This is a genomic window from Amycolatopsis sp. NPDC088138 (assembly GCF_044741685.1).
Taxonomy (GTDB): Bacteria; Actinomycetota; Actinomycetes; order Mycobacteriales; family Pseudonocardiaceae; genus Amycolatopsis.
Genome location: NZ_JBIUTB010000003.1, coordinates 445,153 through 501,742 on the forward strand (window position 1 = coordinate 445,153; position 56,590 = coordinate 501,742).

55 protein-coding genes (2 of these 55 running past the window's edge) are annotated in these 56,590 nt (G+C 71.3%); 25 read left to right on the plus strand and 30 right to left on the minus strand.

The features are described from left to right. From ACIOD2_RS17065 to ACIOD2_RS17090, 6 genes are all read right to left on the minus strand, one after another. Window positions 1-65, minus strand: partial view of a DUF6350 family protein gene (locus ACIOD2_RS17065; protein WP_400538839.1) — the start only. Its footprint begins 1,435 nt before the window's first position; only the first 65 of its 1,500 coding nucleotides appear in the window; the start codon lies at window positions 63-65; its stop codon lies beyond the left edge, outside the window. A 147-nt stretch (window positions 66-212) separates the two neighbouring features. Further along, complete coding sequence (locus ACIOD2_RS17070) at window positions 213-1,001, minus strand: DUF5336 domain-containing protein (protein ID WP_400538841.1); 789 nt, start codon at window positions 999-1,001, stop codon at window positions 213-215. A 207-nt stretch (window positions 1,002-1,208) separates the two neighbouring features. After that, on the minus strand, window positions 1,209-2,099 hold the full coding sequence (sucD, locus tag ACIOD2_RS17075) for a succinate--CoA ligase subunit alpha (protein WP_323329617.1): 891 nt from the start codon (window positions 2,097-2,099) through the stop codon (window positions 1,209-1,211). Between the two features lie 2 nt (window positions 2,100-2,101). Continuing rightward, window positions 2,102-3,271 carry an ADP-forming succinate--CoA ligase subunit beta gene (sucC, locus tag ACIOD2_RS17080; protein WP_400538843.1) on the minus strand — a complete coding sequence of 390 codons (1,170 nt, stop codon included), beginning with the start codon at window positions 3,269-3,271 and terminating at the stop codon, window positions 2,102-2,104. 118 nt (window positions 3,272-3,389) lie between these two features. Continuing rightward, complete coding sequence (locus ACIOD2_RS17085; RefSeq protein ID WP_400538845.1) at window positions 3,390-3,734, minus strand: hypothetical protein; 345 nt, start codon at window positions 3,732-3,734, stop codon at window positions 3,390-3,392. Further along, window positions 3,731-5,326, minus strand: coding sequence for a hypothetical protein (locus ACIOD2_RS17090; protein ID WP_400538847.1), 1,596 nt, complete (start codon window positions 5,324-5,326; stop codon window positions 3,731-3,733). The genes ACIOD2_RS17085 and ACIOD2_RS17090 overlap by 4 nt, the downstream gene beginning before the upstream one ends. 1,719 nt (window positions 5,327-7,045) lie before the next feature. Here ACIOD2_RS17090 and ACIOD2_RS17095 point away from each other — a divergent pair. Continuing rightward, window positions 7,046-7,726, plus strand: a complete 681-nt coding sequence (locus ACIOD2_RS17095) for a M23 family metallopeptidase (RefSeq protein WP_400538849.1) — start codon at window positions 7,046-7,048, stop codon at window positions 7,724-7,726. A 683-nt stretch (window positions 7,727-8,409) separates the two neighbouring features. On the opposite strand, the gene pcrA is transcribed toward ACIOD2_RS17095, so the two are convergent. Next, entirely contained in the window at window positions 8,410-10,827 is a 2,418-nt protein-coding gene (pcrA, locus tag ACIOD2_RS17100; RefSeq protein ID WP_400538851.1) for a DNA helicase PcrA, read from the minus strand. A gap of 107 nt (window positions 10,828-10,934) precedes the next feature. On the opposite strand from pcrA, the gene ACIOD2_RS17105 reads away from it, so the two are divergent. From ACIOD2_RS17105 to ACIOD2_RS17135, 7 genes are all read left to right on the plus strand, one after another. After that, window positions 10,935-11,360 (plus strand): DUF1707 domain-containing protein, encoded by a 426-nt coding sequence (locus ACIOD2_RS17105; protein WP_392764212.1) that lies wholly within the window; start codon window positions 10,935-10,937, stop codon window positions 11,358-11,360. A gap of 162 nt (window positions 11,361-11,522) precedes the next feature. Continuing rightward, window positions 11,523-11,819 (plus strand): chorismate mutase, encoded by a 297-nt coding sequence (locus tag ACIOD2_RS17110; RefSeq protein WP_257926867.1) that lies wholly within the window; start codon window positions 11,523-11,525, stop codon window positions 11,817-11,819. A gap of 64 nt (window positions 11,820-11,883) precedes the next feature. Then, entirely contained in the window at window positions 11,884-12,198 is a 315-nt protein-coding gene (locus ACIOD2_RS17115; protein ID WP_400538854.1) for a hypothetical protein, read from the plus strand. Window positions 12,199-12,532: 334 nt separating this feature from the next. Next, complete coding sequence (locus tag ACIOD2_RS17120; protein ID WP_400538856.1) at window positions 12,533-13,756, plus strand: hypothetical protein; 1,224 nt, start codon at window positions 12,533-12,535, stop codon at window positions 13,754-13,756. A gap of 260 nt (window positions 13,757-14,016) precedes the next feature. Then, entirely contained in the window at window positions 14,017-14,883 is an 867-nt protein-coding gene (locus ACIOD2_RS17125; RefSeq protein ID WP_400538858.1) for a hypothetical protein, read from the plus strand. Window positions 14,884-15,098: 215 nt separating this feature from the next. Further along, on the plus strand, window positions 15,099-16,733 hold the full coding sequence (locus ACIOD2_RS17130) for a serine/threonine-protein kinase (protein WP_400538860.1): 1,635 nt from the start codon (window positions 15,099-15,101) through the stop codon (window positions 16,731-16,733). A 16-nt stretch (window positions 16,734-16,749) separates the two neighbouring features. Then, window positions 16,750-17,871, plus strand: a complete 1,122-nt coding sequence (locus tag ACIOD2_RS17135; protein ID WP_400538862.1) for a serine/threonine-protein kinase — start codon at window positions 16,750-16,752, stop codon at window positions 17,869-17,871. Here ACIOD2_RS17135 and ACIOD2_RS17140 read toward each other — a convergent pair. Further along, window positions 17,868-18,770, minus strand: a complete 903-nt coding sequence (locus ACIOD2_RS17140) for a LysR family transcriptional regulator (protein WP_400538864.1) — start codon at window positions 18,768-18,770, stop codon at window positions 17,868-17,870. The two genes, ACIOD2_RS17135 and ACIOD2_RS17140, sit on opposite strands and share 4 nt — an antisense overlap. Before the next feature lie 103 nt (window positions 18,771-18,873). On the opposite strand from ACIOD2_RS17140, the gene ACIOD2_RS17145 reads away from it, so the two are divergent. Next, window positions 18,874-19,842 carry a DMT family transporter gene (locus ACIOD2_RS17145; RefSeq protein WP_400538866.1) on the plus strand — a complete coding sequence of 323 codons (969 nt, stop codon included), beginning with the start codon at window positions 18,874-18,876 and terminating at the stop codon, window positions 19,840-19,842. A gap of 74 nt (window positions 19,843-19,916) precedes the next feature. Then, window positions 19,917-20,480: a hypothetical protein gene (locus ACIOD2_RS17150; protein WP_400538868.1), complete on the plus strand. Its 564-nt coding sequence runs from the start codon at window positions 19,917-19,919 to the stop codon at window positions 20,478-20,480. Here the strand turns inward: ACIOD2_RS17150 and ACIOD2_RS17155 are convergent. Next, a complete protein-coding gene (locus ACIOD2_RS17155; protein ID WP_392764187.1) occupies window positions 20,438-21,118 on the minus strand; it encodes a response regulator in 681 nt (226 codons plus the stop codon). The two genes, ACIOD2_RS17150 and ACIOD2_RS17155, sit on opposite strands and share 43 nt — an antisense overlap. A 7-nt stretch (window positions 21,119-21,125) precedes the next feature. Then, window positions 21,126-22,442 (minus strand): PspC domain-containing protein, encoded by a 1,317-nt coding sequence (locus tag ACIOD2_RS17160; RefSeq protein WP_400540374.1) that lies wholly within the window; start codon window positions 22,440-22,442, stop codon window positions 21,126-21,128. A gap of 576 nt (window positions 22,443-23,018) precedes the next feature. Here ACIOD2_RS17160 and ACIOD2_RS17165 point away from each other — a divergent pair. Beyond that, window positions 23,019-24,317 carry a PspC domain-containing protein gene (locus tag ACIOD2_RS17165; RefSeq protein ID WP_400538870.1) on the plus strand — a complete coding sequence of 433 codons (1,299 nt, stop codon included), beginning with the start codon at window positions 23,019-23,021 and terminating at the stop codon, window positions 24,315-24,317. After that, window positions 24,310-24,549: a hypothetical protein gene (locus ACIOD2_RS17170; protein ID WP_400538872.1), complete on the plus strand. Its 240-nt coding sequence runs from the start codon at window positions 24,310-24,312 to the stop codon at window positions 24,547-24,549. Before ACIOD2_RS17165 ends, ACIOD2_RS17170 begins: the two co-directional genes overlap by 8 nt. A 67-nt stretch (window positions 24,550-24,616) precedes the next feature. On the opposite strand, the gene guaA is transcribed toward ACIOD2_RS17170, so the two are convergent. Then, the gene (guaA, locus tag ACIOD2_RS17175) at window positions 24,617-26,173 is read right to left on the minus strand and encodes a glutamine-hydrolyzing GMP synthase (RefSeq protein WP_400538874.1); all 1,557 of its coding nucleotides are present in this window, start codon (window positions 26,171-26,173) and stop codon (window positions 24,617-24,619) included. Between the two features lie 125 nt (window positions 26,174-26,298). On the opposite strand from guaA, the gene ACIOD2_RS17180 reads away from it, so the two are divergent. Both ACIOD2_RS17180 and ACIOD2_RS17185 read left to right on the plus strand, forming a co-directional pair. Next, window positions 26,299-26,850 carry a DinB family protein gene (locus ACIOD2_RS17180; protein ID WP_400538876.1) on the plus strand — a complete coding sequence of 184 codons (552 nt, stop codon included), beginning with the start codon at window positions 26,299-26,301 and terminating at the stop codon, window positions 26,848-26,850. Between the two features lie 72 nt (window positions 26,851-26,922). After that, complete coding sequence (locus tag ACIOD2_RS17185; RefSeq protein ID WP_400538878.1) at window positions 26,923-27,366, plus strand: hypothetical protein; 444 nt, start codon at window positions 26,923-26,925, stop codon at window positions 27,364-27,366. On the opposite strand, the gene ACIOD2_RS17190 is transcribed toward ACIOD2_RS17185, so the two are convergent. Then, window positions 27,353-28,009 (minus strand): rhomboid family intramembrane serine protease, encoded by a 657-nt coding sequence (locus tag ACIOD2_RS17190; RefSeq protein ID WP_400538880.1) that lies wholly within the window; start codon window positions 28,007-28,009, stop codon window positions 27,353-27,355. The two genes, ACIOD2_RS17185 and ACIOD2_RS17190, sit on opposite strands and share 14 nt — an antisense overlap. Window positions 28,010-28,082: 73 nt before the next feature. On the opposite strand from ACIOD2_RS17190, the gene ACIOD2_RS17195 reads away from it, so the two are divergent. Together ACIOD2_RS17195 and ACIOD2_RS17200 are read left to right on the plus strand one after the other, a co-directional pair. Further along, window positions 28,083-29,117, plus strand: coding sequence for a zinc-dependent alcohol dehydrogenase family protein (locus ACIOD2_RS17195; RefSeq protein WP_400538882.1), 1,035 nt, complete (start codon window positions 28,083-28,085; stop codon window positions 29,115-29,117). Window positions 29,118-29,172: 55 nt separating this feature from the next. Beyond that, window positions 29,173-30,618 carry an aldehyde dehydrogenase family protein gene (locus ACIOD2_RS17200; protein ID WP_400538884.1) on the plus strand — a complete coding sequence of 482 codons (1,446 nt, stop codon included), beginning with the start codon at window positions 29,173-29,175 and terminating at the stop codon, window positions 30,616-30,618. Here ACIOD2_RS17200 and ACIOD2_RS17205 read toward each other — a convergent pair whose 3' ends face one another. From ACIOD2_RS17205 to ACIOD2_RS17215, 3 genes are all read right to left on the minus strand, one after another. Then, window positions 30,619-32,097 (minus strand): FAD-dependent oxidoreductase, encoded by a 1,479-nt coding sequence (locus ACIOD2_RS17205; protein ID WP_400540376.1) that lies wholly within the window; start codon window positions 32,095-32,097, stop codon window positions 30,619-30,621. Between the two features lie 169 nt (window positions 32,098-32,266). After that, window positions 32,267-32,974: a maleylpyruvate isomerase N-terminal domain-containing protein gene (locus ACIOD2_RS17210; RefSeq protein WP_400538886.1), complete on the minus strand. Its 708-nt coding sequence runs from the start codon at window positions 32,972-32,974 to the stop codon at window positions 32,267-32,269. Between the two features lie 690 nt (window positions 32,975-33,664). Next, on the minus strand, window positions 33,665-35,377 hold the full coding sequence (locus ACIOD2_RS17215; RefSeq protein WP_400538888.1) for a GMC family oxidoreductase N-terminal domain-containing protein: 1,713 nt from the start codon (window positions 35,375-35,377) through the stop codon (window positions 33,665-33,667). A 164-nt stretch (window positions 35,378-35,541) separates the two neighbouring features. Between ACIOD2_RS17215 and ACIOD2_RS17220 the strand changes: the two genes are divergently transcribed. Then, a complete protein-coding gene (locus ACIOD2_RS17220; RefSeq protein ID WP_400538890.1) occupies window positions 35,542-35,745 on the plus strand; it encodes a DUF397 domain-containing protein in 204 nt (67 codons plus the stop codon). Here the strand turns inward: ACIOD2_RS17220 and ACIOD2_RS17225 are convergent. The 4 genes from ACIOD2_RS17225 to guaB all read right to left on the minus strand — a co-directional run bounded on the left by ACIOD2_RS17225 (window position 35,729) and on the right by guaB (window position 39,669). Beyond that, the gene (locus ACIOD2_RS17225; protein WP_323329588.1) at window positions 35,729-36,862 is read right to left on the minus strand and encodes a GuaB3 family IMP dehydrogenase-related protein; all 1,134 of its coding nucleotides are present in this window, start codon (window positions 36,860-36,862) and stop codon (window positions 35,729-35,731) included. The genes ACIOD2_RS17220 and ACIOD2_RS17225 overlap by 17 nt on opposite strands. Before the next feature lie 76 nt (window positions 36,863-36,938). Then, window positions 36,939-37,430: a hypothetical protein gene (locus tag ACIOD2_RS17230; RefSeq protein WP_400538892.1), complete on the minus strand. Its 492-nt coding sequence runs from the start codon at window positions 37,428-37,430 to the stop codon at window positions 36,939-36,941. 3 nt (window positions 37,431-37,433) lie between these two features. Then, window positions 37,434-37,964, minus strand: coding sequence for a hypothetical protein (locus ACIOD2_RS17235; RefSeq protein ID WP_400538894.1), 531 nt, complete (start codon window positions 37,962-37,964; stop codon window positions 37,434-37,436). Window positions 37,965-38,157: 193 nt separating this feature from the next. Further along, window positions 38,158-39,669, minus strand: a complete 1,512-nt coding sequence (gene guaB / locus ACIOD2_RS17240; RefSeq protein WP_400538896.1) for an IMP dehydrogenase — start codon at window positions 39,667-39,669, stop codon at window positions 38,158-38,160. 129 nt (window positions 39,670-39,798) lie between these two features. Between guaB and ACIOD2_RS17245 the strand changes: the two genes are divergently transcribed. Then, window positions 39,799-40,194, plus strand: coding sequence for a DUF5319 domain-containing protein (locus tag ACIOD2_RS17245; RefSeq protein WP_247060636.1), 396 nt, complete (start codon window positions 39,799-39,801; stop codon window positions 40,192-40,194). Between the two features lie 61 nt (window positions 40,195-40,255). Here the strand turns inward: ACIOD2_RS17245 and ACIOD2_RS17250 are convergent, their stop codons facing one another. The 5 genes from ACIOD2_RS17250 to ACIOD2_RS17270 form a co-directional block, all read right to left on the minus strand. Next, on the minus strand, window positions 40,256-41,194 hold the full coding sequence (locus tag ACIOD2_RS17250; protein ID WP_400538898.1) for an anti-sigma-D factor RsdA: 939 nt from the start codon (window positions 41,192-41,194) through the stop codon (window positions 40,256-40,258). Continuing rightward, window positions 41,195-41,767: a sigma-70 family RNA polymerase sigma factor gene (locus ACIOD2_RS17255; RefSeq protein WP_026468912.1), complete on the minus strand. Its 573-nt coding sequence runs from the start codon at window positions 41,765-41,767 to the stop codon at window positions 41,195-41,197. Between the two features lie 396 nt (window positions 41,768-42,163). Next, window positions 42,164-42,760, minus strand: coding sequence for a response regulator transcription factor (locus tag ACIOD2_RS17260; RefSeq protein ID WP_003073605.1), 597 nt, complete (start codon window positions 42,758-42,760; stop codon window positions 42,164-42,166). Between the two features lie 131 nt (window positions 42,761-42,891). Further along, a complete protein-coding gene (locus ACIOD2_RS17265; protein ID WP_400538902.1) occupies window positions 42,892-43,746 on the minus strand; it encodes a hypothetical protein in 855 nt (284 codons plus the stop codon). Between the two features lie 454 nt (window positions 43,747-44,200). Further along, window positions 44,201-45,139, minus strand: a complete 939-nt coding sequence (locus tag ACIOD2_RS17270) for a MerR family transcriptional regulator (RefSeq protein WP_400540379.1) — start codon at window positions 45,137-45,139, stop codon at window positions 44,201-44,203. Between the two features lie 250 nt (window positions 45,140-45,389). Here ACIOD2_RS17270 and ACIOD2_RS17275 point away from each other — a divergent pair, with 250 nt between their 5' ends. Further along, the gene (locus tag ACIOD2_RS17275) at window positions 45,390-45,692 is read left to right on the plus strand and encodes a WhiB family transcriptional regulator (protein ID WP_323329581.1); all 303 of its coding nucleotides are present in this window, start codon (window positions 45,390-45,392) and stop codon (window positions 45,690-45,692) included. Window positions 45,693-45,831: 139 nt separating this feature from the next. On the opposite strand, the gene groL is transcribed toward ACIOD2_RS17275, so the two are convergent. Continuing rightward, a complete protein-coding gene (gene groL / locus ACIOD2_RS17280; RefSeq protein ID WP_400538904.1) occupies window positions 45,832-47,445 on the minus strand; it encodes a chaperonin GroEL in 1,614 nt (537 codons plus the stop codon). 91 nt (window positions 47,446-47,536) lie between these two features. Beyond that, window positions 47,537-47,830 carry a co-chaperone GroES gene (groES, locus tag ACIOD2_RS17285; protein ID WP_007031106.1) on the minus strand — a complete coding sequence of 98 codons (294 nt, stop codon included), beginning with the start codon at window positions 47,828-47,830 and terminating at the stop codon, window positions 47,537-47,539. 281 nt (window positions 47,831-48,111) lie between these two features. Between groES and ACIOD2_RS17290 the strand changes: the two genes are divergently transcribed. From ACIOD2_RS17290 to ACIOD2_RS17300, 3 genes are all read left to right on the plus strand, one after another. Then, window positions 48,112-48,246 (plus strand): hypothetical protein, encoded by a 135-nt coding sequence (locus ACIOD2_RS17290; protein WP_400538907.1) that lies wholly within the window; start codon window positions 48,112-48,114, stop codon window positions 48,244-48,246. Window positions 48,247-48,252: 6 nt separating this feature from the next. Then, complete coding sequence (locus ACIOD2_RS17295) at window positions 48,253-49,017, plus strand: DUF6338 family protein (protein ID WP_400538909.1); 765 nt, start codon at window positions 48,253-48,255, stop codon at window positions 49,015-49,017. Window positions 49,018-49,089: 72 nt separating this feature from the next. Further along, entirely contained in the window at window positions 49,090-50,973 is a 1,884-nt protein-coding gene (locus ACIOD2_RS17300; RefSeq protein ID WP_400538911.1) for an N-acetylmuramoyl-L-alanine amidase, read from the plus strand. Window positions 50,974-50,994: 21 nt separating this feature from the next. On the opposite strand, the gene ACIOD2_RS17305 is transcribed toward ACIOD2_RS17300, so the two are convergent. Both ACIOD2_RS17305 and xrtP read right to left on the minus strand, forming a co-directional pair. Continuing rightward, a complete protein-coding gene (locus ACIOD2_RS17305) occupies window positions 50,995-52,371 on the minus strand; it encodes a glycosyltransferase (RefSeq protein WP_400538913.1) in 1,377 nt (458 codons plus the stop codon). Beyond that, window positions 52,368-52,913: an exosortase P gene (xrtP, locus tag ACIOD2_RS17310; protein ID WP_400538915.1), complete on the minus strand. Its 546-nt coding sequence runs from the start codon at window positions 52,911-52,913 to the stop codon at window positions 52,368-52,370. Before xrtP ends, ACIOD2_RS17305 begins: the two co-directional genes overlap by 4 nt. A gap of 339 nt (window positions 52,914-53,252) precedes the next feature. Between xrtP and ACIOD2_RS17315 the strand changes: the two genes are divergently transcribed. From ACIOD2_RS17315 to wecB, 3 genes are all read left to right on the plus strand, one after another. Beyond that, entirely contained in the window at window positions 53,253-54,017 is a 765-nt protein-coding gene (locus ACIOD2_RS17315) for a choice-of-anchor P family protein (RefSeq protein WP_400538917.1), read from the plus strand. Window positions 54,018-54,028: 11 nt separating this feature from the next. Then, window positions 54,029-54,211, plus strand: a complete 183-nt coding sequence (locus ACIOD2_RS17320; protein WP_326946054.1) for an LPXTG cell wall anchor domain-containing protein — start codon at window positions 54,029-54,031, stop codon at window positions 54,209-54,211. A gap of 94 nt (window positions 54,212-54,305) precedes the next feature. Beyond that, the gene (gene wecB / locus ACIOD2_RS17325) at window positions 54,306-55,457 is read left to right on the plus strand and encodes a non-hydrolyzing UDP-N-acetylglucosamine 2-epimerase (RefSeq protein WP_400538919.1); all 1,152 of its coding nucleotides are present in this window, start codon (window positions 54,306-54,308) and stop codon (window positions 55,455-55,457) included. Here wecB and tsaD read toward each other — a convergent pair. Together tsaD and rimI are read right to left on the minus strand one after the other, a co-directional pair. Next, entirely contained in the window at window positions 55,454-56,500 is a 1,047-nt protein-coding gene (tsaD, locus tag ACIOD2_RS17330) for a tRNA (adenosine(37)-N6)-threonylcarbamoyltransferase complex transferase subunit TsaD (protein ID WP_400538921.1), read from the minus strand. The two genes, wecB and tsaD, sit on opposite strands and share 4 nt — an antisense overlap. Then, window positions 56,500-56,590 carry the 3' end of a ribosomal protein S18-alanine N-acetyltransferase gene (rimI, locus tag ACIOD2_RS17335; protein ID WP_400538923.1) on the minus strand. The gene runs 389 nt beyond the window's last position, so only the last 91 of its 480 coding nucleotides appear in the window; the start codon falls outside the window, past its right edge; it ends in the stop codon at window positions 56,500-56,502. Before rimI ends, tsaD begins: the two co-directional genes overlap by 1 nt.

Consider the following 56,590-nt stretch of genomic DNA (forward strand, 5'->3'; position numbering starts at 1 on the left):
TCGGGTTCGAGGTCGCTCACCGGCTCTTCGCGGGGGTCGCGGGTGAGCAGGTCCATGATCCGCACCCTGACATCCGGGCTGGTCCGTACGGGTGAGCCACGCCGCCTCCGGCCTGCGTGGGGAAACTAACCCACCCGGTCGGGTAACCCCCGGAGTGCAAAACACCCGCTGTGACACGGAGCGTCACAGCGGGTGTTTTCGAGCGGCTTGCGTCAGCTCTGCTTGCCGAAGCCACCGGGCGGCGTGCCCGGGTTGTCCGACGGCGGCTGATGGAAGAACTGGCCCTGCATCGGCGCGTACGTCGTGGCCTGCTGCCCCGGCGGCGGTGTGGTCGACGGCGGGTTCGGCGAGCCGTACTGGCCCGGCTGGGGGAACGGCTCACCCGGCGCGCCCGCCTGCCCCGGCTGCTGCTGGCCGAACTGCGGCCCGCCCTGCTGGCCGTACTGCTGCTGGCCAGGCTGACCCGATTGACCGGACTGGCCGTACTGCCCGCCGTAGGACGGTGCGGCGGCCTTCGGGGCCGGCGGCTTGACGACGTCGTACTCGATGAGCACCGCGCCGACCGCGACCAGCATCTGCAGGATGCCGAGGATCAGGATGACCGTGACGATGCCCGGGGTGGTGGGCAGCGAGACCAGCGAATCGAGCGCTTCGAGGGCGCCGAGCACGCTGAAGAGCGCGGCGAACGGCAGCGTCTTCGGGCCCTTCGGCAGCACGTGGATCCCGGCGAGCAGGGCCGCGACCAGGAAGAAGGTCGTGGCCGAGCCGACGGCGGCGTTGTCGGAGAAGCCGAGGAAGTACTGCACCAGGCCGAAGACCGCGACGACCAGCGCGAGCAGGAGAGGCAGGTTCTGCGTCAGGTTCGCGGGCCCCGCGGACGCCTGGTGCGAGTGCGGCGGCTGGTGCTGCTGCTGCGGGAAACCGCCGGATGGCGGGGGTCCGGGGGGCTGCTGGCCGCCACCCTGCTGGGGGTAGCCGGGCCCGCCGCTGGGGAAGGTCATCGGGAAGCACTCCTGTCGGTTCGACCGGCACTCCGGGGCACGAGGGCACCCGGGGAAGACGAGGCGGCTTGCGTGCGCAGAACGCTAGCGCACTGAACGGCCGCCAGCCCATCAGACGCGTGAATACCTCGACAGGTTTCGTCCCGGAACGCGGAAGAGCCGGGCACCTCGTGGGTGCCCGGCTCGACCAGCGGTTACTTACCGAAATCAGCCGAGGCTGTTGTACAGCTCACGCGCCAGGACGGCGGTCTCGCTCGGGGTCTTCCCGACCTTGACGCCGGCGGCCTCGAGGGCCTCCTTCTTGGCGGCGGCCGTGCCGGAGGAACCGGAGACGATGGCGCCCGCGTGGCCCATGGTCTTGCCCTCGGGCGCGGTGAAGCCCGCGACGTAACCCACGACCGGCTTCGTCACGTTCTCCTTGATGTAGGCCGCGGCGCGCTCTTCGGCGTCGCCACCGATCTCGCCGATCATCACGATGACCTTGGTCTCGGGGTCCGCCTCGAACGCCTCGAGGGCGTCGATGTGCGTGGTGCCGATGATGGGGTCACCGCCGATGCCGACCGCGGTGGAGAAGCCGATGTCCCGCAGCTCGTACATCATCTGGTAGGTCAGCGTGCCGGACTTCGACACGAGGCCGATCTGGCCCGGGCCGGAGATGTCGGCCGGGATGATGCCGGCGTTCGACTTGCCGGGGCTGATCACGCCGGGGCAGTTCGGCCCGATGATCCGGGTCGTGCCGCCCTTCGCGACCGCGTGCGCCCAGAAGTAGGCCGAGTCGTGCACCGGGATGCCCTCGGTGATGACGACGGCCAGCGGGATCTCGGCGTCGATCGCCTCGACGACCGCGTCCTTCGCGAACTTCGGCGGCACGAAGATGACCGACACGTCGGCGCCGGTCTCCTTGATGGCCTCTTCGACCGTGCCGAAGACCTTGAGGTCCTTGCCCTCGATGGTGACGGTCTGGCCGGCCTTGCGGGCGTTGACGCCACCCACGATGTTCGTGCCGGACTTCAGCATCTTGGTCGCGTGCTTCATGCCCTCGGAGCCGGTGAGCCCCTGGACGATGACCTTGCTGTTCTCGTTCAGGAAGATCGACATCTTCACGCACCTGCCGCGGCGAGCTCGGCAGCCTTGTCGGCCGCGTTGTCCATTGTGTCCACCACGGTGACCAGCGGGTGGTTCGCGTCGGCCAGGATCTGGCGACCCTCGACGACGTTGTTGCCGTCCAGCCGGACGACCAGCGGCTTGGCGGCCTCGTCGCCCAGGATCTTCAGGGCCTCGACGATGCCGTTCGCCACCGCGTCGCAGGCGGTGATGCCGCCGAAGACGTTGACGAAGACGCTCTTCACGTCGGTGTCGTTGAGGATGACGTCCAGACCGGCCGCCATGACCTCGGCCGACGCGCCGCCGCCGATGTCGAGGAAGTTCGCCGGCTTCACGCCGCCGTGCTTCTCGCCCGCGTACGCCACGACGTCCAAAGTGGACATGACGAGGCCCGCGCCGTTGCCGATGATGCCGACCTGGCCGTCGAGCTTGACGTAGTTGAGGTTCTTGGCCTTGGCCTTCGCCTCGAGCGGGTTCTCCGCTTCCTTGTCCACCAGGGCCTCGTGGCCCGGCTGGCGGAAGTCCGCGTTCTCGTCGAGGGTGACCTTGCCGTCGAGGGCGATGATCTTGTCCTGCGGGTCACGGACCAGCGGGTTGACCTCGACCAGCGTGGCGTCCTCGGAGACGAAGGTCTCCCAGAGCTTCACGACGACGTCGGCGGCCTCGTCGATGATGTCGGCCGGGAAGTTGCCGGCCTTCAGGATCTCGAGCGCCTTCGCCTTGTCCACGCCGGCGATCGAGTCGACGGGGATCTTGGCGAGCGCTTCGGGGCGCTCGACCGCGAGCTGCTCGATCTCCATGCCGCCTTCGGACGAGGCCATCGCCAGGAAGGTGCGGTTCGCCCGGTCCAGCAGGAAGGAGAAGTAGTACTCGGACGAGATGTCCGAGGCTTCGGCCACCAGCACGCGACGCGTGATGTGACCCTTGATGTCGAGGCCGAGAATGGCTTCCGCCTTCTCCTTCGCCTCGTCGGGCGTCTGGGCCAGCTTGACGCCGCCCGCCTTCCCACGGCCGCCGACCTTCACCTGCGCCTTGACGACGACCTGGTTACCGATCTGCTCCGCGGCGGCCTTGGCTTCTTCGGGGGTGCTAGCCACCGAGCCCGGCAGAACCGGTACTCCGTGGGCGGCGAAGAGATCCCTCGCCTGGTACTCGTAGAGGTCCACTACTCCAGTCTCCTGACGACACGCCACTGCAGGTGGTCCGCGACCGGACCGCGCTGTCGGACCAGTCGAGGTTAGCGACCTGCGCGAACGGCGGGGACTCCGCACCTGGTGAAGTCGGTCACCGTACGCGGTCAGACGGTGTTCCCGAGGTGTGAGACCGCCCACCGGACAACCATTCCGCCACTTCGCCGGGGGTTTCGAAGACGCCGTTCGCCAGGTCGGACGTCTCGCCGAGGCAGAAGACGCGAACATCTTTCAGGGTTGTTCGCAGCTCGCCGCCGAGCACCCCGACGGCGTCCGGGTCCTCCTGCTCGGCGATGCGGAGGACCTGCTCGTCGGTGTCGACGGGGCCGGCGTGGACGACCTCCATGCCTTCGTCGCGCAGCACGCGGCCCAGCGCGACGGCCCGCGGGTCGGGCCCGCCGAGCTCGACGACGAGCACCCGCGGCATCGCCCGGCTCACGCCTCCCGCCGGGCACCCGCGGCCGACATGGCCGCCGCGACCAGCAGCGCGACGGCCGCGGCGAGCGCGACCCAGAACCCGGTCGCCGGGCTCGCGCCCCCGAGCGAGCCGCCGACGAGCGGCAGTTCGGCGGCGTGCAGCACGGCGAGCAGAGCGGCCCCGACCAGCAGCGCCGCGGCGGGTTTGGGCCGCGACCGCAGGGCGAGCACGGCCGCGCCGACGACCACCGCGGCCGCCGTGAGCAGGCCCCACGAAGGCGTGTCGAAGTTCGACCAGAGGCCGGGCGCGACGTAGCCGGGCACGGTGAAGACGGGCAGCCCGAACGCGGCGACGGCCAGCACGGCCCCGGCCACGACGGGCGTGAGCACGCCACCGTTGGGCTGGGCGCCGTCCCCGGCGTCCTCGCGTTCGACGACTCCCGTCCCGACGGCGGCAAGCGCGGCCAGGACGGCCAGCACGAGCGCGGCGAACGTCCAGGCGGCGCCGGCCCCGAGGTCGTAGGTGAACACGGGTGCGGCGCCGCTCGGGTCGGCCCCGCCGAACCCGGCGAGGTTGCCGGCCTGGGTGGCGGTCAGCGCAGTGTTGAGCACGGCCGTGCCGGCCAGCACGATCCCGGCCCAGGCGAGCCCGAGCAGCGACCGCGCGACCGGCGCCGTCCGCGTGACGAGCACGCCGAGGCTCAGGACCGCCACCACGATCGCGGCGGCGAGCAGGAACCAGCGGGCCGGGCTTTCGGCGGCCGCGCTGACGGGCGCGGCGGCGGCCGGGTTGAGCGCCGTGACGGCGACTTGGGGCGCGAGGGTGCCGATCACCGCGGCCAGCGCGGTGGCCAGCCCGAGCACGCCGGTCGTCAGCCGCCACCAGAACAGGCCGGGGAGTTTCGCCCCGCCGGCCAGGTTCTCGGCGTCTTCCTTCGAGGCTTCGGTCAGCCGGGTTCCCGCGAGCCCGGCGACGGCCACCATCGCGAGGAGCACGAGGACGGGTCCCCAGGCGACGTGCAGATCGTCCCGGGAAAGTCCGGCCACCACAGGCGGCAAGGCGACGCCGAAGCCGGCGGCGGCGAGCCCGCCGAGCGCCCCGCGGGCGACGCGTTCGGAAGGAGCGGCGAGCGCCAGCACCGCGGCGAACGGCAGCGCGGCGGCGAGCAGCAGGTAGCCGCCGAGAGCGGGCCACGGCCCTTCGAAAGCGGAGCGGGCGAGCAGGAAACCGTTGTCCGAGTGGACAGGCGCGGTCAGCAGCCCGACGGAAGCGGCGACGGCGAGCAGCGGCACGAGCAGACGCCACCGGCGCCGTTCGGGCTCTTCGTCCCGGGCCCGGACGGCCCGCCAGGCAAGCACCCCGGCGCCCGCGGTGAGCACGTTCCCGGCGACGAGCAACCAGAAGCCGGCACCGACGGCCGAGCCGCCCAGGAACCGGTCGGGCAGGTAGAGCTCGGGCCGGATGGTGAGCGGGCCGTTGACGGCGAACTGCAGATCGAGCACCAGCCGCCCGGGAGCCAGCGCGGCCAGCCCGAGCACCACACCGGCGGCCACACCGGGCTTGCCACGCAAGGCAATGGCGGCGACGACGGGCCCGAACGCGAGAACGGCCATCCACGGCCAGCTGGTGAAGCCCGGAGACGCGGCGGGCGACACGGGAACGAAGGCCGCGGCGGTCAGGGCGACGGCGCCGAGGGCGAGGAGTGCGAGAGCCGCGGTCAGCTGCGGGGTGGGGAGGTGATCGTCGGCGGACCAGATGGGGGGTTCTTCCCGGGGTGGGCCGACCGGTCGTTTGGTGGTTTGTTTGGCCGCGGATTTCGACGCCGGCTTCGCGGCTGCGCCGCTACGCCTTGCCTCCGCCTGAGATCGCGCGGGCGAGGCTTTCTCGGTGGGCGCAGCACTTTCGCCGGAGCTCGGCGCCGAGGTGGGTTCCTGGGCGCGGGCCGGCTCAGCGGATCCGGTGGCGGCAGCAAGACCCAGCGCGGGGGTCTCCGCCGAATCCGCCGCCGCCGCCGAAGCGGAGGCGGACTGCGGCGCGGATGCCACCGCAGAGTCAGACGCCGGGCGGCGCCCAGATGCCGCACCGGACTCCGCCGCCGATGCGGAGGCGGCTGGGCGGTGCGGGGGTTCCTGTGCGGACTCCGACGCAGAGGCAGCTGGCCGTGCAGAAGCCGCCGAGCGACGCGGAGACTCCTGTGCGGACTCCGAAGCGGAGGTGGCTGGCTGTACAGAAGCCGCCGAGCGGCGCGGAGACTTCTGCGGGGACTCCGACGTGGAGGCGGACGGCCGTGCAGGGGGCGCCGAGCGCTGCGGAGACTCCTGCGTGGGCTCCGACGCGGAAGCAGCTGACCGCGCAGAAGCCGCCGACCGGCGCGGAGACTCCTGTGAGGACTCCGACGCGGCGGTGGCTTGCCCTGCGGATGCCGTTGCGGAATTCGATGCTGGGCGGCGCCGGCCACTGGGCTCCGGTGCCGGAGTCGAACCGGCCTGTTCCGCGGCTGCCGTGCGGCGCCGAGGTGCCTCGGGGGATTCCGGCGCCGAGGGGGTGGCCTGTCCGCGGCCGGCCGGCTGTGGGGGTCCGCTTGCGGCCTTGAGACCGAGTGCGGGGGTCTCCACGGCGTCCGGCGTCGGCGGGGCGGCCGGGAAACCCACCGTCGGCGGCTCTGGGGTGGAGTCGGCCGATGGGGCTGGGCTCGCGTCGGGGCGCGTGCGGTTGCCGGGGGCCGGGGTTCGGGGGGTGCCCGGGGAGGCGGGGGCGCTCCCGGCTGGGGGCTCTGAGCGTGGGGGCATTGCCCGCGAACCTAGCAAGTCCGGACCGTTTGGGAGGCGTCGCCGGGGCTCGAGTCGTCGAGCGGCGTTCAACGCCACCCCGCAAATCCTTATTCCGGGTGCACCGGGGCCGCGGACGGCTCGGTGACCTCCGGGCGGCCGCGAACGCTGTAAGCCAGGTCACACCGAACGCCGTAAACCCCCTCTAACTTTGCGTAATTGCCACAGGTGGACGCAAGATCGAAGCCACCCGATCGGCCGACGGACGGGGCACATCTTGCTTACAGCGGTGCCCCTTCGTTACTGTCCCCCGGTCCCCATTACAGTCAGGTCACGAAGTAGGACACCGAGCAAACCACCCCCGAGGTTGGCTCACCGGGTTCCCCCGCCCGCGGTCCTAGGCCCGGCTCCCCGACGATGGAAGGCCCTGTCTTGGCTTCACACCGCTCCCCCGGCGGCCAAGCTCCTTCCCCGGCATTGAAGGACGCACTGCAAGGTGCGGTCGTTCGTGTCCGGGGTGCGCACCGCATCGCCCCGCCCTCCTCGGCCCTCCGTGGCCGTGTCGTGGTCGCCGCTGTGGCGGCTGGTGCGTTTGCGGCCGCCGCCGCGGGCTCGACCCTCAAGACGGTCACCGACTCGGACACCGCCGTGACGCCCCTGGCCAACAGCCAGGACGCCAGCGCGTCGCTCACCGCGGGAGGTGCGGGCTCCGGGGGCGCCCCCGAGCTCCTGCCCACCGGCCACACCGTCGACGCTTCCGCCGAAGCCGCGAAGCTCGCCGACAGCGCCTCGATCACGCAGGCCCGCGAGCAGCGTGAAGCCGACGCCGCCAAGAAGGCCGCCGAAGAAGCCGCTCGCCCCAAGACCTGCCTGCCCGCGCACGGCACCTTCACCTCGGGCTTCGGTGCCCGGTGGGGCACGAGCCACCTCGGCATCGACATCGCCAACGCGATCGGCACCCCGATCTACGCCGCCTCCGACGGCACCGTGATCGAGGCCGGCCCGGCCAGCGGTTTCGGCCTGTGGGTCCGGGTCCAGCTCCAGGACGGCACGATCCAGGTCTACGGCCACATGAACAGCTTCTCCGTCAAGGAGGGCCAGAAGGTCAAGTGCGGCGAGCAGATCGCCGAGATCGGCAACCGCGGCCAGAGCACCGGCCCGCACCTGCACTTCGAGGTCTGGCAGAACGGCACGAAGAAGATCGACCCCCGGCCCTGGCTGGCCGCGCGCGGCATCGTCATCTGAGGAATCCGACCCCTTCACGGCCGCGCGAGAGCTGCACAGCAGCCGCGCGGCCGAGGTGGTGAGAGCCACCGAAGCGAGCCTCGGCAGGGAAACCGCCTGAGGCCGCTCCTGGCCACGCGAGGTGGTCCGGACCACCCACGGCGCCGCCAAGCCCGCCAGCAAGCTTTTCAGCGCCCGGAACCGCCTACCGATGGCCTCCCGGCAGACGGCGGATGAAGTACGCCACCGCGACCTGCCAGACCGTGCAGAGCTCCGCCGGTCTTCGCACCGGCCACCAGCCCCACGCCACCGTGGTCTTCGCGGAGCGGACACGCGCGGCCCTCCGGGCCCTGGTCGTCCAGCGGCGTCCCCGGCCGCAGGTGACACAGTGCCCGTCCGCGCCCAGTTCGTGCTGCCTGAGCAGCGCTCGCCAGGCGGCGGCCAGCCGGCACGCCTCCGCTCCCGCACGCGAAGGAATTCCTGAAGCCCCCGAAGGCTCCCGACCCCGATCCGGAACCGTCGTCCCCAGGACTCCTCGCAAGTAATTTTGTACCCCTTCGGCCAACAGGCCAAACAGAACCGCGTCCACACCAGGCTCCCCCTCCGTCGAACTCGTGTTCGATTACGGGGTCAGTTCTACCGGTGGGGTACGACGATTCCGGCGGCGATCGCCGAGATCGCCGCCGGGATCACCCGTAAGAGTGTTAGAGCTTCACCATCGGGACGCTGCCGATCAGCATCAGCCGGACCTTGCCGGCCGCGCCGAAGTCGATCGTCGCCGTCGCGCGCGGGCCGACGCCGTCGCACGAGACGACCGTGCCCAGGCCGTACTTGTCGTGGCTGACGCGGTCGCCGACGTCCAGCTTCAGCGCCACCGTGTCCTTCCAGCCCTTGCCGAAGGAACTCACGCCGGGGGAGGACGAAGGCGCCGACGAAGACCGGCCGCCCCAGGTGGTCGCCGCCCGCGGCGTGCCGCGCGAGCCGCTGCCGAACGAGCCGAAGCCACGGCTGGACGGCTCCAGCCGCCGCCAGTCGACGAGGTCCGGCGGCAGCTCGTCCAGGAACCGCGAAGCCGGGTTCATCGACGGCTGTCCCCACGCCGACCGCGTGATCGCGCGCGAGACGTACAATCGCTTGCGGGCCCGGGTGATCGCGACGTAGGCGAGCCGCCGTTCCTCGGCCAGCTCGGTCGGGTCGCCCAGCGCACGCATGTGCGGGAAGACGCCGTCCTCCCAGCCGGTGCAGAACACGACCGGGTACTCCAGGCCCTTCGCGGTGTGCACGGTCATCAGCGTGACCACGCCCGCTCCGCCGTCGCCTTCCTCGCCACCGTCGGGAGAAGGCACCGAGTCGGCGTCCGCGACCAGCGACACGCGCTCCAGGAACGCGGGCAGCGAACCCGGCGCCGGGACGCCCTCGTCCACGACCAGCTCGGCGTTCTCGTCCGCGACGATCTCGGCGGTGATCTCGGTGAACTCACGGGCCACCGTGACGAGCTCGGTCAGGTTCTCCACGCGGGTCGCGTCCTGCGGGTCGTCCGACTCCTCGAGCTCGACGCGGTAGCCGGTCTTGTCCAGCACGGCTTCGAGGACGTCGTGCACCTCGGCCCCGGACGTGATCAGGTCGCCGAGCTCGTCCAGCATCGCGACGAACCCGCCGATCGCCTTGACCGAGCGCGGGTTCAGCAGCGGCACCTTGTCCTCGGCGGCGTCCCGCAGCGCCTGGGCGAACGAGATCCGCTCGCGCTCGGCGTGGGTCGCCACGACGGCTTCGGCGCGGTCGCCGATGCCGCGCTTGGGCACGTTCAGCACGCGCCGCAGGCTGACCGTGTCCTCCGGGTTCGCCAGAACGCGCAGGTAAGCGACCATGTCACGGACTTCGCGCCGCTCGTAGAACCGCACGCCGCCGACGACCTTGTACGGCAGGCCGAGCCGGATGAAGATCTCTTCGAAGACGCGGGACTGGTTGTTGGTGCGGTAGAAGACGGCGACGTCGGAGTAGTCGGCTTCGCCCTTCTCCGCCAGCGCGTCGATCTCGTTCGCGACGAACGCGGCCTCGTCGTGGTCGTTGTCCGAGACGTAGCCGACGATCTTCTCGCCGTCGCCCGAATCGGTCCACAGCCGCTTCGCCCGGCGGTTCGGGTTCCGCTCGATGACGGCGTTGGCCGCGGACAGGATCGTCTGCGTGGAGCGGTAGTTCTGCTCCAGCAGGATGGTGTGCGCGTTCGGGAAGTCCCGCTCGAACTCCTCGATGTTGCGGATCGTCGCGCCGCGGAAGGCGTAGATCGACTGGTCCGCGTCACCGACTACGACCAGCTCGGCCGGCTCGACGCCCGACTCGTTCGGCGCGGTCCCGGCCAGCTCTCGGACCAGGGTGTACTGCGCGTGGTTCGTGTCCTGGTACTCGTCGACCAGCACGTGGCGGAAGCGGCGCCGGTAGTACTCGGCGACGGCCGGGAACGCCTGCAGCAGCGAGACCGTGCGCATGATGAGGTCGTCGAAGTCGAAGGCGTTGGCCTGGTTCAGCCGCCGCTGGTACTCGGCGTAGACCTCGGCGACGCGGCGCTCGAGGTCGTTGCCCGCGTTGGCCGCCGCCTCGTCGGCGTCGACGAGCTCGTTCTTCAGGTTCGAGATGTGGATGGCGAGGGTGCGGGCGGCGTAGCGCTTCGGGTCGATGTCGAGGTCCCGCGCGACGAGCGTGATGAGCCGCTTGGTGTCGTCCGAGTCGTAGATGGAGAAACTCGACGACATGTCCAGCGTCTTGGCTTCACGGCGCAGGATCCGCACGCACATCGAGTGGAACGTCGAGACCCACATGGCGTTCGCGCGGCGCCCGACGAGCGCGGCGACGCGGTCGCGCATCTCGGCGGCGGCCTTGTTGGTGAACGTGATCGCCATGATTTCGCCCGGGTGCACGCGGCGTTGCCCGAGCAGGTAGGCGATCCGGCGGGTCAGCACCCGGGTCTTGCCCGATCCTGCACCCGCGACCACCAGCAGCGGGCCACCGGCGTGGGTGACGGCTTCGCGCTGGGCGGGGTTGAGGTCCTCGAGCAGATCGGCCTGCCCGCCGGAAGCGGGCTTGCGCGCGGGGGTCTCGGCGGGGAGATCGAAGAGGGTGTCCATCGTCTGTCCACGCTACCCCGGGCGGGTGGGCTACCGCGTCAGGCGTAGCGGGAGATGTCGCCTGGCGCCCGACGCGCCGGGGGCCCGCCGCGCGGAGCATCGGCTGCATGGAAGACATCCACCCCGCCCGCCTCCGGGCCGCCGACGCCGATCGCGAGCGCGTCGCCACCGCTGTCCAGTCCGCCGGCACCGAAGGCCGGCTCACCCTCGACGAGGTCGAAGAGCGCCTCACCCACGTCTACGCCGCGAAGTTCACCGACGAGCTGACCGCACTCACCGCGGACCTGCCGCGGCCGGTGCCGCAGTGGCCCGGTTTCCCGCTGTCCCGGGCGGCGCTGCGCCGTCACCCCGCGCTGCGGCTGCACCTCGCCGTGGTGGTCGCCATCGCGGTCGTGGCGATCGTCCGGTGGGCCGTGCTGGGCGCCGGGTTCTTCTGGCCGGCCTTCCCGATGTTCTGGCTCGCGGTGAGCCTCTTCGTTCATGCGGGGGTCCGCTCGGCCCGGGAACGCGCCCGGACGGCTGTGCCATACTGAGGTCATGCGGCGCTACGCAGAGCGATTTTTCTACGGGACCCGGACTCCGGCTCCCGTGATCGCGTAGTGCCCGAACCCGCCATCACGCCAGCCCCGGAGTCCACGGACCCGGGGCTGTCGCCGTCCCTGGGGCCGGATCCGGGCTTCAAGGAAGAGGTCCCGATGAACGCACAAGCGACGAACGCCGACGGCCAGCCCGCCGAGCACACCCCCGCCGGTGACGACATCGCGTCACTGCGGCAGGAGATCGACTGGCTCGACAAGGAGATCCTTCGGCTGGTGAAACGCCGGGTCGAGGTCTCCAAGACGATCGGCGCCGCGCGGATGGCCGCCGGCGGCACGCGCATCGTCTACAACCGCGAGATGGACGTCCTCGCGCGCTACCGCGAACTGGGTCCCGACGGCCGTCAGCTGGCCATGGCGCTGCTGAACCTGGGCCGCGGGCGGCTCGGCCGGTAACGGTTGGCCGAATTCGGGGTCTTCCCCGAGGCACCGGCGGCCCCGGTACGGGCAGACTGTGGTCATGGACTGGCTCGTGAACCTCATCGCCGTCATCGTCGCGCTCGCGAGCGTGCTGGCCGCGCTGGGCCATGTGGGTTATCTGGCGATGCTGAACAATGCGGCGGGTAAGCGCGCCGGTGGTGCTCCGGTCGCGCAGTACGTCCGCAGCCGGTGGGCGATTGCCGGCGGTACCACTGCGGCATCGCTGTTCGCCTGGTTGCTCACGCTCGGGGGAACGCCGCTCGACATCGTCGCGATCCTCGTCGCTGGCGGTAGCGGCGTGGTGGCCACGAAGGCGCTGCAGTCGACCCGGGATCGCTACCGCACCGGCAGCTGAATGCCCTGAGCTGTGGTGATCGCGCTGCGTGAAAACGCGTAGGGTCAGCTTCCCCCTTTCGGTCGCGCCCGACCGAGTGAAACCTCTGCAACTTGCAGGTTTGGGGGCGACTTTCTACGCCGGATGCTCCTAATGTTGGGGCCGTGAGGACCCTTGCGCCTGGGTCGGGCGACGCCCGGAAGGCGCGCGGGGGCACTGGCCCCGCGCGTCCATTCTCGCATGCGCGTGCATCTGCGCAGGATTCCGAACAGGATTCCGCGCGTGAGGGTGCTCCGTTCGGGTTGACCGGGAGCCGCGCGGCGTCAGGACCGGACCGGCGGGTGGTCGAGTCCGCATGAGCAACGGCACGGAGTTCCACGGCCGCGGCACCGCCCCCGCGCACCCCGGACGGCACCGGCAGGGCGTCACGGACGGCTGGACGCCGCCGGCGCCGCCGTACCGCCCGGTGCGCCACTGCGCGGAGGACACGGCGCCGATCGACGTGCCGGTGTCCGGCTCGCTCCCGCTCCCCCAGCCCAGCCGGCCGCTGCTGCCCCAGCCGCGTGACCGGCGGCCCGCGCTCTTCCCCGCCACCCAGGGCCACCTGCCACTGGACGACGGCCCCGACTTCGGCGAGCCGGGCCCGGTCTCGATGCCCGACACCGAGTCGCGCGCCGACCAGGCCGCCCGGCGCACGCGGGTCTCGCTCGCCAGCCCGAAACCGCGCTGCGTCGAGCCCGACGAGGACGACGTCCGCATCTACGCCGCCCCGCCGATCGACGCCATCGACGGGCTCGGCGGCTTCCCGATCGGCTCGGTGCCCGCGTCGGTGACCCCGCCGAAGACCTGGCGCAAGGCGGCGTGGTTCGCCACCGGCGCGTCCGGCGCCGTGGTCGTCGGGCTGCTGTTCGCCGGGTCCTTCCTGGTCGGCAAGCCGCCGATGGACGAGGCCGTGCAGGGCGCGTGGCCCGGTTACCAGGGCGCCCCGACGGTGGACGACCCCGCGAACGACGACCAGCACCAGCCGACCTCCCGGCCCGGCGGGTCCGCGGGGAGCCCGGACAGCACCCGGCAGCCGGACGACGCGAGCGCGACGAGCGACCCGACCGACGGCGGCGGCGCCGGGCCGGTCGACGGCACGCCCCCGCCGCCGCCACCGGGCAGCACTTCGGGGCCGGCGACCACCGACGACCCGGCCACGATCAGCCGGGCGCCGCAGAAGCCGCCGGTCACCTCGGCCGAGCGCGAAAACCCCGTGAAAGCGCCGTGGTGGTACTCCTTTCCGCCCGACGTCCAGACCCTGGGCGACAACTCGGAGAAGTTCTTCAACACGGTCACGACCGACCCCGGCACGGCCTCGTCGGTCACCACCGGCGAGCTGCACGACCAGGGGCCGCGGGCGCTCGCCGAGCGGTACGCCGGCATCGCCTACTTCGAGGTCAAGAAGGTCAGCATCGACCAGCAGCGCGGTGTCACGGTGAACACCGTCGAGATCACGCACGATGACGGGACCAAGACGATCGAACAGCGCACGCTGACGTTCGGGGACGGCGACAAGATCACCAGCGACGGTCAGTGACCGAGCCTGCACGTGCGGTTCGCCCGTTCCGATGCACGTGCGGTGCGCCGAGCGGTTAGCCCTGGTCCGGGTGGGTGACATAAGCTGCCGCTCGTCGTATGGCGGAGGCATTCCGGCGACAGAGCCTGGCGATTGCCGTCCGTGCAGGGTTACCTAACGACAGCGGGTCCGGATCCGGCCACGAGTCGGCCATCCGGACCAACGGGCACCCGGCCGAACGGCCGAGTGGTCGTCCCCGGAACCCCAGAGCGAGGACTTTCGTGCTTGATCGGCAGCGCACACGGCGTGAGGTACCCAACGCCGTCCGCGTCGAGGACGTGATCCCTGCCGAGATTCTCGACGGCGTCGGTGACGCCGACCGGGACTATCTCGAGCAGGTCTTCCGCGATCCGCAGAAGTTCCTGCCACCGCGCCCGGAACCGGATCGCGAGGCCGAACAGGCCGACGACCTGGGCGAGCCGGAGAGCCGGTTCGTCCGGCGCGCCAAGCTGGCCGGGCTCCTCGCCGCCGGCGCGCTCGTCGCCGGTGCCGTGATCGCCGCACCCATGCTGACCAGCGCACACCGCGCCGTGTCCGCCGACGGCCAGTCCACGCCCGCCGGGTTCAACGGCGCCGCGGAGCTCGGCGGCCTCGCCGTCCCGCAGCGCCAGGCCGGTGGCGGGACGCCGGAGCAGCCCGGCCCGGTCACCCAGGGCACCACGCACTCCGGCGGTGCCCCGTCGGCCCAGGAGTCGACGTCCGGTGGCAGCCCGCAGCCGCAGGCCGCGCCCAAGACGTCGGACGCGGTGCCGGACGCGGCCGCGGACCCGCGCAGCGCGACCCGGAAGATCCAGGCCGTCAAGAACTTCTACGCCGCGATCGCCCGGAACTCGGACGGCGCGCTGGCCCTGCTCAGCCCGACGCTGGCCGACGGCGCCGCCGGTGAGCTGGTCCGCACGTGGAGCGCGATGGACGCGATCGACGTCCAGGAAGCGGACACCCAGATCAAGCCGGACGGCTCGATCCTGGCCGTCGCCACGCTCCACCGGCCGGACGGCGCCCTGGTGCGCGTGACCCAGCTGTTCCGGGTCGCGGACACCGGCGGTTTGATCACCGAGGCCGAGCTCGTCTCCGCCCAGTACATGTAGCCCAGGGCGATCACTCCTTCACCCGTGGTTCAAGTGCCTGTACCGGATTCGTGTGCGCAGAGTGAGCGCCTAGCCTTGTCACGCGTCGGTCTCGGAAATGCCGGCACACAGCCCACGACATGTGCATACGCTCCAGCGAAGCGGCGTGCTCGTGGCCGCGTCACCAGGAACCAATCCTCACGCCCTGGTGAAGACGGAGCCCAAAGGGAGGTCGCGTGAGCGACGAGGGTCGTCTGGTCGCCGGTCGGTACCGCATCGTCGGCCGGATCGGCACGGGCGCGATGGGGGCCGTCTGGCAGGCGCACGACGAGATCCTGGGCCGCACCGTGGCCATCAAGCAGCTCCTGCTCCAGCCGCACCTGGACGAGCACGACGCCGAGGACGCCCGGCAGCGCACGATGCGCGAGGGCCGGATCGCGGCGCGGCTGCACCACCCGAACGCCATCTCCGTCTTCGACGTCGTCACCGACGACAACGGCCAGCCGTGCCTGATCATGGAGTACCTCAACTCCACCAGCCTGGCGGCCGTCCTGCAGGAACGCCGCACGCTGCCGCCGGTCGAGGTGGCGCGCATCGGCGCCCAGGTCGCCGCGGCGCTGCGCGAGGCCCACGCGGTCGGCATCGTGCACCGCGACATCAAGCCGGGCAACATCCTGCTCGGCGGCAACGGCACGGTGAAGATCACCGACTTCGGCATCTCCCGCGCCAAGGACGACGTCACGGTCACCAAGACCGGGATGATCGCCGGCACCCCCGCCTACCTGGCCCCCGAAGTCGCCATCGGCGGTGATCCCGGTCCGGAGTCCGACGTGTTCTCCCTCGGGTCCACGCTGTACGCCGCGTGCGAGGGCCAGCCGCCGTTCGGCCTGTCCGAGAACACGCTGAGCCTGCTGCACGCCGTCGCCGCCGGGCAGATCAACCCGCCGCGCCAGTCCGGGCCGCTGGCGAGCGTCCTGGCCGTGCTGCTGCACCCGGACACCGAGCACCGGCCGACCGCCGAGGAGTGCGAGGAGCTGCTCGCCGCCGTCGCGCGGGGCGAGCTGCCGCTCGGCGGGCCGGCCGAGGAGACCATGCTGGCCCCCGCGGCCGGTGTGCTGGGCGCGGCCGCGCTGGCCGACCCCGGCGCGACCCAGATGTTCGACGAGATCCCCGCGGGCCACTCGGGCACGCTCATGGGCGACGCGGCGCCGACGCAGGCCGTCCCGTACTACGACGAGGACGACTACGCCGAGGGCACGGGCTACCCCGAGGACGACTACGACCGCGGGTACACGCGCTACCCGGAGGACGATCACCCGTACGAGTCCGGCGGTGTGCCTCCCGGGCTCGCCGCGACCCGCGCGGTGCCGGTGCCCCCGCACGCCCAGCAGGACCCGTACGCGGACGACTACGACGACTACGAAGACGAGCCGGCCCCGCCGCCCCCGCCGCGGCAGCGGCCGCAGGCGAGCCCGCCCCCGGACGACGACGAGAAGCCCGGCGCCTGGAAGCGCCCGGCGATCATCGGCGGCATCGTGGTCATCGGCCTGGTCGCGCTGGGCGTCTGGCTGCTGAGCCCGAACAACCCGGAGGCGCCGGCGACCCCGATCTCGAGCAACCGGCCGACACCGGCCGCGACGTCGGAGTCGCTGCCGTCGACGACCGAGGAGCCGACGGACACGGTGACGCTGCCATCGAGCACCGACGAGCCGACCACTTCGTCGAAGCGGACGACAACACAACGGCAGACACAGCCGGAGCAAACCACTACGCCCAAGTCGACGACACCAAAGACGACGACGCCGACAACGCCGACTTCGTCGTCGGTTGAGTCGAGTCCGCCGGAGACCACGGGCGGAACCAACCCTTGATGCTCAGAGGTCAGATTTGAGTTCCGAAGGCACCATCGTCGGCGGCCGGTTCCGGCTGGACCAGCCGATCGGCCGCGGCCGCGCCGGGATCGTGTGGCTGGCGTTCGACACGCGGCTGTTCCGCACCGTCGCGATGAAGCGGATGTACCTGCCCGTCGGCGCCGGTGACCGGGCCGAGCAGGCGCGCGCGGCCGCCATGCAGGAGGGCAAGGACGCGGCCCGGATCGAGCACGCGTCCGCCATCAAGGTGTTCGACGTGCTGCCCGAGGGCCAGGACGTCTGGCTGGTGATGGAGTACATCCCGTCGCGCAGCATGGCGACGTTCCTCGCCGAGCACGGCCGGCTCACCCCCGACCAGGCGGCGGCGCTGGGGATCCAGCTCGGGAACGCGCTCACCGCGATCCACGCGGCCGGGTTCGTGCACCGCACGCTCGAGCCGGGCACCGTGCTGCTGGCCGACGACGGCGGCGTCAAGCTCACCGACATCGGCATCAGCGGCGGCGGGCCGAGCCCGGCGTACGTGGCGCCCGAGGTGGCACGCGGCCTGCCGCCGTCGCCGCCCGCGGACGTCTTCTCCCTCGGCGCGACGCTCTACACCTCGGTGGAGGGCGTGCCGCCGTTCGGCGACGACGGGCAGTCTTCGGAGCGTCCGGCGCAGAACGCCGGTGTGCTCACCGCCGCGCTGCGCAAGATGCTGCGCGCGGACCCGACCACCCGGCCGACGATGGCGGACACGGTCCGGGCGCTGGGCGCGATCACCGAGGGCCGGGAGACGGCGTTCATCCCGCCGACCGCACCCGGGATGCCGCCACCTCCGCCCCCGCCGACGCCGCCGTTCAACCCGGCGCACACGCCCGCGGCACCGCCGCTGCCGCCGTCGGGACCGCAGTACCAGCAGCAGATCCCGCTCACCACGCCCGCACCCGGTTTTTCCTCGGCGGAGGAGACGCAGCGGATGCAGCCGGTGGCCGCGCCGGGCCAGCAGGCGACGCAGTACATCCCGCCGCCGGCTCCCCAGCCGCAGAAGGCCGCGGACGAGTGGAACCTGCCGGTGTCGAAGAAGACGCTGATCACCGTGGCCGCGATCCTCGCGGCCGTGCTGGTCGGCATCCTCGTGTCGGAACTGTTCTTCGTCTAAGCCACTTTCGCGGTCGCCGCGCGCATCGCTTCGAGCAGCGTGCGGACGGCCGGGTGCCCCCAGGCGCGCGTCGCGACGGCGGCGTGGATCGCCCGGATCGGTTCCGGGTGGCGGATCTTGCGGACGATCACGCCGGGGTGCTGCGAGCCGAGCCCGAGCTCCGGGATCAGCCCGACGCCGATGCCGGCCGCGATGAACCCCTGCGCCGTCTGGTAGTCCTCGGACTCGACGACGACGTTCGGCGCGAACCCGGCCTGCGCGCACGCGCCGAGCAAGATGTCGCGGCAGATGCCGGGCATGCCGTCGACGCCGACCCACGGCTCCTCGGCGAACTCGGTCAGGTCGAGCACGCGCTTGCGCGCCAGCGGGTGCGTCTTCGGCAGGACCGCGCGGTACGGGTCGTCGAGCAGGTGAACCAGCTCGACACCCTTGCCGGGCGGGGTCTTGCGCGGGAAGACCGTGATCGCGACGTCGGCCTCGCCCGACTCGACGTCGGCCAGCGGGTCCAGCGGTTCGACGAGCTTGAGGTCGAGGCGCACGCCGGGGTGCTCGCGGCGGACCGCGGCGATGGCGGGCGGGACCAGTGACGCGCCCGCCGTCGCGAAGTAACGGATGGTGATGCGGCCGATGCGGCCCTCCTTGAGCTCGGTCAGCGCGGCCTCGGCCTTCGCGAGCTCGGTGCTCAGCGTCTCGGCGTGCTCGGACAGCAGCGAGCCCGCCGGCGTCGGCCGGACGCCGCGCCCGACGCGTTCGAGCAGTTCGGTGCCCGCCTCGCGTTCCAGCGCGGAGAGCTGCTGGCTGATCGCGGACGGCGTGTAGCCCAGGTTGCGGGCCGCGGCGGTGATCGACCCGCTGGTGATCACGGCGCGGAGGACCTGCATGCGGCGGACGTCGAGCATGGCCCGATCGTACAGCTCGACTTAAGTGTTCCTGCAGTTATTTGCGCTTGTCCTTACGTCTCGCGGGCGCGAAGCTGGCGATGATCGTTGAAGGAGGACTGGGGTGGGCGAGACGAAGACCCTGCTCAGGATCGCCGCGCTGGCGCTGATGTGGGGCTCGAGTTTCTTCTGGATCAAGCTGGGGCTGGGGATGTTCTCGCCGGTGCAGCTGGTCCTGGCGCGGCTGGTGCTGGGCGCGGCGATGCTCCTGCTGCTGTGCAAGCTGCAGCGGGCCAAACTGCCGCGCGACCGGCGGGTGTGGGGGCACCTGACCGTCGCGGCGTTCTTCCACAACGCGCTGCCGTTCCTGCTGTTCGCGATCGGCGAGACGACGGTCGACTCGGGCATCACCGGCGTGTTGAACTCGACGACGCCGCTGTGGGTGCTGCTCGCGGCGCCGATGATGGGGACGACGTCGCGGATGACCGGGACGCGGCTGGCGGGGCTGCTCGTCGGCCTCGGCGGGATCCTGCTGATCTTCGCGCCGTGGCAGGCGTCGGGCCTGCTGAGCTGGGGCGCGCTGGCCTGCCTCGCGGCGGCGGCGAGCTACGGCTTCGCGTTCGTCTACGAGGGCAAGTACCTGTCGGGGACGGCGACGTCGCCGTACGCGCTCTCGGCCGGGCAAATGCTGCTGGCGAGCGGCTTCCTGCTGCTGGCGCTGCCGGCGGGCGGGTTCACGCCGGTGCACTTTTCGGTGGGGCCGCTGCTCGCGATGCTGGTGCTCGGCATCGGTTCGACGGGGATCGCGTTCGCGTTGAACTACCAGCTGCTGGCGAGCGAAGGCGCGGTGGCGGCCTCGGTCGTCGGGTACCTGCTGCCGGTGGTGTCGGTGCTGCTGGGCGCGGTGTTCCTGGGTGAGCAGCTCAACTTGCGGGTGATCGCGGGCATGCTGGTCGTCCTCGGCGGGGTCGCGCTGACCCGCCTCCAGAAGCCGGAGCGAGGGGTTTTGGCGGAGCCTGGTGACCAAGCGGATGGGCTTGGTGACGACACCACCGGACGCGCGCCCAGGCCTCTCGCTCCTCTGGCGGACTGAGGCTCGATCCGTAACAGCGCAGCCGACAGACCCGACATTCCGCCAGACAAAACCGGGTCGGCAGCGAGGTGCGGATGGAAACGGTACAAGCCATTGTGGTCGGCATCTTGTCCAGTGTCGTGGCCTCGGCAGTGTGGATTCTGATCGTCAGCCGCCTCACACCGAAATTGACCATCTCGCCGGAGATCGCCGAAGACCCCCAGTCACCTGTTTTCCGCATCAAAGTGATCAACCAGAGCCGCCGGGCCGCGATGGATCTCCGCTTCGATGCCCACCTCGTGACACCGATCGGCGCCAAAGGAGGGAGCATCAAGCGGCGAACTCCCCTCGAATGCGGCAACGCGCCTCTGCTGCTTCCTCGCCGCGTCCGAACGAGTGCGGACTACGACAACGCTTACCGCCTGAGGATCAAATCGGATATCCGGCAACTGCTGTCGGACAATCCGCATTCCTTCATCAGGCTTCAGATCTTCGCGCGTCATGAGGTCACGGGCATGGGAAAGATGTTCGAGCGCCGCTACTACCACCCGAGTTCCGAGATCGTGACGGGCAGCTTCGTCCACGGGAAGGAGCTGGCCGTCGCTCCCGAAGAACGTCAGACCAGGCGGCGGTCGGAGGCCCAGCGGGAGAGTTCGTAGCGGTTCGACAGCTGGGTCTTGCGCAGGACGCTCGACACGTGCGTCTCGACCGTCTTCACCGAGATGAACAGCTCCGACGCGATCTCCTTGTACGCGTACCCGCGGGCCAGCAGCCGCAGGACGTCGCGCTCGCGGGGCGTCAGCAGGTCCAGCTCGGGGTCGTTGATCGGGGCCGAACCCGGGCGGTCGGCGAACGCGTCCAGGACAAACCCGGCCAGCCGCGGGGAGAACACCGCGTCGCCGTCCGAAACCCGGACCACCGCGCGGACCAGTTCCTTCGACGAGATCGTCTTCGTGACGTAACCGCGGGCGCCGGCGCGGATGACCGCGATGACGTCCTCCGCGGCGTCCGACACCGAGAGCGCCAGGAACACGACGTCCGGCAGCTCGGGGCGGACGCGGCGCAGCACCTCGGCGCCGCCGCCGTCGGGCATGTGGACGTCGAGGAGCACGACCTGGGGCTTGGTCCGGGCGATCCCGGCCACCGCCTCGGCGACCGAGCCGGCCTCGCCGACCACGCGGACCTCGTCGGTGATCGAGTCGAGCTCGGTGCGCACGCCCGCGCGGAACAGCGCGTGGTCGTCGACGAGGAACACCTTCACCGGTTCGCGCTGGGTGTCAGTCACGGGTTCGAGCATAGCCGCCTCACGCCGCGCCCTTGCCCGCTTTGACCGGCATGGCGAGCTGGACCTCGGTGCCTTCACCCGGCGCGGTGCGCAGCTTGCAGGTGCCGCCGTGACGGGTCATGCGGCCGCGGATCGAGTCGGCGAGGCCGTGGCGGTCGCCCGGCACGACGTCCGGGTCGAAACCCTTGCCGCGGTCGCGGACGAACACCGTGACCGACGTCGGCTCGACCTCGGCGTAGACGCTGACCTCTTCGACCCCGGCGTGCTTCGCGGCGTTGACGATCGCCTCGCGCGCGGCCTGGACCAGCGCGACCAGCGACTCGTCCAGCTCGGCGTCGCCGACCACGACCTGGCCGACGGAGATCGCGAAGGTGTCCTCGACCTCGCCGCACGCCGTCGCGAGGGCTTCCGAGAGCTGACCGGTCGTCTGCGCCTCTTCGGCCTTCTCGACGGGCTTGCCGTAGCCGTTGGGGCCGTAGAGCCAGCCGCGCAGTTCGCGTTCCTGGCTGCGGGCGAGGCGCGCGACCTCGCGCGGCTGCTCGCTCTGCTTCTGGATCAGCGCCAGCGTCTGCAGCACCGAGTCGTGCAGGTGCGCGGCGATTTCGGCGCGTTCGTCGGTGCGGATGCGGGCCTTGCGCTCGTCGGACAGGTCGCGGACGAGGCGCAGCCAGAACGGGATGGTCAGGACGGCAACGCCGATCAGCGTCGCGATGACGGCGATCAGCGCGAACTGGACCTGGTCGAGGCTGCCGCTGCGGAGCACGACGACGCCGATGCCGGTGATCACCAGCGCGACCCCGGCAACGATCCGGATCGCGGCCGACCAGCCGCCCCCGCCGAGGAAGGCGCCCGCGAAGCCGTCCTTGGCGCCGACCCGCCAGCGGCGGCGCTGCGACTCGTCGGCCTCGCGCCAGACGACGGCGAGACCGATCATCGCGACGGCGAGCGGCACGGCGACCCAGCCGCTGATGAAGCCGGTGAGCGTCCCGCTGGCCACGGCGAGGCCGACCCCGAGCGCGATCAGGCCGAACGCCTGCTGGCGTTCCTTCGAGGTGGGGGCTTTCGCGGTTTCTTCGGTCTGCTGCTGGACGAACACCCAGAGCAGGCCGTACGCGAGCAGGCCGGCGCCGTTGAGGGCGGCCAGCAGCGCGAACCCCGTGCGCACCCAGACGACGGGCACACCGAGGTGGTCGGCAAGACCACCGGCGACGCCGGCGATCGCCCGCCCGGACCGGCGCCGGAACATCTTCGGCGAGGGCGGGACGGTGACGGCCTGCGTCACCGTCTCGGGGGCGACAACCTGGTCGAGGGACTCCTGCACGCCGTCCATGGTCACACGCACAGGCGTGGGGTTCCATCGGGGAAACCCCTGATCCGGTGGATCGGCGCCCGTCCGGCCGTGGCTGTTCCTCCGCGCTGCCGATGACGATCGGCGCGACCGGGTGGCTTTTGGAGCCCTGAGGGTGCCCCTCACGACTTATCTGGTGGGCGTCCATTCCGCTGAGACCGCCGAGGAGTAACCGGGGACGCAAGGAATGTCGTGAGGGGCACCTTCAGGGACTTAGGAGCCCTGAGGGTGCCCCTCACGACCTGTCCGGTGGGCGTCCGTTTCGCTGGGACAGCCGGGGACACGAGAACCGCCGTGAGGGGCACCCTCAGGGACCCAGGAGCCCTGAAGGTGCCCCTCACGACCTGTCCGGTGGGCGTCCGTTCCGCTGGGACCGCCGAAGGGGGCCGGGGGACGGCGACCACGGAGACAGCCGGCGCGGGCCACGACGCGGCCGACCCCGATCACCGGGCTCTGTTTCGTGTAACTGCTCCCCATGGTCTGGCGTCCCCTGGAACCCTCTCCGGGGAGAATCAGGGTCCTTCCCGGATGTCTCCGGGATCGCCGTCGCGCATGCTTTGGCCTATGAGTGGTGCGAGTGAGACACGGGCACCGAAGCCGGGTCCGTTGAACGGCTTCGAGGAGACCGTCAAGGACTTTTGGGGGAGCCGGCCCCGGCGGCCGCACGGTGGGCGGAAGGTCGCCGGGGTGGCCGCGGCCATCGGGAACCGGTACGGGCTTGATCCCGTCGTGGTGCGGGTGGCGCTTGTCGTCGCGACGATCTTCGGCGGCTTCGGGGTGACCTTCTACCTGCTGGGGTGGCTGTTCCTGCCCGGCGAGAGCGACGACGTCTCCGGCTTCGAGGGCCTGATCGGGCGGGGCCGCTCGTCGGTATCGCCCGCGTTCGCCGTGGTGCTGTCGATCCTGACCGTCGTGAGCGTCGGGGGGAGCTTCAGCGGCTCCTGGTTCGACGGCGGCGGCCTGATCAGCTTCGCGCTGCTCGGCATCGCGCTCTACCTGCTGCACCGCAGCCGCGGTCACGAGAACCGCCCGGCCCCGGTCACCCCGCGGTCGCAGTACACGGCCTTCACCGGGAACGGAGCCTTCACCATGACCGACACCGCGACCGCCGAGGCGAAGTCGCCGGCGTCCCCGCAGGGTTGGGACCCCCTCGCCGCCGACCCGGCCGGCTGGGACCTGCCCGACGCACCGTCCTATCAGGAACCGCCGCCGCCCGTGCCGCCCAAGGCGTTCAAGGCGCCCGAGCCGCGTCACCGCTCGAAGGTCGGCTCGGCGACGTTCGGCCTGGCCGTCGTGACCGCCGGAGCCGGCGTGCTCGCGAACCTCAACGGCGTGTCCTGGTTCTCCGCGCAGCACATCATCGGGCTCGTGCTCGGTGTGGTCGGGATCGGCCTGGTCACCGGCGCGTTCGTCCGTGGCGGCCGTGGCCTGATCGGGCTCGCGGTGCCGCTGGCGATCGTCGGGATGATCCTGACGACGGTGCCGTTCCAGAACTTCGACTTCCGCGGCGGCGCCGGCGACCTCGACCTGACGCCCGCCGCGGCGACCGACGTCAAGCCGCTCTACCAGCACGCGGCGGGCGACATCGACCTCGACCTGACCAAGATGCCGGTCGGTGCGCCGATCACCACGAACGTGGTCAACGGCGCCGGCAACTCGACGATCACCGTGCCGGACACGGCGGACGTCACCTTCGACTGCCGTACCGGCGCCGGTACGGCGGAGTGCTTCAACCGGTCGACGGACGGCATCAGCCAGGACGCGCTGACCGGGACGGACTACGGCACCGACGGCGTCGGCGGCCAGAAGATCACCCTGCACGTGTCGAACACTGTGGGCGACGTGGAGGTGCGCCGTGGCTGACCAGAACCCTTACGCCTACGACAATCCGGTAGAGGCCCCGCCCGCGCGGCGCGGCGTGGACTTCTTCACCCTGATCGTCGGGGTCGCGACCCTGCTGATCTCCGCCTACGTCCTCTCGGACGGCGCGAGCTGGCTGCCGCACTTCGACTTCCGCTGGGTGATCGCGGGCGGCGCGGTGTTCGTGGGGCTGATGCTCCTGGGCGCGTCGTTCGGCGGCAAACGCCGACGCTGAACCGAATATCGCCACTCACTCTCGAGGCCCCGGATCCCACGCCGGGGCCTCGAGTCCGTCTAAAGCCTTACTCCCACTCGATGGTGCCCGGCGGCTTGGACGTCACGTCCAGGACCACCCGGTTGACCTCCGCCACCTCGTTGGTGATGCGGGTGGAAATGCGCTCCAGGACCTCGTAGGGCAGGCGGGTCCAGTCCGCCGTCATCGCGTCCTCGGACGACACCGGGCGCAGCACGATCGGGTGGCCGTACGTGCGGCCGTCACCCTGGACGCCGACGCTGCGGACGTCCGCCAGCAGCACCACCGGGCACTGCCAGATCTCGTGGTCCAGCCCGGCCGCCGTCAGCTCCTCGCGGGCGATCAGGTCGGCCGCGCGCAGGGTCTCGAGGCGCTCGGCATTGACCGCGCCGATGATGCGGATGCCCAGGCCGGGGCCGGGGAACGGCTGGCGCTGCACGATCGTCTCGGGCAGGCCCAGCTCGGTGCCGACCTTGCGGACCTCGTCCTTGAACAGCAGCCGCAGCGGCTCGACCAGCTCGAACTGCAGGTCGTCCGGCAGGCCGCCGACGTTGTGGTGGCTCTTGATGTTGGCCGCGCCCTCGCCGCCGCCGGACTCGACGACGTCCGGGTAGAGCGTGCCCTGGACCAGGAAGCGGTAGTCGCCCTCGGCCTTGAGGTCGCGCTCGGCCTGCTCGAACACGCGGATGAACTCGCGGCCGATGATCTTGCGCTTCTGCTCCGGGTCGGTGACGTCGGCGAGTGCGTCGAGGAAGCGGTCGCGCGCGTCGACGGTGACGAGGTTGACGCCGGTGGCGGCGACGAAGTCGCGCTCCACCTGGGTGCGCTCCCCCGCCCGCAACAGGCCGTGGTCGACGAACACGCAGGTCAGCCTGTCGCCGATGGCGCGCTGCACGAGCGCGGCCGCGACGGCGGAGTCGACACCGCCGGACAGGCCGCAGATCGCCCGGCCGTCGCCGACCTGCTCGGTGATCCGCTGGACCTGCTCCTCGACGATCGACGACGTCGTCCACTGCGGCTTGATGCCCGCGATGTCGTGCAGGAAGCGGCGCAGCACCTCCTGGCCGTGCGGCGAGTGCGCGACCTCCGGGTGGTACTGGACGCCGGCGAAGCGGCGCTCGACGTCTTCGAAGCCGGCGACCACGGCGCCGTCGGAGGACGCGGTGACGACCGAACCCTCGGGGGCCTTGGTGACGCTGTCGTTGTGGCTCATCCAGGCGGGCTGGGTCGCGGGCAGGCCGGCGTGCAGGACACCGCCGTCACCGCTGATGCGGACCTCGGTGCGGCCGAACTCGCGGACCCCGGTCGGCTCGACGACGCCGCCGAGCGCGCTGGCCAGCAGCTGGTGGCCGTAGCAGATGCCGAAGATCGGCACGCCCGCTTCGGTGAGCTTCGGGTCCATGCCCGGGGCGCCTTCGGCGTACACGCTCGAGGGGCCGCCGGACAGGATGATCGCCGCGGGGTTCTTCGCGAGGATCTCGTCGACGGACGCGCTGTGCGGCACGACCTCCGAGTAGATCTGGGCCTCGCGGACGCGCCGGGCGATCAGCTGCGCGTACTGCGCCCCGAAGTCCACGACGAGAACCGGACCGGTGGGGTTGGGCACCTGACGACCTCCTGGCAGCGGCGGGATTCCCCTCCATCGTCCCAGGTGGGCCCGGTCACCCGGGTCCCGGCCCCGGTTGCGAACGAGGACAGCAGCTGTCCGCGAGAGGTTCTACGGTCTGCGGTATGGCTGTGAACTGGACGAAGGAACTGACCGACCAGCTCGACTTCCACTGGAAGGTGCACACGCGCCCGAAGCTCGAGGGGCTCACCGACGACGAGTACTTCTGGGAGCCGGTCGCGGGCTGCTGGACCGTGCGCGAACGCAAGTCGGACGACGAACCCGGCACCGGGCCGTTCACCATCGACTTCGCCTTCCCCGAGCCGACCCCGCCGCCGGTCACGACGATCGCCTGGCGCCTCAACCACGTCCTGGTCGGCGTCCTGGGCATGCGGATCGCCTCGCACTTCGACGGCCCGCCCATGACGTACGACGACTACCCGTACCCGGGTACGGCGGCCGAGGTGCTGAAGCAGCTGGACGAGTTCTACGCGCGGTGGATCGAAGGGGTGCGTTCCCTCGGCGAGGACGGCCTGGCGCGGCCGTGCGGCCCGGCGGAAGGCCCGTACGCGAAGGAGTCGATGGCGACGCTGGTGCTGCACATCAGCCGGGAGATGATCCACCACTGCGCCGAGGTCCTGCTGCTGCGCGACCTCTACCGCAACCGGCCGCTGTAACGCCGAGTCACGATCTTCCCGACTCAACGGGAGTGGCCCGTTCGCGGCCACCTGCCGCCGAGGGGGACGCGCATGCTCTACCGACTCCGGCCGCCAAGTCGCCTGACCTGGTGTGACGTGCCCGGGTACGCGGTCTGCCGCGCCGACGACCAGCCACCGCCCGACTGGGAACGGCTGTCGTGGCTGCCCGCCGAAACGCGCGCGTTCAGCAACGACCTGCTGCGGATCGCCGTGCGCTACGGCGTGCGTTCGGGGCTCGGCATCGTCCTCGACGCCCGGCACACCGTGGACCTGGGCCGCGCCGACGAGCTGCGCTGCGACCTGATCGCGGCCGCCCACGCCCGGACGGGCGCCGGCGCGCGGGTGGCCGTCGAGGCCGACGTCCGGGACTGGGAACGGACCGAGGCGGCGGCCCGCGCGGCCGAGCAGGACCTCGCGGAGCTGCTCGCGGTGCCGGTGCAGGCGCACCTCGTCGAGCACTGGCACCGGCTCGGCGGCCACCTCACCCGCCCTTGACGTCACTTTCGCCGTGAAAGTGATCCGGTGTCACGACCTCCGGATGTGGGGCACGAGTGGGTGATGGGAGCAGCAGGTAGCCCAGCACCATGCCCAGCAGGCCGGGCAGGCCGTGGTTGTCGTGGAAAACCGTGTCGACCACGGCCAGTACCGGCACCGCGAACGCCATCACCCGGAACTGCAGGGGCAGCTCGACGCCGTAGCGGCGCGACGCCACGATCACCAGCGTCGCCAGGGCGCCGATCAGGCCGGTCACGCACATCGAGTTGCCCGCGCCGACCGGGTTGAGCCAGACGTAGCTCATGAACTGGCCGAACCAGCCGCAGACGAAGTACAGGACCAGCCAGCGCCCACGGCCGAAAACGCGCTCGGCGAGCGTGCCGAACACCGCCAGCCAGAGCAGGTTCGAGACCAGGCCGAACCCCCAGCCGTCCTGGAAGAACATGCCCGTCACCAGGCGGTACCACTGGCCGTCGTTGATGCGGGCCGCGTCGCGGACCACCGCGTCGTACAGCGGCGGGTGCACCAGCTGCGCGATGCCGCACGCCAGCGTCACCAGGAACACCACGGCCGTGACGAGCGGGAACCGTGGTCCGGTCGCGAGGGCCCCGAACGGGGTGCGGGATGCGGTGCGCGTGGTCATGGACGAAAATCTAGGCGCGACAACGTGGCCGCACCCCCGACGTTTGTCACGTTTCCCCAGGAAAGGCCCTTGCATGCGAGCGACAGTCATCTACGGCGCCGGCGACGTGCGGGTGGAGACCGTGCCCGACCCGAAGCTGGTCGAGCCGACGGACGTCATCCTGCGGGTCGTGCGGTCCTGCATCTGCGGGAGCGACCTCTGGCCGTACGCCGACATGGAGCCGCGCGAGCACGGCCGCCGGATCGGGCACGAGTTCCTCGGGATCGTCGAGGAGACCGGCGCCGACGTCACGACCGTCAAGAAGGGCGACCTCGCCGTCGCGCCGTTCGTCTGGTCCGACAACACCTGCGAGTTCTGCCGCGAAGGCCTCCAGACGTCCTGCCTGCACGGCGGCGGCTGGGGCGCGAAGGGCGTCGACGGCGGCCAGGGTGAGGCCGTGCGCGTGCCGCAGGCCGACGGCACCCTGGTCAAGCTCCCGCACACCGAGGACGAGGCGCTGCTCGCGTCGATGCTCACGCTGTCGGACGTCTTCTCCACCGGGCACCACGCCGCGGTGAAGGCCCGCGTGAGCGAGGGCCAGAACGTCACGGTCATCGGTGACGGCGCCGTCGGCCTCTCCGCCGTCCTCGCCGCGAAGCGCCTCGGCGCCGACCGGATCGTCCTCATGGGACGCCACCAGGCCCGCACCGACCTCGGCCGCGAGTTCGGCGCGACCGACGTCGTCGCCGAGCGCGGTGACGAAGGCATCGAAAAGGTCCGCGAGCTGACCGGCGGACGCGGGACGCACGCCGTGCTCGAGTGCGTCGGCACCAAGGGTGCCTTCGAGATGGGCATCGGGGTCGTGCGTGCGGGCGGCGCGATCAGCCGCGTCGGCCTGCCGCAGTACGAAGAGGGCCCGGTCGGCGTGGGTGTGTTCCGCCGCAACGTCACCGTCACCGGCGGCGTCGCGCCGGCCCGGCACTACATCCCCGAGCTGCTGCCCGACGTCCTCGACGGCAAGTACCAGCCCGGCAAGGTCTTCGACCGGACCATCGACGTCGAAGGCGTCCCGGACGGCTACCGCGCCATGGCCGGGCGCGAGGCGCTGAAGGTGCTCATCAAGCCGTGACCCGTCCGGGTGGGGGTCCCACGCCGGACTCCCCACCCGGATTACGTTGGTACGCATGGACATGATCACCCCCGAGCCGCGCCCCGCCTGGATCGCCGGACGCCCCGAGCAGGGCGCCACCACCCTCGTGGTGCACCACCCGTACGACGGCAGCGAGGTCGCCACGGTCGCGGTGCCCGGGCCGGACCAGGTCGAACGCGCGGTCGCCGCCGCCGTGTCCGTCGCCAAGGAGTTCCGCCGCACGCCCGCGCACGTCCGGGCCGGTGCGCTCGAGCACGTCTCGCGCGTGCTCGCCGCCCGCGCCGACGAGATCGCCGAGGTGATCACGGCGGAGAACGGCAAGCCGCTCAAGTGGGCCGAGGCCGAGGTCAACCGCGCGGTGTCGGTGTTCCGCATCGCCGCCGAGGAGGCCCGCCGGTTCACCGGCGAGGTCCAGCGCCTCGACACGGACCCCGCGGGCGAGGCGCGGCTGGCGCTGACCCGCCGGGTCCCGCGCGGGCCGGTGCTCGGCATCGCGCCGTTCAACTTCCCGCTCAACCTGGTGGCGCACAAGGTCGCGCCGTCGCTCGCGATCGGCGCGCCGATCATCGTCAAGCCCGCGCCGCGGACGCCGCTCTCGTCGCTGGTCCTCGGCGAGATCCTGGCCGAGACGGACCTGCCCGAAGGCGCGTTTTCCGTGCTGCCGCTGGGGAACGAGGAGACTCAGGCGCTCGTCGCCGACCCGCGGCTGCCGGTCGTGTCGTTCACCGGGTCCGGCCCGGTCGGCTGGTCGCTGAAGGACGCCGCGCCGCGCAAGCACGTCGTGCTGGAGCTCGGCGGCAACGCGGCGGCCGTCGTGCTGCGCGACTGGCCGGACCCCGAAGGCGCCGCGCACCGCATCGCGACCTTCGGCAACTACCAGGCCGGGCAGTCCTGCATCGCCGTCCAGCGCGTGATCGTGGACGCCGCGATCGCCGGCGAGTTCGTCCCCGAGCTGCTGGAGGCCGTGCAGTCGCAGCGGACCGGCGACCCGTACGACCGCAACACCGACGTCGGCCCGGTCGTCGACGAGGCCGCCGCCGAGCGGATCGTCGCGTGGGTCGACGAAGCCGTCGCGGCGGGCGCGAAGCTGCTCACCGGCGGCACGCGCGAGGGCGCGACGGTCGCGCCGACCCTGCTCACCGACGTCCCGCCGGACACGAAGGCGTGGTCGGAGGAGATCTTCGGCCCGGTGCTCGCGGTGTCCGTTGTGGACGGTGTCGACGAGGCTTTCCGGTCGGTCAACGAATCCGCGTACGGCCTGCAGGCCGGCGTCTTCACCACCGACGTCCAGCTGGCCTTCCACGCGTCGGCGGAGCTGGAGGTCGGCGGCGTGATCATCGGCGACGTCCCGTCCTACCGCGCCGACCAGATGCCCTACGGCGGGGTGAAGGGCTCCGGCGTCGGCCGCGAAGGGGTGCTCGCCGCGATGCACGACCTCACCGAGGAGCGCGTCACGGTGTTCACCGGCATCGACCTCTGATCAGATCTGGACGCTCTGCCCGAACCGGAAGACGTTGAAGGGGTCGTACTTCTTCCCGACGTCCTGCAGTCGCTTGGCGTTGTCGCCGTAGTAGGCGGTCTTCCAGTCGGGCAGGCCCGGGTCGATGTAGTTGACGTACCCGCCGCCGGCCCCGGCCGCGGCGAGACCGGCGACGACCTCGCCCACGGACTGGCTCACCTTCGCCTGGTTCTTCGCCGTCGCCTGGGCGTAGATCTGCACGCTGGCCAGCGCGTCACGGTGCCAGAACGCCGTGGCGTCCTTGGCCGGCTCGCCGACCTTGCCGCCGAGGCCGTCGATGAGCAGGTCGGTGCCCGTGCGGCCCTCGGCCAGCGCGACGACCTTCGCGGCGTCGACCGGCGCCGTGATGATCCGCGACGACCCGAGGAACGACTGGCGGTCCGAGCTGCCCTCGAAGTACTTCATGGCACCGAGGTAGTCGAGGCTGCGCACGGTGCGCTGCGTCGGCCGCGCGCCGGCGTTGGTGGTCAGGTTGTTCAGCAGCGTGTTCAGCGCGGGCGCGTTGCCGACGTAACAACCACCGACCCGGCACTGGACCGGTGAACCGCCCGACAGGACCAGGTTCGCCCACAGCTCCGGTGGCATCGCGGGGATCCACTGCTGCCACGCGTTGAGCACGTTCGCCGCCGAACCGGCCGGGAAGTGCAGGGAGAACACCGTCAGGTTCGGCGCCGGGTCGGTGTCGAAGGTGAACTCGGTGACGATGCCGAAGTTGCCGCCACCGCCGCCGCGCAGCGCCCAGAACAGGTCCGGCTCGGAGGTCGCGGACGCCGTCACCAGCTTGCCCTCGGCCGTGACGACCTGCGCGGAGCTCAGGTGGTCACACGTCAGGCCGTACTTGCGGGCCAGCACGCCGATGCCGCCGCCGAGGGTGAGCCCGGCGATGCCGACGGTCGGGCAGGACCCGGCGGGCAGCGCGCGCCCGGCCGCCCCGAGCGCGGCGTAGACGTCCTTCAGCTTCGCGCCGGCGCCGATCACGGCCTTGCTGCCCTGGACGTCCACCTTCTTCAGCCCGGACAGGTCGATGACCACACCGCCGTCGGGCACGGAGTACCCGGCGTAGCTGTGCCCGCCGCTGCGCGCGGCGAGGCTCAGTCGCCCGGCGATGGCCTGGACGCAGGCCTGCACGTCCTCGGGCGTCGCCGCCTGCGCCACGGCGACGGGGTTGCGGCTGTCGAAGAGCGGGTTGAACCCGTGCTTGGCGACGTCGTAGGAGTCGCTGCCCGGCCGGAGCAGGCCGCCGCTCAGGCGGGTGCGCAGATCGTCCCAGTTCGGCGGCCCGGTCGGCGGTCTGCTGGTGGGGACCTCGGACGTCGGCGCGCTGGACGGCGCGGTCGAGCTCACCGGCACCGGGCTGCCGTTGTTCGAGCAGGCGGCCGCGACGGCGCCGGCCGCCGACACACCCGCGATCCGGAGGAACGCCCTGCGGTCGAGGTCCATACGGGGGTGGACGTGCGGCCGTCCGGCGGGTTGCCCGGTCACCGGGCCGGCCTGCTCACGTTGTCCACATCGGACTCCTCGCTGCCGGGGACGCCCAGTCTAGGTCCGCGGGCCGACATCAACATCTCGGGCGGGCCCATGACCTACACGGCGGACGGCGGCACGGCGTTCAGGACCAGGCGGGAATCCGGGGCACGGCACCGTCCAGAGCGGACCCGTCGGACCGGCCGCTGAGCCAGGCCAGCAGTTCACCGCAGGTCCCCGTGACGGTCGCGCCGGGCGTGGCACCCATCGTCCACTCGTACCCGCCGCCGGCCAGCCGCAGCGAGGGCAGGTGCGCGCCGCGGGAGGTGATCGCGTGCTGGACGACGTCCTCGGCGAGCGGGCCGAGCAGCCCAAGGACGTCGTCGAGGGAGTGCCCGAGACCGAGATCGGCGAGGTGGATGGTCAGCTCGGACAGCCGCATCCGCGCGACGACGGTCCCGGTCACGGGCCCGCCCTGCCGGTTGCGGGCCTCACGCGCCCAGGCCTCGTCCGGCATGGCGGCGGCGTACTGCTCGAACCGCCCGGCGGACGCGACGAAGTCGCCGAGGATCTCGGCGACCCCGTGCTGCGCGCCGGCCTCGATGTCTTCGTCACGTGCCTCGGCGCTGACGTACATCGGCGTCTCGACACCGGTGTTCGCCCAGGTCAGCAGATTGCGCAGACCATCGGCATTGCGCGCGATGTGCGCGAAGACGTGGGCCCGGCTCCAGCCGGGCAGCGCACTGGGCGCGCGCAGCTCGGGCTCACCGAGCCCCCCGGCCACACGGGCCCATTCGTCGTCGAGCTTCCGTACGCCGTCGAGCAGTGCGTGAGCCTTCTCGGATGCCGTCACGGCCCCGAGTCTAGGAGGAACGGGACGAGCTGCGTGAGCGCGAATTCCGCTCGTTCGACGAGCACGGAGGTCGAACTGGTTGCGGCCGTCGACGAATGCGATACTGCGGTCAATGGAATGAACGCGTTCTTCCGTTGAAGTCGGTGCGGGGCCGACCGAGGCCAACCCCGCACCTGGTGTGCCATACAGGCTGGTCAGCTGCCGACGAAGCCACTAACTTCGTGAACCAGCAGCGCCAGTGCCATCAGGGGCGGGGTGCTGGACAGCGCCGCGCCCCTGATCACCACCAGAAGCCTGTACGTGCCGCTGCACTTCCTGCAGCGCGTCCCTCTTCGGGGCATGTCTTCCTCCGCTTGCGCGTCGAGGGTGCTTCGGGCGCCACGTGGCTTTCGAAGGCCCCAGCGGATCGCGCTGAGGCGCTTCCGAGGTCGACCGCAGAACTGTAGCCGCCCACAGCGAGCCACAGCTGAGCGACACCTGATCCACATCTGTTACGGGGACTACCGCTTGCGCTGCGGTTCGCCCGAGACCCAAGGGCCTCTGACCCGCTGGTCAGGGCCGACTTCGCGTTCGCCACTCATACGGGGGTGGTGTCCACAAACCCTGACGGGTTAGCAACTCCGCAGTGCAGCAGATGCTGTCGCTGTGACGACCGGAATCCTCAGCGCAGGCCAACCCGGGCTCGCGAACCTACGAAGACCGCCGCAGCGCCGCCGGGGCCTCCGCGGGGACCGCCGGGTTCTTCGGCGCCACCGGCTCCAACCGCGCATACCCCGAGTTCTGCGCCGGACGCGCGTCCGGCTCGCCCTTGTTGGGCCAGAACGAGAACGCCCGTTCGGCCTGGGCGGTGATCGTCAGGGAGGGGTTCACGCCCAGGTTCGCCGTGATCGCCGCGCCGTCGACCACCGACAGGCCCGGGTAGCCGAAGACGCGGTGGTACGGGTCGATCACGCCCTCGTCCGCCGTGGCGCCGATCGGGACGCCGCCGATGAAGTGGGCCGTCAGCGGGATGTCGAAGATCTCGCCCCACGTGCCGCCCGCGAGGCCGCCGATGCGGTCGGCCGTGCGCTCGTTCGCCTCGTGGCCCGCCGGGATGAAGCTCGGGTTCGGCTCGCCGTGGCCCTGCTTCGACGTGTACTTGCGGCGGCCGAACAGCCCGCGCTTGGTGTACGTCGTGATCGAGTTGTCGAGGCTCTGCATCACCAGCAGGATCACCGTGCGCTCGCTCCAGCGGTAGCCGTTGAGCAGCTTCGCCGTCTGGAGCGGGTGCTTGACCATGAACGACACAGCTTGCCGCCAGCGCGGCACCGGCGAGGCGCCGTCGGTGGCGATGGTCTGCAGCAGGCTCATCGCGTTGCTGCCCTTGCCGTAGCGGACCGGCTCGATGTGGGTGTTCTCGTCCGGGTGGATCGACGACGTGATCGCGACGCCGCGGCTGAAGTTGCGGCTCTCGTCGACGTCGGTGCGCGCGGCGCCGATGATCGCCTCGGAGTTCGTCCGGGTCAGCTCGCCGAGCCGGCGCGAAAGCGCGGGCAGCGTGCCGGTGTCCTTCATCTTGTGCAGCAGGTTCTGCGTGCCCCAGGTCCCCGCGGCGAAGACGACCTTCTCGGCCGTGATCGTCGTCCGGAACCGGCGGGACGTCGTGCCGGTCTTCTTCAGGTCGACCTCGTAACCACCCGCGACCGGCCGGACCGAGGTGACCGTCGTCAGCGGGATGACCTGCGCGCCGTCCTGCTCGGCGAGGTAGAGGTAGTTCTTGACCAGCGTGTTCTTCGCGCCGACGCGGCAGCCGGTCATGCAGGCGCCGCACTCGGTGCAGCCGGTGCGCGCGGGCCCGGCACCGCCGAAGAACGGGTCCGCCGCCTTCTCGGCGGGCTTGCCGAAGTAGACGCCGACGGGGGTCGGGTGGAACGAGTCGCCGACGCCCATGTCCTTCGCGACGTCGCGCATCACGACGTCCGACGGCGTGATGGTCGGGTTCGTGACGACCCCGAGCATCCGGCTGGCCTGGTCGTAGTGCGGCGCGAGCTCGGACTCCCAGTCGGTGATGTGCGACCACTGCTTGTCCGCGTAGAACGGCTTCAGCGGCCGGTAGAGCGTGTTCGCGTAGACGAGCGACCCGCCGCCGACACCGGCGCCCGCGAGCACCATGACGTCGTTGAGCATGTGGATGCGCTGGATCCCGTAGCAGCCGACCTGCGGCGCCCAGAGGTAGCGCTTGAGGTCCCAGGACGTCTTCGCGAACTCGTCGTCGGCGAACCTGCGCCCGGCCTCGACGACGGCTACGCGGTAGCCCTTCTCGGTGAGCCGCAGCGCCGCGACGCTGCCGCCGAACCCCGATCCGACCACGACGACGTCGTAGTCGAAACCATCTGCGCTGGTGGTGGTGTTACTGGCAGTCACACCTTGAGCGTAACCCCGGGTCCGCTTCCTGACCAGAGGTAAGTTACTGGCCAGTCACCCGTCTGCACGATTCTCGGAAAGTGATTGTGGGTATACAAAGAGTAGCTCGATGTTCACGTCGGCGAGACCCGTCGGCGGGACACGATTCCCCGGGAGGGACCACGATGGGCCCCCAGCAGCTCACCGGATGGCGCAAGTCGAGCCACAGTCACTTCGAAGAGAACGCCTGCGTGGAGATCGGTTCCGCGCCGGGCGCCGTCGGGGTACGGGACACCAAACAGGCGGCACTCGGTGCCGCCCGCCCGGTGCTCGTCTACTCGCCGGACGCCTTCGCCGCGTTCCTCGCGCACGTCACCGGCGGACGGTGAGCCCCACCCGCTGGAACTCCTTCAAGTCCGAGTAACCCGTCTTCGCCATCGCGCGGCGCAGGGCGCCGAAGAGGTTCACCACGCCCTCCGCGTCGGACGACGGCCCGAACAGCAGGGTCTTGAGGTCGACGGCGTAGTCCGGCCCGGCCGCCACGCGCGAGCGCGGCAGCGACGGGTGGGCCGCGGCCGCCGTCCAGTACAGGCCCTGACCGGGCGCGTCCGACGCGGCGGCCAGTGGTGAGCCGAGCATCACGGCGTCCGCACCGCACGCGATGGCCTTCGCGATGTCACCCGACGTCGTCATGCCGCCGTCCGCCAGCACGTGCACGTAGCGGCCGCCGGTCTCGTCGAGGTAGTCGCGGCGGGCGGCCGCGGCGTCGATGACGGCCGTGGCCATCGGGACGCCGATGCCGAGCACGCGGTCGGTGCTCGTCACGCCCGGGGTGTACCCGTGGCCGACGATGACGCCGGCCGCGCCGGTGCGCATCAGGTGCATCGCCGTGCGGTAGTCGCTGACGCCGCCGGCGATCACCGGCACGTCGAGGCGGCCGATGAAGTCCTTGAGGTTCAGCGGCTCGGCGTCGCGCTGCACGTGCTCGGCGGAGATGATCGTGCCCTGCACGACGAGGATCTCGACGCCGGCCGCGATCAGGTCCGGGGTCAGCTCGGCGGCGTGCTGCGGGCTGACGCGCGCGGCCACCGTGACGCCGGACTCGCGGACCGTCTTGATCGCCTCGGTCAGCAGGTCGAGCCGGATCGGCGCGGCGTGCAGCTCCTGCAGCACGCGGCCGACCGCGGTCGGGTCCTCGACGTCCTCGGCCGCGCGGACCAGCTGGAAGATCGCGTCCTCGACGTTCGGGTGCCGGGCCCAGAGGCCTTCGGCGTTGAGCACGCCCAGGCCGCCGAGCTCGCCGACGGCGACCGCGGTGCCGGGCGAGACGATCGCGTCCGTCGGGTGGGTGACCAGCGGCAGGTCGAAGCGGTAGGCGTCGATCTGCCACGAGGTGGACACCACCGACGACGACCGGGTCCGCCGTGAGGGCACGATCTCGACGTCGTCGAGGTCATACGCCCGCCGCGCGGTGCGGCCCATCCCGATCTCGACCAGGTCCCGCACGTGAAGCCTCCTCCGACGACGACAATCTGCCGTGCCCCATTGTCGCTAGTCCGCGTGGGTGACCCGCGCACGGGGGTTAGAACAGCGGCAACACGGGCAGTGCGCCGGCCCCGAGCCCGGCCACCACGCTCGCCGCCGCCAGGATCGGGCGCTTCGCTTCCGTGCACGAGCCGAGCGCGCCGAGCAGCAGTCCGCCGCCGAGCAACGCCGCCCAGAAGGCGCCGATGTCGTTCGAGTAGACGGCGGTCCGCAGGCCGCGGACCTTGATGGCCTGGACGTCCCGCCCGACGTCGGAGATCTCCACCCGGAGCCACGTCCCCTCCGGCTGGCCGAGGTGCCGGTCCCGGCCCCAGACGTCGAAGCTCTCCCCCGACGCCGTGCGGAGGACGAGGTGGCGCTGCTGGTCCTCGTTCGCGCCCGGCTCGGTGCTGAACGGCGACCGCAGGGGGTCCGCCGTCACGACGACGGCTTCTTCCCAGCCGGCCGGACCGATCGACTGGAGCAGCCAGAACGTCCCGACGGTCAGCGTGGCTCCGGCGAAGACAGCCAGCACCGGTGCGACGTCCACGGCTTACACCCGGACGAACACGGCGACGGGCGACAGCGTGGCCCCCAGGGCCAGCGCGAGCCAGGTCGCCAACGGTGGATAGAGGTTGAGCCGGACCGCGCCGAAGTACACCGCGCCGAGCGCCAGCAGCGACGCGACGATCAGCAGCACCGGCCGGATCACCCCGGCCCGCAGGTCGAGCACGCCGCCGCCGGCCCGCAGGTAGGCGATGGTGCCGTCCGCGGTCGAGACGTCGAGCGCGACCGGCTGGCCCGGCGGCAGGTCGAGGCCGGACCCGACCGTCGTGAGGCTGTAGTGCCGGCCGTCGACCGCGTCGATGCCGATGGTGTGCCGCACGGCGCCGTCGTCCCCGCCGACCGGGAGCTCACCCTGCTCGTGGGACACCACGTGCCCGTCGACGCGGTAGGTGGGCGCGTCCCGGCCGGCGAGCACCTGGCACATGAGGCAGACCACGCCGCCGAGGAACAGCGAGACGAGCGCGACAGCCGTGAAGAACACCCTGCGGAGCACGCGCGTGAAGCGGCCGACCGTCATGGCGTCCAGTGCACACTACGGTGGCCACGGAAGGCGATAGCCCAGTTACCGTAAGCACCCTGGGTAACGGAGGTTCAGCCGAAGAGGCCCACGGCCGAGGCCGAACGGGGGCAATCGGCCTCGAACCACCCGCGATCTTGTAATCAGGGCAGGTCGCGAGCGGTGGCGCGGGCCACCGCTCGCGATCGGCGGCTCAGCGGGTCGTGTAGTTCGGAGCCTCGACGGTCATCGTGACGTCGTGCGGGTGGCTCTCCTTGAGGCCGGCCGCCGTGATCCGGACCAGCTGCGCGTCCTGCAGTTGCGCGATCGTCTCGGCGCCCGCGTAACCCATGCCCGCGCGCAGGCCGCCGACCAGCTGGTGCACCACGTTGGCGAGCGGGCCGCGGAACGGGATCCGGCCCTCGATGCCCTCCGGGACCAGCTTGTCCTCGTTGAGCACGTCGTCCTGGGCGTAGCGGTCCTTGGAGTACGACTTGGCCTCGCCGCGCGACTGCATGGCACCCAGCGAGCCCATGCCGCGGTAGACCTTGAACTGCTTGCCGTTGACGAGGATCAGGTCGCCGGGCGCCTCCGCCGTGCCGGCCAGCAGGCTGCCGAGCATCACCGTGGACGCGCCGGCCGCGATGGCCTTGGCGATGTCGCCGGAGTACTGGATGCCGCCGTCGCCGATCACCGGGATGCCCGCCGGGCGGGCGGCCTGGTCGGCCTCGTAGATCGCCGAGATCTGCGGGACGCCGACACCCGCGACGATCCGGGTGGTGCAGATCGAGCCCGGGCCGACACCGACCTTGATGCCGTCCGCCCCCGCGTCGACCAGGGCCTGCGCGCCCGCGCGGGTCGCGACGTTGCCGCCGACGATGTCGACGGCGTCGCCCAGCTCCTTCTTCAGCAGCGAGACGGTGTCGACGACCGCGCGGGAGTGCCCGTGCGCGGTGTCGACCATCAGGACGTCGACGCCCGCGTCGGCCAGGGCCATCGCGCGCTTGTGGCCGTCCGGGCCGACGCCGACCGCGGCGCCGACGATCAGCCGGCCGTCCGGGTCCTTCGTGGCCCTCGGGTACTGCTCGGTCTTCACGAAGTCCTTGACCGTGATCAGGCCGCGCAGCTTGCCCGCGCCGTCGACGATCGGCAGCTTCTCGATCTTGTGGCGGCGCAGCAGGCCGAGCGCGGCGTCCGCCGAGACGCCGACCTGCGCGGTGATCAGCGGCGCCTTGGTCATGACCTCGGACACCGGGCGGCTGTGGTCGACCTCGAACCGCATGTCGCGGTTGGTGATGATGCCCACGAGCGTGCCGGACGCGTCGGCCACCGGCACACCGGAGATGCGGAACTTCGCGCACAGGGCGTCGACCTCGGCCAGCGTCGCGTCGGGCGAGCAGGTGACCGGGTCGGTGACCATGCCGGCCTCGGACCGCTTGACCACCTCGACGGCGGCGGCCTGCTCGTCGATCGGGAGGTTGCGCTGGAGCACGCCGATGCCGCCCTGGCGGGCCATGGCGATCGCCATCCGCGCCTCGGTGACGGTGTCCATCGCCGCGGACACCAGCGGGACCCCGAGCGTGATGTTCCGGGTCAGCCGGGTGCCGGTGTCGACCGTGCTGGGGACGACGTCCGATTCCGCCGGCAGCAGCAGCACGTCATCGAAGGTCAGGCCGAGCATGGCGAACTTGGCCGGAACGGGGGCGGTGATGCCGTCGCTGGTCATAGCGGGTGAAGGGCCTTCCTGGCGCGGGGTGAGCGGCGTCGCCGGGGCGACTCGGAGCCTTCCCCTCATGATATCCGGGCCCGGCCCCCGCCCCGGGTGGTGGGCGAGCCGCGAGGACCGACCGGTAGCGTGCAGGCCGTGGCGCATGACGTTCTGCCTCCGGACCCGTTCGCGGACGACCCGGACGACCCGGCCCGCGCGTTCCTCGACAACGAGGAACGGCTGGACGAGCCGATCAGCGACCAGGAACGCACCGAGCTGCTGGCCGATCTCTCGGATCTGGCCGTCTACCAGGCGCTTCTCGAGCCTCGCGGGGTCCGCGGGATCGTCGTGGACTGCGGCGAGTGCGACGAACCGCACTACCACGACTGGCACCTGCTGCGGGCCAGCCTGGAGCAGCTGCTGGCCGACGGGCGGATGCGCCCGCACGAGCCCGCCTACGACCCGAACCCCGGCGACTACGTCAGCTGGGACTACTGCCGCGGCTTCGCGGACGGCGTGACGGCGAACGAAAGCGCGTACTGAGCGCTCCCGACCGAACAAAAGACCCCTGGTGAGCTTGCTCACCAGGGGTCTTTTCGGTGTGTTACGGAGTCTCGCTGGCGCCCTGCGCGGCACCGCCCGCGGTCTCGCTGCGGGGTGAGGTGCCCGGGTCGTTGCCGCTCGCGGCCGTCGACGTCGGGGTGGTCGGCGGCGGAGGCGTGGGCGTGTCGGTGGTCGGCGGAGGGGGCGTCGGGGTCGGCGTCCCGGTGCCCGGGAGGCTGGTCGTGCCGCTGCCGCTGCCCGGGATGGACGTCGCCGAACCGGCCGGCGGCACCTGCGTCGCCGAGCCGCCGGGCGGCACCTGCGTCGACGTGGTCTGGGTCGGGCCCTGCACCGGCGCGTCCGGGTCCTGGAGCTGCGCGGCGAGCTGCCGGTGCTGCTCCATCAGCTGGTCGCGGTTGTCCTCGTCGCTGACCTGGGACAACGCGGTCTGGGCATCCTGGAGGGCCTGACGGGCGGTGGCGAGGTCGCCCCCGGCGAGGGCGAGGTTCGCCTTCTCGAGGTCGAGCTTCGCGTTCGCGGCCGCTTCGACCGAGTGGGTGTGATCGGAGTACAGGACCTTCGCGAGGCCCCAAAGAGTGTCGCCGGGTTCCGCGGAGCGCGCGGCCAGCCCGGTCCCGGTGAAGGCGATCGCCAGCACAGCGGCGGCGACGGCGACCGGGACGAGCAGCCTGCGGCGGCGTCCGCCCGAGGCGTGCCGCTGCGCGAGAGCGGCGGTGTTGACGGTGCGCACAGCTGTGTCGACGTCGACGAGTTCGGCCAGGGGCTCACTGTCGATGTCTCTTCGCCACGCCACCAGCAACGCGTTGAGCTCCTGGTCGCCGAGGCCGTCGGCCAAGGCCGGATCGGACCCGCCGAGCGCGTCGAGCAGCGCGTCGTCCGCCTGCACGGCCGTCAAGTCGGCGGCGAACTCCGCCTCCGAGCCCGACAGGCCATCGCCCCAGACGTCTTCCGGCTCGAAACCCTTCTCGTGACCGGTCACTCAGATCACCTCCTCCGCGGCCAGGACCTTTCTCAGCCGCGCGAGCGCGCGGTGCTGGGCGACGCGGACGGCGCCGGGGGTCGACCCCACGGCGTCCGCGGTCTCCTCCGCCGACAGACCGACGACCACGCGCAACACCACGATCTCCCGCTGCTTGTCCGGCAGCACCTGCAACAACTGGGACATCCGCTCGTTCAGCTCACCCTGCAGCGCCCGCTGCTCGGGACCGACGCCACCCTCGACCTCGTCGGGGATCTCGGCGACCGGTTCGGCGCGGTTGCGAGCCGCCGCGCGGTGCGCGTCGGCCACCTTGTGCTGGGCGATCCCGTAGACGAAGGCCAGGAAAGGGCGCCCTTGATCACGGTACGAAGGCAATGCCGTTAGCACCGCGAGACACACCTCCTGCGCAACGTCGTCCGCCGAAGCGAACGATCGCTCCTGCCTGCCAACCCGAGCGCGGCAATACCGCACTACCAGTGGACGGATAGCAGCCAGCAGCCGCTCCACTGCCTGGGGATCTCCCTCGACAGCAGCGGCGACCGGTTCATCCAGTCCATCCCCCACATTGGCCATCGCAGACAACAGTCCCAGTGTTACGTGTAGGCGTGCAAAGAGTGCGGCCCGCGGTTGCCCTCAGCCGCGCACCGGTGACCGCTACCGTACCTTCGGCCGGCCTCGGAGCGGCACGCGCGGTACTCCCGGGCGCGCCGCGCCTCCCGGCGCCGCGAAAATACGGATTAGCCTCTGAAACCCGCGGTCGATGTCGTCGAATCAACGAGCGACGCGCGTCACAGGTACGAGTTCCCGTCCAGCGGACGGGTCCGGGGCGGAAGACCGCCCCGGGGGCTGCCCCGAAGGGCGCCGGAGTGTGATGGGGACCACACAAGTGCGGGCCAGGGCGGTGCGCCCTGGCCCGTCGTCACCTGTATTCCGGCCGTGTCAGGATCGAGGAGAGTGCCGTGGAACCGGTCAGCTGACCAGGCCGCGACGGAAGCCGTGAGCCACGGCCTGCGCGCGGTCGCGCACGCCGAGCTTGCGGAACAGCCGCCGGGCGTGGGTCTTGACCGTGTCCTCGGACAGGTACAGCTCGCGGCCGATCTGGCCGTTGCTCTTGCCCTGGCTCATCCCACGGAGCACCTGAAGCTCGCGCTCGGTCAGCTGGACGCCCGGGTCGGACGGCTGACGGGGCGCGGGCACCGAGGTACTCGCGAGGGTGTGGGCCAGTGCGGCGACCAGCTCCGGCCGGGACGCGTCCCAGCGGAGGTAGCCACGGGCACCACCGGCGATCGCGGCGGCGATGCTGCCGGCGTCGTCGGGGGCGCCGAACACGATGACGTTCGCCTGGGGGTTCGCGGAGACGAGCCGTCGAGTGGCTTCGACACCTGTCGGGACCGCGCGTTGCGTCCCGACCAGCACGACGTCGACGGGCTGACGGGAGTACCGGGCCAGCAGCTCGTCACCGTGCGCTACGCAGTCGATGCGACTGACCCCAGGGACCGCGGACATCACTCGGGTGAGCCCTTCACGGACACTGCGTCGGTCGTCGCAGATCAAGACCGTCGTCACGGGGTTTCCTTCCTGCAGCCGGGTGACATTCCACTTCCCCTATCGGACGCTTTAGCCCGAACCTTGACACGATCCGGTGGCTTTTTTTGAAACTTCTTAGCCCGGATGCCGGAACACCCCATTCCGACGGCTCAACCACCCGGGGCGGGGACCCATGGTGAATCCTCCGCGATCCTCCTCCCGCAAGGATCTGCGCTTCGTAACACTGCGTGCAACACCTCGGCGACTCTGAATCGATACTCCTCGGCGTGTCCTGGGCGCAGGTCGGCCGCGACGAGGGCGGCCGGCCACAAAAGTGAAAAGAGTTCGCATTCTTCGGCCGTCGCCATTGCCTTTCCGACAAGGTCGTCCGAAATCTTCCGGTGATCGGGGGCCGCCGCCGCTCGCAAGGCCACAGCCAGCACGATCCCGGATTTGACCGCGTGCCGCCGCGCACCGCGCGCGACGGCCGTTTCGAATGCGCGCTCGGCGGGCGCCACGGCGGCGGCACCCCGACCGGCGGCGAGCTCGATCTCCGCACCCACCCAGCCGCCCCGGACGGTCGCGCGCCACCCGGCGTGCTGGTCGGCGGCCCGTTCGGCCAGCCGCCGGGCCGCGGAGAGGCGGCCGAGGGCCAGGTTGTCGGCGGCCAGGCCCAGCAGCGCGTCGGCCCGGGCCCCGGCGGCGTCCAGGCCGTCCGGGTCGGGCTCCGCGGTCAGGCCGGCGGCTCGCGCGAAGGCCTCACCGTCGAGCGCGCGGGCGTTCGCGTGGCCGCCGAGCTGCCGCCGGTGCGCGGCGAGGGTGCTGGCGGCGAGGGAGCTTTGGAGGGGGTCCTTTGCCGTGCGGAGCGGACCGAGGAGGGTCGCGGCGGCCGCGTACCGGCCCTGGGCGCCGAGGACGATCGCCGCGAGCAGGCGCTCCGTCGGCGTCCGGGCGCCGCGGAGGACGGCCGGATCGGGCAGCGGCTCACCCCCGAAGGCGGCGGCCCGCAGGACGGGTTCGTGCACCCGTCCTTTCTAGCGGGTCCCACCGACAAGAACGTGATCGAAGCGGGCTTGGGGACGCTGGAGTTGGGTCGTGAGGGGCACCCTCAGGGCTCCTGGGTCCCTGAGGGTGCCCCTCACGGCGTTGCTGGCGCTCCCGGCTGCCTATCGGCATTCCCCGCGCGGGCGGGCGCGCCCCCGCCCTTCCCTGGGGGGCGTCCCCGCTCCAGCGTATCGGCGAGGTGGGTCAAAACCGGCGGATCGCGGTTCGCGGGGCCGGTGTTGTCCACATCGGGCGCGGCCTGTGGACAACACCGAAGGTTCGCTCAGTTACGGGCGCCGACCAGGCACGTCGTGAAGGTGCCCCTCACGACATTCCTCGCGCCCCCGACCGCCCCTCGACGGTCACCCGAACGAACGCCCACCGGACAGGCCGTAAGGGGCACCCTCAGAGCCTCTAAGTCCCTGAAGGTGCCCCTCACGACATTCCCAGCGGACCGTCCAAGACTCGAGGCGGGCGCGCTCCGACCAGGACGTGCTCGATGCGGTCCGCGGCGCCCGGGAGGTCCGGGAGCAGCTCGACCTTCTCCGGCAGCGCGGCCGGGTCCCAGCCCGGGCCGCAGGCGAACAGCCTGCTGCGCTGGCGGCCGCGGGAGACCCGGGCGAACAGGCGGGTGTCCGCGACCCCGCGCCGGTGGGCCCACAGGACGATCGCCGCGGGGGCGCTGCGGCGCACCGCGACCGCCAGGACGTCGGCGGGCAGCGGCACCCCGAACAGCTGGGCGCCGATCCGGCGGCCGGCGAGCGACGCCGCGAGCGCGTACATCGGCATCGTGTCGCGTTCGTCCGGGGCGGCGCCGAGCAGCACCGGGCGGGTGTTGCGCGGCACGTCCAGCACCGGCGTGGCGCGCACGAGGGCCGCGAACACGCACTCGGTGAGCAGGTACTCGACCTCCGCGCCCGCGCTGGCCCCGCGCCAGCGGGCACCGAGCGCCGACAGCACCGGCTCGACGACGCCCGTCCAGGCTGGCAGCACCCCGAGCTCGGTGATGGTGTCGGCGAGCATGTGCTGCACGGCGTGGACGTCCATGGCGAGCGCGGCCGTGCTCAGCCGCCGGGCGAGCCGGGAGCGGACCTCGTGGCCGTCGTCGGCCGGGTCGGGCCCGGGCGGCTCCCCCGGCTCCTCCGGCTGGGCCGGCCCGGAGCGCGGGATCTGCTCGAGGGCGTACCGCGCGGCCTCCGCCGTCGAAGCGCCGCTGAGGAGCGCTCGCTGCATCAGTTCCAGCCGGCCGATGTCGGAGGTGCCGTAGCGGCGGTGGCGGCCGTCTGTGTGGCGGCTGGGGCCCAGTCCGTAGCGCCTGTCCCACGTTCGGAGGGTGGACGGCGCGACCCCGAGCCGGCGGGCGACCGAGGCCACCGGCAGGGTGGGTTCTTCGGTACCCGACCCAGCTCCCACGAGCCTCAATATCCAGGCACTCACCCAGGTCGGCAACCGGAGGCAAAACCCCCGCTCACACATCCGGGGGATGCCTAACGGCTGACATCGCCCCGAATCGCTTGAACAACTATTGGCGCGCTTCTAACGTTACCGCCGTTGCACCGAATGGAGTATTGGCACCACAGCAGAGCAGCTAGCGGCATCGACCGAATGACGGAGGCGGGTCACGATGGCAGACACGCGCAGGCTCCCGGGCCCCAACGCCGACATGTGGGACTGGCAGCTGGAGGGGTCGTGCCGGGGGATGGACAGTGCGTCCTTCTTTCACCCGGACGGCGAGCGCGGCCCGGCGCGGGCACGGCGGGAGGCCAGGGCGAAAGCGGTCTGCCTGAGCTGCCCCGTCCTCGAGATGTGCCGCAGCCACGCGCTGGCGGTGCACGAGCCCTACGGCATCTGGGGCGGACTCTCGGAGTCCGAGCGGGAGCACCTCATCAAGGCGGACAAGCGCACCCTCACCATGTCGGGCGGCTGAGGGTCCACGAACAACGGAGGGCGGCACCGGGTGGGGTGCCGCCCTCCGTGCTTCCCGGGTGTTCCAGGTCCGGGACGGGAACGGGGCGGCACCCCTTGCGGGATGCCGCCCCGTTCTCGTTTCCGGACGGTGCCGAGCGTCAGTGCGAGTGGCCGTGGCCGCCCGCGGCCGGCTCTTCGTCGGCCGGCTTCTCGACGATCGAGCTCTCCGTGGTCAGCACCAGGCGCGCGATCGAAGCGGCGTTCGCCACCGCGGACCGGGTCACCTTGACCGGGTCGACGATGCCGGCGGCCAGCAGGTCGGTCAGCTCGCCGGTGGCGGCGTTGAAACCGTGCCCCCAGCTCTGCTCCCGCACCTTGTTGACGATGACAGCGCCCTCGTGGCCCGCGTTGGTCGCGATCCAGAACAGCGGGGCGGACAGCGCGTCACGCACGATGCGGACGCCGGTCGCCTCGTCGCCCTCGAGGCCGAGGCCGCCTTCGAGCTCCTTGACCGCGTGCACCAGCGCCGAACCGCCGCCGGGCAGGATGCCCTCTTCGACGGCCGCCTTGGTCGCCGCCACGGCGTCCTCGATGCGGTGCTTGCGCTCGTTGAGCTCGGTCTCGGTCGCCGCGCCGACGCGGATCACCGCGACGCCGCCGCCGAGCTTCGCGAGCCGCTCCTGCAGCTTCTCGCGGTCCCAGTCGGAGTCGGTGGTTTCGATCTCCTTGCGGATCTGCGCGATCCGGCCCTGGATGACGTCCTTGCTGCCGCCGCCGTCGACGATCGTGGTGTCGTCCTTGGTGACGACGATCCGGCGGGCCTTGCCCAGCGAACCGAGGTCGGTCTCGGACAGCTTCTGGCCGATCTCCGCGGAGATGACCTCGCCGCCCGTGACGAACGCGAGGTCGTCCAGGAACGCCTTGCGGCGGTCACCGAAGAACGGCGCCTTGACGGCGACGGCGGTGATCGTCTTGCGCAGCGAGTTCACCACGAGGGTGGACAGCGCCTCGCCGTCGACGTCCTCGGCGACGATCAGCAGCGGCTTCTTGGCCTCGACGACCTTCTCGAGCACCGGCAGCAGCTCGGCCAGCGACGAGACCTTCTCGCGGACGAGCAGGATGTAGGCGTCCTCGAGGATCGCCTTCTGCTCCTCCGGGTTGGTCGCGAAGTGCGCCGAGAGGAAGCCCTTGTCGAACTGGACGCCCTCGGTGATCACCAGCTCGGTCGCCAGGGTCGACGACTCCTCGATGGTGATGACGCCGTCTTCGCCGACCTTCTCGACGGCTTCGCCGAGCAGGGCGCCGATGTTGGCGTCGCGCGAGGTCACGGTGCCGACCTGGGCGATGCTCTCGCGGCCCTTGACCGGGGTGGCCTTGCTCTTGAGGACCTCGATGACCTTCGCCGCGGCGGCTTCGATGCCACGGCCGATCGAGGTCGGGTTCGCGCCGGCCGCGACGTTGCGCAGGCCGACCTTCACCAGCGACTGCGCGAGCACGGTCGCGGTCGTGGTGCCGTCACCGGCGACGTCGTTGGTCTTGGTGGCGACGCTCTTGGCGAGCTGGGCGCCGAGGTTCTCGAACGGGTCGTCGAGCTCGATCTCCCGGGCGACGGTCACGCCGTCGAGGGTGATGGTCGGGCCGCCGAACTTCTTGTCGAGCACGACGTGACGACCGCGCGGGCCGAGGGTGACCTTGACCGCGTCGGCGAGCTTGTTCACCCCGCGCTCCAGCGCGCGACGAGCGTCCTCGTCGAAACTGATCTGCTTGGGCATAGCGTGTTCCGCTTACCTTTCGTTGAACGCAAGAACGCCCCGCTCCCCGGCGTTGTGCGGGGCCCGGGGCGTCATGCGCTGCGAGCGGACGTCAGTTGATGACGGCCAGCACGTCGCGGGCGGACAGGATGAGGTAGTCCTCACCGTTGTACTTGACCTCGGTGCCGCCGTACTTCGAGTAGATGACGACGTCGCCGACGGAAACGTCGAGCGGGACGCGGTTGCCCTTGTCGTCGATCCGGCCCGGGCCCACGGCCAGAACCTTGCCCTCCTGGGGCTTCTCCTTGGCGGTGTCGGGGATGACGAGGCCGGAAGCGGTCGTCTCCTCGGCCTCACTCGTCTGGACAACGATCTTGTCCTCGAGCGGCTTGATGTTCACGCTCACCGGGTTGACCTCCACGGTCGTCGAAAGCGTTGGCAGGATGTGGTTACGGCTCTACCACCCCCGCCGTCGCGGGTGCCGGGGCTGTCGGGCCGTGCGATTAGCACTCTAGCCACGGGAGTGCCAGTCTCGCAAGGAGGGTGGTCGTAGGCCCGTGTCACGTTGGCGGAGGTGCCCTGACCGGCCGGTTTGCCGGCTCGCACGTAACGCTCGCCCACGACGTGGCGTCTTCGACAGGTGACCGGGTCGGGCGGCCCGGCACGGCCATCCTCTCGGAGGCGACGATGACGGACCCGAACGCAGCCACGGGAGCGGCACGACAGCCGGACCGCGAGCCGGTCACCGACGGTACGCGCAACCAGGGTGACAAAGACATCAGCCCGCCGCCGACCAAAGAAGGCCCGGGCCTGGACGACTGACCCGGGATGATCCCGCAGACGCTGGGTGCTCTGGTGGGGTTCCTGGCGCTGGCCGCTCCTGGCGTCACCTTCGAACTGAGTCGTGAGCGCAGACGAGCCCGGCGGACCGAATCGGCCTTCAGGGAGGCCGCGCGCGTCGCGCTCGCGAGCTTCGGCTTCAGCGCGGTCTCCTGCACCATCCTCGGCGTCCTGTGGCTGGCCGCACCAGGAACCGCGGTGGACTTGCCGGCGTGGGTGGTGCGCGGCGGCTCGTACTTCGGGACGAACCTGCCGAGAATCCTCGGCAACAGCCTGTTCGAAGTTGTGGTCGCGTGCGCGCTCGCCCTCCTGGCAGCACTGCTCACGGCACGCTGGCGCCGCGAGACGGCTTCGGTGTCCCACGCGACGGCCTGGGAAGACGCGCTGCGCAACGAAAGGCCGGACGACGGCAAGGTCTGGCTTCACGTCCAGCTCAAGAGCGGTCGTGCCTTTCTCGGCTACCTCGGCTGGTACACCGTCGGCGAGAAGCCCGCGGACCGCGAAGTGCTCCTCGAAGGTCTGACCCTCAAACAGGGCATGTTCGACGATCAGGGCAAAGTACTCGCGGAGAAGCGGATCGGCACCCAGTGGGAGAAGGTGCTGATCGCGGCTACGGAAATCTCCTATATCCGCGTCGCCTACACGGACGCGGCAGGGAACCCCGCGCAGTCCCATCGACGAGAGCACGAGCGGACATCGACGGAAGAACCACCCCCTCGGCAGGGCCCGACCGCGACGCGAGCGGCGAACTGAAGACCGGCTCTTACCCCCGGCGTGAGTTTCTGGTTAGGTTCTCACCGTCTGGCACCTGAACCCTGGGGGTTTATGCCCATGTCGTCTCGTTCGCTCTCCAGAACGGCGGCGCTGGCCGCTGCCGTTGCCCTGCTCGGCGGGCTCGCCATCGCGCCCGCCCATGCTGCGACCACCGATCAGCGGCAGCGGGACTTCACCGCCGCCGCGGAAGAGTTCGGGGTTCCGCTCGACGTCCTGCTCGGCGTCTCCTACCTCGAGTCCCGGTGGGACTTCAACGGCGGGACGCCCAGCACGGCCGCCGGGTACGGGCCCATGCACCTCACCGACCTGCGGGAAGCCGGGGTTGCCGGCACTCATCACGACGTCGGCAGCGAAGACCCTCGTGGGGACGACGCGCGGCCCGCGTTGCATCCGCAGGCCGGGCCTGATGTGCCGCCGCAAGCCGGGCTGCAGACCGTCGACGAGGCCGCGCAGCTGCTCAAGACCGACGCCAAGACCCTGCGGACCGACACCACGCAGAACATCCGGGGTGGCGCCGCGCTGCTCGCGAAGTACCACCTCGGCAAGACCGACTGGTACGACGCCGTCGCGCGGTACGGCGGGGCCGACCAAGCCGCTGGGCAGACCTTCGCCGACGAGGTCTTCGCGACCATCAAGAGCGGGGTGAGCCGGACGACCGACGACGGCCAGCAGGTCACCCTCGCCGCCACGCCCGGCGTCACCGTGCCGCAGCACGCCGAGGTGGCGAACCCGGCGAACGTCGAGTGCCCGCGGACCGTCACCTGCGAGTCCGTGCCGGCGCCCTACCAGGAGCTGCCGGGCAACGACTACGGCAACCACGACCTCGCCAACCGGCCGGCGAGCCAGAAGATCGACCACATCGTCATCCACGACACCGAGGGCTACTGGGACAGCGTCCTCAAGCTCGCCCAGGACCCGACGTACGTGAGCTGGAACTACACCGTCCGCTCGGCCGACGGCCTGATCGCGCAGCACGTGCCGACCAAGGACGTCGCCTGGCACGCGGGCAACTGGTACATCAACGCCAAGTCGATCGGCGTCGAGCACGAGGGCTTCGCCGCGAAGGGCACCTGGTACACCGAGGCGATGTACCGCTCGAGCGCGAAGCTCGTCGGTTACCTCGCGCGCAAGTACGACATCCCGCTCGACCGCGCGCACATCATCGGTCACGACAACGTGCCCGGCACGATCCCCTCGACGATCGCCGGCATGCACTGGGACCCGGGCCCCTACTGGGACTGGTCGCACTACTTCGACCTGCTGGGCGCGCCGCTCGGCGGGTTCGGGCTGCCCGGCTCGTCGCTCGTCACGATCGACCCGGACTTCGCGAAGAACCAGCCCGCCTTCACCGGCTGCGACTCCGCCGGAACGCCTTGCACGCCAAGGGGTTCCGAGGCCGTGGTGCTGCACTCGCAGCCCAGTGAGTCCTCGCCGCTGCTCGTCGACGTCGGCCTGCACCCGGCCGGCGGACCGTCCACCATGGACGTCGCCGACGTCGGCAGCCGGGTCGCCACCGGGCAGCAGTACGCCGTCGCCGGCACCAGCGGCGACTGGACGGCGATCTGGTACCTCGGGCAGAAGGGCTGGTTCCACAACCCGCGCAAGGCGAGCGTCGCGAAGCCCGCGATCGGGCTCGTGGTGACGCCGAAGCCCGGCCTCGCCACGATTCCGGTGTACGGCCGCGCGTACCCCGAGCCCGAGGCCTACCCGGCTAACCTCACGCCGCAGGCCATCACGCCGCTGCCGTACACGCTGGCGGCCGGGCAGAAGTACTCGTCGGCCGGGGTGGTCGGGTCGGAGTACTACTCGGCGACGACGTTCGACGTCGCCGACCACGTGGTGGTGAAGGGCAAGCTCAAGTACGTCCAGATCCAGTTCGGGCACCGGATCGCCTTCGTCAAGGCGGACGACGTCCGGTTCCTGCCCGCGTTCTAGCCGGGTCGGCGGAGGTCGCGCTCAAGCGTCGAGCGCGACCTTCGCCCCCGCGGTCTGCTCGGTGTTGCGGCGGGTCTTCGCCCAGCCGTTGCGGCCGCGGATCAGGCGGAACAACGCACGCCACGACGTCACGTAGAACGTGTAGATGTACGCCGCGTACGCGAAGCCCAGGCCGATGCCGCGCAGGATATTCCTGCTGTGCAGGCACTTCAGCTGGTAGATCGGGCCCCAGACGAGGAACGGCAGCAGGCCGAACGAGCCGTAGATGGCGAAGAGGATCCAGGCGCCACCGGTGAACCACGTCCACATCTGCACCGGGTCGCCCGCGGTGCTGAAGACCAGCAGCAGGAACGGGATCGGGTACAGCAGCGACCCGAGCAGCTGCAGCCACGGCTGCGCGAGGTAGTACATCATCTCCGCCGCGCCGAGCGTGCTGACGTGCGGCGAGTCCCAGATCCGCCGCAGGTACCGCGCGCACTGCATGGTGCCCTGACCCCAGCGCGTGCGCTGCACCAGGAACCGCCGCAGGCTGTACAGGCCTTCCTGCGCCACATGGGAATCCGGCGTGAACCCGGTGCGCCAGCCCTCGGTGAGCAGGTGGACGCCGAGCTCGAAGTCCTCCAGCAGCGAACCGCGCCACGGCTGCTCGTCGGGGCCGGCGATCGAGTCGAGCGCGGTGAGCCGGGTGAACTGGCCGTTGCCGCCCATGGAGATCGTGCCGGTGAAGCCGCGTGACGTCTGGATCGCCGCGATCGCCGTCCGGAACTCCAGGTCCTGCAGCTGTGCGAGCTTCAGGCCGAACCAGCGGCCGGCCGGGTTGCTCGTCGGCGGCGGGGTCTCGACGTTGCTCATCCAGACGTCGAGCTGCACCGCGCCGATCCCCGCGTCGCCGAAGAGGTGGTCGGCCGCGCAGACCTCCAGGCAGTTCGGCGCCGGGCGGCCGTCGGCGTCGACCACCACGACCACGACGTCGTCGCGGGCCGCGTCCGGCCCCATCCAGTTGTTCAGGGCCCGGTAGGCCGCGTTGAGCGCGTCACCCTTGCCGGTGCGGGCGTCGGGGCGGACGCGCGGCACGAGGTGCAGGTACGGGTCGTAACCGCCGCGGCGCCGCCACAGCGTCCGGACGACGCGGGCGGTGCGGTCCTCGGAGTCGTCGTCGACGACCCAGACGTGCGCGTGCCGGAAGGTCGTGCGCAGGTAGCGGATCGTGTCGCCGATGACGGCCTGCTCGTCACGGCACGGCACGAAGAAGTGCCAGGTGAAGTCGGCCGGGTTGCCGACCGGGCCGGGCTTGCGGCGCAGGTACGGCACCACGATCAGCACGACGTAGACCAGGAACGCGACGCTCATGGTCAGCGCGAACGCCTGGGTGATCGCCAGGAGGACCTTGACGCTCATGCCGCCACCTTCGGCTTGCGCGTCGCGAGCCAGACGAACAGCACGAGCGAGACGGCGCCGCCGAACACGCTCACCATCGAGCCGAGCAGGGTGTGGCCCCAGTAGTACCCCTCGTCCTGGCCGAGCCAGTGGACCAGCCCGACGATCGTGAGAATGCGCAGCTGGTTCACCAGCACGACGACGACCGCGGAAATGCCGAGGGAAAAGAAGAGCCGCTTCGCATTCGCGGGGCGGAAGTACAGCATCGCCATCGTGACAACGAGCAGTGGCAGCAAAAGGAACGCCGACGAACATTCCGGCGTCATTCTCAACCCGAACGGAGTAGCGCCGCTCAACCCAAAGTAAACAGACTCTCGATCGGGCGCTACATAAACACCCGATGTAGTGATGACGTCGAGGATTGCGCCCGCGAGCCGCACTTCCAGTTCGCGGTAGAACCGCTCGGCCAGCACCAGCACCGCCCCCGCGGCCGCCAGCGCACTCAGCACCACGACCAGCGGAAACTTCGCCATCCCTGCGTTCGGAGCGCTCGCTACGGCCACGACTTTCCTCTCGATGACGATTTCTCGTTCAAGCTGCGGACCCCGGGCGAGCGTAAGTCACGACCACCCCGCGGTTCCACTCAGAGGTGGGGTTTAGGCGGCCATTCGGCAGTTCCGGCCGCGAACTTGCTAGGCCGTCCGGGTGATGCCGGATTCGACCTGGGGGAATGTCCGGGAGTACTACCCGATCCGGTGATTCGCCAAATTTTGTGTGCTATTCGCGGCGGTCTTGGCGATAGTCGATTCGCGTGCCGAATCGAGGCAAGCCGGATGCATCCGCGCCCGCAGAAACGTGAAACCCAACCCCCGAGAAACTCAGCGAATTCGGAGGATCAGTTGATGAAGAGCTCCCTCGTGCGACGCGGCGGACTGCTCGCCGCGGTCGTGGCGAGCGTCGTGCTCGCCGGCGCCGCCCCCGCTTCGGCGGCCCCCGGCGACGGTTCGGCCTACGGCGTCAAGGTCAACGTGACGCTGCTCGGCCAGCCCGCCGTGAACGTGGGCCCGCTCGCGGCCGCCAGCACCGCCGGCCCGACCACGAGCACCCTGGCCAGCGCGAACGCGGCCGGGATCCTGACCGCCGGCGTGATCACCGCCGAGGCCGAGCGCGACGACGACTCCGGCGCGGTGACGGCGAAGGCGACCACCGCCGACGTCGGCCTGCCGCTGCTCAAGGCCGCCCTCGGCAACGTCGGCGTCAAGACCGTCGAAGCCGTGTGCACCGCCACCCAGGAAGGCGTCAAGGGCAGCAGCACGCTGGCCGACGCGAAGCTCGGCAGCATCGGCGCGGTCGACGCCAACCCGGCACCGAACACCCAGATCAAGGTGGCCATCGGCCTGGTCAACGTGGCGACGATCATCCTCAACGAGCAGATCCAGAACAAGGACGGCAGCCTCACGGTCAACGCCCTCCACGTGAAGCTGCTCGGCGGGGTCGTCGGCGCACTCGGCTCGGGTGACGTCGTCGTGTCGTCGGCGACCTGCGGCCCGGCCGCGCCGCCGATGCCGCTGGCGTCCGGCGCCGGCCTGTGGGTCGGGCTCGGCCTGCTCGGCGCGATCGCGCTGCCGGTCGGCACGCGCATCTTCCGCAACCGCCGCACGGCCTGAGTGAGGCCCGGATGTACAAGATGCCGGGCGCGGGCGTCGGCGTGGCCGGTGGCGGGGTGGGCACCCTCGCCGCCACCGGCGCCGACATCGGGTGGTGGCTGGCCATCGGCGTGCTGCTGGTCCTGCTCGGGACCGTCGCGCTGATCGCCGTCCACCGCCGCAACCGCCGTCTCTCCCAGGCGCGGGAGCACTGAGGCCGGGGCCGTCGGCGTGCGCCCCTCGCACGCCGGCGGCTCTTGACAGAGATTTTCGTGGAGACTGGACGATGTGGAAAAGGGGCACCGCGGGGTGGATGTGATGTTGCTGGCCGGGACCCGCCCGGAAGCGCTCAAGCTCGCGCCGCTGGCACTGGCCATGGACGCCCACCCGGCGCTCCGGCCGATCCTGGTGCACAGCGGCCAGCACGCGGGCATGGTCGAGCAGGCGCTGCTGCCGTTCGGCCTGGTCGTCGACGAGTGGCTGGACGTCCCGCCGCGCGTCACCGGCGGCCAGGCGGAGCTCGTGGCCGGCCTGCTCCCGGCCCTGGACGAAGCGCTGCGCCGGTACGCCCCGGCCGCGCTGGTCGTCCAGGGCGACACGACGACAACGCTGGCGGGCGCGCTCGCCGCGTTCTGGCTGGGCATCCCGGTGGTGCACCTGGAAGCCGGGCTGCGCACGCACGACCTCACGGCGCCGTTCCCCGAGGAGGGCGCGCGGCAGATGGTGTCCCGGCTGGCCGCGCTGCACCTGGCACCGACCCTCGGCGCGGCGGCGGAGCTGCGCGCGGAAGGTGTGGCCCGGCAACGGATCGCCGTCACGGGCAACACGGTCGTCGACGCGGTGCTGGAGATCGCGGCCCGCGACCTCCCGGCGCGCGACACGGCGCTGGCGTTGCTGGAGATGGAGATCGCCGAGGCGGGCGAGCGGCTGGTGCTGGTGACGTCGCACCGCCGCGAGTCCTGGGGCGAGCCGCTCGAGCGGACGCTGGCCGCGGTGCAGCTGATCGTCGCCGAGCACCCGGACGTCCAGGTGCTGTTCCCGGCGCACCCGAACCCGCAGGTCAGGGACCAGGTGGAGGCCGCACTGGGCGGCCTGCCGCGGGTGACGGTGACGGACCCGCTGGAGTACCCGGACCTGGTCCGCGCGCTGCGGCTGGCGGACCTGGTGCTGACGGACTCGGGCGGCATCCAGGAGGAGGCGCCGACGTTCGGCACCCCGGTGCTGGTCCTGCGCGACGTCACCGAGCGCGCCGAGGTCGTCGAGGCCGGCTGCGCCTGGCTGGTCGGCACGGACACGGCCCGCATCGCCGACACCGCGGCCCGCCTGCTGCGCGGCGAGCTGCGGACGGCCCAGGTGGGAAACCCCTACGGCGAAGGCAATGCGGCCGTCTTGGCGGTCGCGGCGATCGAGGAACTGCTGGGAGTCGGGACGCCGGCGCACCGGCACGCCGCGGCTTCCTAGAGCGAGATGACGCTGACCGGGAGGGCCGGGTTCGCGCTGAAGTCCAGTGGTGCCGTCGGGCGCTTGGCCGCCACCACATGAGCGCCCAGCGCGGCGATCATCGCGCCGTTGTCCGTGCACAGCCGCGGGCGCGGCACGCGCAGCTCGATGCCCGCCGCCGCGCAGCGTTCCGCCGCCAGGGACGACAGCCGGGAGTTCGCCGCCACGCCGCCGGAGATGACGATCGTGCCGATCCCCTGCTCCTTCGCCGCGCGGATCGCCTTCGCCGTCAACACGTCCGCGACAGCCTCCTGGAACGACGCCGCGACGTCGTCCACCGGGATTTCCTCACCCCGCCGCGAAGCGCCTTCGACCCAGCGCGCCACCGACGTCTTCAAGCCGGAGAAGGAGAAGTCGAACTTCGCGTCACGCGGGCCGGTCATGCCGCGCGGGAAGGCGATCGCCGACGGGTTGCCGTTCTTCGCGGCCTTGTCGATCGGCGGGCCGCCCGGATACGGCAGGCCGAGCACCCGCGCGACCTTGTCGTACGCCTCGCCCGCCGCGTCGTCCACAGTGGACCCGAGTTCGGTGATCGAAGAGGCGATGTCGTCGACGCGCAGCAGCTGCGTGTGCCCGCCGGAGACCAGCAGCGCCAGGCACGGCGCGGGCAACGGGCCGTGCTGCAGTGTGTCCACCGCGATGTGCCCGGCCAGGTGGTTGACGCCGTAGAGCGGCACGTCCAGCGCCGTCGCGTACGCCTTCGCCGCCGAGACGCCGACCAGCAGCGCACCCGCCAGACCCGGTCCCGCCGTCACGGCGATGGCGTCCACATCGGACAGTGCGAGCCCGGCTTTCTCGAAGGCTCGCTCGGTCGTCGGCACCATCGCTTCGAGGTGCGCGCGGCTGGCGACCTCGGGCACGACACCGCCGAAACGCGCGTGCTGCTCGACACTCGAGGCGACCTCGTCGGCCAGCAGCTCGACCGCGCCGTCGTCGTGCAGGCGAACCAGGCCGACGCCCGTCTCGTCGCACGAGCTCTCGATGCCCATGATGATGCGCGACATCAGCCCGCCACCTCGTCTCGCGTCCGCGCCGGGCGGACCATCGTGTACGCGTCGGCGCCGGAGGGCTGGTAGTAGCGCTTCCGGATGCCG

Bases quoted from the DNA above. Each gene is read 5' to 3' on its own strand.
- ACIOD2_RS17070 (WP_400538841.1), bottom strand. From the start codon at position 1,001: ATGACCTTCCCCAGCGGCGGGCCCGGCTACCCCCAGCAGGGTGGCGGC.
- sucD (WP_323329617.1), bottom strand. From the start codon at position 2,099: ATGTCGATCTTCCTGAACGAGAACAGCAAGGTCATCGTCCAGGGGCTC.
- ACIOD2_RS17090 (WP_400538847.1), bottom strand. From the start codon at position 5,326: ATGGCCGTTCTCGCGTTCGGGCCCGTCGTCGCCGCCATTGCCTTGCGT.
- pcrA (WP_400538851.1), bottom strand. From the start codon at position 10,827: ATGGACACCCTCTTCGATCTCCCCGCCGAGACCCCCGCGCGCAAGCCC.
- ACIOD2_RS17105 (WP_392764212.1), top strand. From the start codon at position 10,935: ATGGAAGACATCCACCCCGCCCGCCTCCGGGCCGCCGACGCCGATCGC.
- ACIOD2_RS17110 (WP_257926867.1), top strand. From the start codon at position 11,523: ATGAACGCACAAGCGACGAACGCCGACGGCCAGCCCGCCGAGCACACC.
- ACIOD2_RS17115 (WP_400538854.1), top strand. From the start codon at position 11,884: ATGGACTGGCTCGTGAACCTCATCGCCGTCATCGTCGCGCTCGCGAGC.
- ACIOD2_RS17120 (WP_400538856.1), top strand. From the start codon at position 12,533: ATGAGCAACGGCACGGAGTTCCACGGCCGCGGCACCGCCCCCGCGCAC.
- ACIOD2_RS17140 (WP_400538864.1), bottom strand. From the start codon at position 18,770: ATGCTCGACGTCCGCCGCATGCAGGTCCTCCGCGCCGTGATCACCAGC.
- ACIOD2_RS17150 (WP_400538868.1), top strand. From the start codon at position 19,917: ATGGAAACGGTACAAGCCATTGTGGTCGGCATCTTGTCCAGTGTCGTG.
- ACIOD2_RS17155 (WP_392764187.1), bottom strand. From the start codon at position 21,118: ATGCTCGAACCCGTGACTGACACCCAGCGCGAACCGGTGAAGGTGTTC.
- ACIOD2_RS17165 (WP_400538870.1), top strand. From the start codon at position 23,019: ATGAGTGGTGCGAGTGAGACACGGGCACCGAAGCCGGGTCCGTTGAAC.
- ACIOD2_RS17180 (WP_400538876.1), top strand. From the start codon at position 26,299: ATGGCTGTGAACTGGACGAAGGAACTGACCGACCAGCTCGACTTCCAC.
- ACIOD2_RS17185 (WP_400538878.1), top strand. From the start codon at position 26,923: ATGCTCTACCGACTCCGGCCGCCAAGTCGCCTGACCTGGTGTGACGTG.
- ACIOD2_RS17190 (WP_400538880.1), bottom strand. From the start codon at position 28,009: ATGACCACGCGCACCGCATCCCGCACCCCGTTCGGGGCCCTCGCGACC.
- ACIOD2_RS17195 (WP_400538882.1), top strand. From the start codon at position 28,083: ATGCGAGCGACAGTCATCTACGGCGCCGGCGACGTGCGGGTGGAGACC.
- ACIOD2_RS17200 (WP_400538884.1), top strand. From the start codon at position 29,173: ATGGACATGATCACCCCCGAGCCGCGCCCCGCCTGGATCGCCGGACGC.
- ACIOD2_RS17205 (WP_400540376.1), bottom strand. From the start codon at position 32,097: ATGGACCTCGACCGCAGGGCGTTCCTCCGGATCGCGGGTGTGTCGGCG.
- ACIOD2_RS17220 (WP_400538890.1), top strand. From the start codon at position 35,542: ATGGGCCCCCAGCAGCTCACCGGATGGCGCAAGTCGAGCCACAGTCAC.
- ACIOD2_RS17235 (WP_400538894.1), bottom strand. From the start codon at position 37,964: ATGACGGTCGGCCGCTTCACGCGCGTGCTCCGCAGGGTGTTCTTCACG.
- guaB (WP_400538896.1), bottom strand. From the start codon at position 39,669: ATGACCAGCGACGGCATCACCGCCCCCGTTCCGGCCAAGTTCGCCATG.
- ACIOD2_RS17255 (WP_026468912.1), bottom strand. From the start codon at position 41,767: ATGGCCAATGTGGGGGATGGACTGGATGAACCGGTCGCCGCTGCTGTC.
- ACIOD2_RS17275 (WP_323329581.1), top strand. From the start codon at position 45,390: ATGGCAGACACGCGCAGGCTCCCGGGCCCCAACGCCGACATGTGGGAC.
- groL (WP_400538904.1), bottom strand. From the start codon at position 47,445: ATGCCCAAGCAGATCAGTTTCGACGAGGACGCTCGTCGCGCGCTGGAG.
- ACIOD2_RS17290 (WP_400538907.1), top strand. From the start codon at position 48,112: ATGACGGACCCGAACGCAGCCACGGGAGCGGCACGACAGCCGGACCGC.
- ACIOD2_RS17295 (WP_400538909.1), top strand. From the start codon at position 48,253: ATGATCCCGCAGACGCTGGGTGCTCTGGTGGGGTTCCTGGCGCTGGCC.
- ACIOD2_RS17300 (WP_400538911.1), top strand. From the start codon at position 49,090: ATGCCCATGTCGTCTCGTTCGCTCTCCAGAACGGCGGCGCTGGCCGCT.
- ACIOD2_RS17305 (WP_400538913.1), bottom strand. From the start codon at position 52,371: ATGAGCGTCAAGGTCCTCCTGGCGATCACCCAGGCGTTCGCGCTGACC.
- ACIOD2_RS17315 (WP_400538917.1), top strand. From the start codon at position 53,253: ATGAAGAGCTCCCTCGTGCGACGCGGCGGACTGCTCGCCGCGGTCGTG.
- ACIOD2_RS17320 (WP_326946054.1), top strand. From the start codon at position 54,029: ATGTACAAGATGCCGGGCGCGGGCGTCGGCGTGGCCGGTGGCGGGGTG.
- tsaD (WP_400538921.1), bottom strand. From the start codon at position 56,500: ATGTCGCGCATCATCATGGGCATCGAGAGCTCGTGCGACGAGACGGGC.